The following is a 57671-nucleotide window of genomic DNA, read 5'->3' as shown; positions in this document are numbered from 1 at the left end:
CGACGCGATCGGATGGTGTACCTCGTGGGAGTCGGACCAGGCGCCGGTGACGGACGCCCCCGCGCTGAAGGGAGGCTCGGTGCCTGAGGGGCTGTATCGCCTGGAGCGCGGCTCGGAGGACGCGCGCGCCCTGCTCTTCAAGGGCAAGTCCGTCCTCAAGGTGGGCGGCAGCTGGGGGAACATCCTGGGGACCTGGAAGGTGGATGGGAACCACCTGGTCATCACCACGGCGAGTTCCTGCTACGGGACCAGGGAGGATGCCTTCAACGAGACCTTCCGTTATGCGTTCGCCGTCAAGGGGGACACGCTGTACCTGCACGAGGACGAGTTCGAGGATATGCCCATCATGGCCTGGCGCAAGGTGGACTCGCTCTGTCAGGAGAACGCCTCGTTCAACTGCAAGGTGAGCAACTGCACCTGCAAGTACGTGGCGAACTCGTCCTTCGATACCTCGGAAAGGTGCTTCTGAGCCAGGACGTCACGGGCCTCGGGCAAAGCCGGGGCACGCGGGTCGGTCGAGAAGCTGCATCAGGTCCGCGCTTCTTGTCCTGAAGCGAAGGAAATGGCTTCGGCTCGGACAGCAGCGCAGGATGCCTCCAGCGTGGGTCAGGCGGGCGCCCCTGGCCGCTCGCCCGATTCTTCCGGACGTTGCTCCGGGGGCGCCATGAACTCGGGGCCTACGGGCTCGGGCACGGACTCGTTCACCACCGAGTCCGTGTACGTCAGGGCCTCGTCGTCGAGTCTCCAGCCAATCACGTCCCGCAGCGGCTCCAACTCGCCGGGGTGGCGGGCTCCCCACAGCGCCACTGTGACGCCGGGCTGGTCCAGCACCCAGCGGACCGCGAACGGGAGCACGCCCTTGTCGTAGCGCTCGCGCGCGAACTGCGCGAGCCGCTGGACGGCCTGCAGGTACTGTGCGTAGCGCGGAGGCAGGAACTTGGGGTCGGTCTGTCGCAGGTCGTCTCCTTCGAACCGGGTGTCCTTGTTCATCGTCCCGGTCAGGAGTCCCCGGCAGAGTGCGCCGTAGGTGAGGGTGGCCACGCCATTCGTGCGGCACCAGGGGATGATGTCTTCCAAGGCTTCCCGTTCGAAGAGGTTGAGCGGGGGCTGCGCCGAGGCGAGCGGCGCCACACTCCGGAACCGCTCCATCGCCTCGATGGAGTAGTTGGAGACGCCGATCGCGCGGATCTTTCCGGCGCGCTGGAGGTCGAGCAGCGCCTGGGCAGTCTCCTCATATGGCGTGGAGAAGTCCGGCCAATGGACCTGGTAGAGGTCGACGTAGTCGGTGCGCAGGTGTCTCAGCGAGACCTCGAGCTCCTGGATGACCTGTTGTCGCGACGAGTTGCGGATGACTCCGTCCCCGCGCCGCTCCAGGCCCACCTTGGTTGCCACGACGACCTTCTCACGCCCGCCTCGTTCGGCGAGCGCCCTGCCCACGACCTTCTCGGAGTGACCGAAGCCGTATGCCGGCGCGGTGTCGATGAGCGTGATGCCCAGGTCGAGCGCCGCGTGGATGGTCCGCACCGACTCGTCGTCGTTGGTGCCGCCCCACTGCGACCCGCCCATGGCCCAGGTCCCCAGGCCCACGCGGCTGGCAGGGGCCGAAATGCCGAGAATCGATGCGTACTCCATGGCTCTCCTCCGTGTGCGTATTGCTGTGTGCGTATTGCTACCCTCGTGCGGGGGCTCATCCGGGGGGCGGCGCGGCTTCGGGGCTGGTGTTCAGGATGGATGGTGCATCGGCGGTGTCGTTCCGCCTCCCGTTGGCAGCGCCTTGATTCCAGTCGAATTGCAGCCGTGGGTCGTCGATGCGGGCGTCACGCATGCGTCCGAGGCCTCCGGTTTGACCGGGGGGCCTCGCACGCGCGGATGAGCGCCCGGCCGGTAGGCGGGGGCCTCTTCGGGTTTGCATCGTTGTCCCACCATGCCTGGCTGCGAAATGCCCCCCTTCGTGTCATTCGTCGCCCTGGCACATCGGTGTGCACCGCTCACCCGCGAATCAAGCTGTCGCCTGGCGGGGGCAGGGAGCCGACTCGCACTGCCCGGCTGACGAGGGCGTGGAACTGCCGCACGGTGCGGCCGTCCGGCCCCTGCATTCCGTCGCGAGGGCGTGCCTATTTGAAAGACATACCCGTCATTGAGCGAGGTGCGGCATGCATGCGGTGGCAGTGTTTCCAGGGACGCGCGAGGTTCGCCTCGTCGACCCGCCGGAGCCTCGGCCCGTGACGGGCTCTCAGGTGCTCCTGAAGGTCCTCGAAGTGGGCATCTGCGGCACGGACCGGGAGATCGGTGCCTTTGAATACGGGACGCCTCCTCCGGACTCCGACCACCTCATTCTCGGGCACGAGGCGCTCGCGGAGGTGGTGGAGACGGGCCCGGACGTCACCCTGGTCCGCGAGGGAGACCTCGTGGTCCCCACCGTTCGCCGGCCCTGTCCCCATGCGCGCTGCCGTCCCTGTCGCGCGGAGCGTCAGGACTTCTGTGTCACGGGGGATTTCCGGGAGCGGGGCATCAAGGCGGCGCACGGCTTCCTCCAGGAGTGGGTGGTGGAAGAGGAGGGGCACCTGGTCGTGGTGCCCCGCAAGCTCTCCGACGTGGCGGTGCTGGTCGAGCCGCTCTCCGTGGCCGCCAAGGCCGCGGAGCAAGTACAGGCCATCCAGCGGAGGCTGCCCTGGGAGCGCGCGCGCGTGCGAGCCCTGGCACTCGGCGCCGGACCGGTGGGGCTCCTGGGCGCCATGAGCATGGTGGTGAACCACTTTGACACCTTCGTCTACTCCCTGGAGCCCGCGGCCAGCGAGCGCGCGAACCTCATCCGCTCCTTCGGTGCCACCTACGTCTCCGGACAGGACGTGCTCCTTGGGGAGCTCGGAAAGAAGGTCGGGACGTTCGACATCATCTACGAGGCTGTGGGCATGTCGAAGGTCGCGTTCGCGGCCCTCGATGCGCTGGGGCCCAATGGGCTCTTCATCTTCACAGGCATTCCCGCGCACGGCGGCCCGAACCCCGTGGATACGGACACCCTGATGCGCAACATCGTGCTGAGGAACCAACTGCTCCTCGGGACCGTGAATGCGAGCCGGAGCGCTTACGAGCTGGCGCTCCGCGAGCTGGAGCAAGCGATGTTCTTGTTCCCGCAGAGCGTGCGCGCCCTCATCACCCATCGGGTTCCCATCCAGGAGGCGCCCGCGCTCCTCACGGAATCAGGTGGCATCAAGCAGGTGGTCCAACTGGCTTCATGAGTGAGAAGTCCTGGGGCTCCGGCCCGGGGCCTGCTCCGCCGCCGGCCCGGGGCCTTTTGATGGCGGGCCGACGCGGCTGACGCTCACTCCGCTGCCCGGGCGCGTCGGGGCGGAGCGTTGCGCGAGCCCGTCTCACATCCCAATGTCCAGACATGTCATCCCCCCTCGAGCACTACGGCCTTATCGGTGACCTGACGACCATTGCGCTGGTATCTCGGAGCGGCTCCATCGACTGGATGTGCCTGCCGCGCATCGACTCCGATGCCTGCTTCGCCAAGTTGCTCGGCACAAACGAGCATGGCTACTGGAGCCTCCGGCCCGCGGTGGAGGTCCGGGCCGTCCAGCAGCGCTACCGGCCGGAGACGTTGGTGTTGGAGACGGAGGTTACCTGTGACGGCGGCCGGGCGCGCATCATCGACTTCATGCCTCCGGGGGAGACTGAGCACGACATCATCCGCATTGTCGAGGGACTCGAAGGTGAGGTCCCGATGCATTCCGACCTCAGGGTGCGCTTTGGTTATGGCAAGTTGACCCCCTGGATTCAGTGCAACAGCCACCGCGCCACCCTGACCTCGGGGCCGGACGCGCTCGCATACATCAGCCCGGTTCCGCTCGTACCGGACTGGGATGCGTCCCGCCTGGAAGCGGACTTTGTCGTCCGCGCAGGTGAGCGGCTCCCCTGCTCGCTGACGTTCTATGCGTCGCACCTGGCTGCGCCGGGGCACCCTGTCGATGCGGAGCGGGACCTGGTGCGGACTGAGCAGTACTGGCGTGAATGGGCGAGCCGGTGCCGATACGAGGGCTCTTTTCGCGACGCCGTGGTGCGCTCGCTCATCACCTTGAAGGCGCTCACCTATGAGCCGACCGGAGGCATCGTCGCGGCACCGACCACGTCGCTCCCCGAAGAACTCGGCGGAGTCCGAAACTGGGACTACCGCTACTGCTGGCTTCGAGACGCATCCCTCACGCTCGAGGCGCTGATGCGAGGAGGCTACCTCGATGAGGCGCGGGCCTGGCGCGACTGGCTATTGCGTGCCGTCGCTGGCGCTCCGGATGAGGCGCAGATCATGTACGGCGTCGCCGGCGAGCACCGTCTCCCCGAGGTCGAGCTGCCATGGCTTCCCGGCTACGAGGAGTCCCGGCCGGTGCGCATCGGAAATGGCGCGTACGGCCAGTTCCAGCTCGACGTCTACGGTGAAACGCTGAACGCGATGTACGAGGCGCGCGTGTACGGGGTGCAGGAGGCCGGATCGCTCCCCTGGGACACGCTGAAGGTGCTCGTCGACTTCGTGGAGAAGAGCTGGCAGCGTCCGGACGAGGGCATCTGGGAGATCCGCAGCAAGCGCCAGCTCCACTTCACGCACTCGAAGCTCATGGCGTGGGTCGCGGTGGATCGAGGCGTCCGCTTCGTCGAGCAGTTCGGTGCCAACGCGCCGGAGAAACTGAAGAAGCGCCTGCCCCGCTGGCGCGCGCTGCGCGAGGAGATCCGCGCCGACATCCTGGCGCGTGCCTACAACTCGCGCGTGGGGGCCTTCACGCAGTCCTATGGCTCGGACGCCCTCGACGCGAGCGTGCTCCTGATTCCGCACATGGGCTTCCTGCCTGCGGATGACCCGCGCATGTTGGGCACTGTCGCCGCCATCGAGAAGGGCCTCACCAAGGCTGGGTTTGTGGAGCGCTACTTGGCCGAGACGGGCGTGGACGGACTGGCGGGCCATGAGGCCACGTTCCTCATCTGCAGCTTCTGGCTCGTCGACAACTACACCATGGTTGGGCGCCTCGACGAGGCGGGGGCGCTGTTCCAGCGCCTCGTCTCCATCCGGAACGACCTCGGGCTGCTGGCCGAGGAGTACCACCCCGGGCTGCACCGCCAGCTTGGCAACTTCCCACAGGCGTTCTCCCATGTCGGGCTCATCAACAGCGCCGTGTTGCTGGAGGCCAAGCGGGCAGGGCGGGACGTGTCGTTCACCGCCATGGCCGCCGCGAGCATGCACTAGGCGCCCGAGGTGCAACCACTCCCCAGCCCCACCTGGCCAGGGCACGTGCCCCCTGTGTCAGGGATGCTGTCGCCTCGGCGGACGTGCCGAGCTGACCATCTTGTGTCCCACGTGACATGCAGCGCTTGTCGATGCTGCGACCTCCGGTGGGGTCCCGCTCATGTGTTGGCGGTCGTGCGCAGCGCCGCGAGGAATTGCTGCACGACCGGCGAGTTCGCTTGGCCGTCGTACACGAATTCGACGTCGAAGCGGCCGTCGAGCTCGTCAATCGGGACCAGCCGCACCGTGCGTGGGCACGTCGGTGAAATGCTCTCCGGCACGAACGCGTAGCCCATTCCGGCTGCGACGAGTCCGATGAGCGTCGGGATGTCGCTGCCGACCTGCGCGATGCGCGGCGTGAAGCCGGCCCGCCGGCACTGCTCGAGCAAGAACCGGTGATGCGCTGCGGACCGGAGTGGGTCGAACCAGACGAACGGCGCGCCTGCGAGTTCGGCCAGTTGACGAGGCGCGCGGAAGCGCTGGCCCGGCGTGGATAGCATCGCGAGCACGAATCGGTCGCGTAGCAGCCGCATGCCTGACAGATGCGGTGCCTCGCTCTGTCGCCACGCCATGATGCCGCCATCGAGATCGCCGCGTGATATCGCAGTCGCCTGCTCGGCTGATAGCATTGGCGTGATCGACAGCATGACGTCCGGGCAGGCGCTCCGGAAGGCCTTGAGGACGTTCGACACCATCGGCAACGGGAAGTAATTCGGTAGGACGCCGAGACGCAGCTCGCCGAGTTGGCCGGCCGCGCTGCGCAGCGCGCGCTCGCGGCTGGCCTGCAGCTCGGCGAGTAGGCGCGTAGCGTCCTGCAGGAAGCTCGCGCCGGCTGCTGTGAGTGCGATACCCGTCGAGCGGCGGATGAGTAGCGGGGTGCCGACCGCTTCCTCAAGCTCGCGGATCTGTCGGGAAAGCGCGGGTTGCACAATCCCGAGTGCGCGGGCGCCGGCCATCATGCTGCCGGCCTCAGCGACTGCCACAAAGTAGCGCAGATGGCGCAATTCGACCTGTCGCATGAGATGCCTGTCCGTTCCGTCGATATACTCAATAGGCATGACGGGCTGCACTGAAGAGTATTAGAAAGTATGAGTAGCGCGGCTTAGGTTGTCCAGGGTCACGACAACTGTCCGCATGTTGCGGACGTTTGTCGCACTTCGTCATATGCCACTCCATATCCAGACGCCCTACATCCGTTCGCAAGTTGCATCCCGCCGGCTCGGCAAAGACGTCCTGTTCAAGCTCGAGGCGATGCAGCCGTCCGGCTCGTTCAAGCTGCGCGGCGTCGGTGCGGTATGTGACGCGCGGCGGGCGGCAGGCAGCCGTCGCTTCGTGTCGTCGTCGGGTGGCAATGCGGGCATTGCGGTCGCCTATGCGGGGCGCGAACTCGGCGTGCCGGTACTCGTCGTTGTTCCGGAGAGCACGTCCGCGCGCGCACGCGACCTGATCCGCCTCGAAGGCGCGGAGTTGATCGTCCACGGCGCGTCTTGGGCAGAGGCGAACATGTTTGCGCAATCCGTGCTCAGCCCTCATGACGCGTTCGTGCATCCATTCGACGAGCCAGAGCTGTGGCAGGGGCATTCAACGATGATCGACGAGATGGCGGCAGCCGGACCGAAGCCCGACGCAGTCGTGCTGGCAGTTGGCGGCGGCGGGTTGCTGTGCGGCGTTCTCGAAGGGCTGGCTCGCAACGGCTGGGGCGATGTGCCGGTTGTCGCGGCCGAGACCCAAGGCGCAGACTGCTATGCGCGCTCGATTGCGCAGGGGCGGCCAGTCGAATTGCCTGCGATTACGAGTGTCGCCACGTCGCTCGGCGCGAAGCGGCCTTGCGACGCGGCGGTTGAGTGGGCGACACGCCATACGGTCGAGAACATCGTTGTGTCCGATGCGGCAGCAGTGGCCGCCTCACTGCGGTTTCTCGACGAACACCGGATTCTGGTGGAGCCCGCGTGCGGGGCCGCACTGGCCGCGCTCGACGCGGCATCGACGGTGCTTGCCGCCGCGTCACGCATCGCGGTGATCGTCTGCGGTGGCGTCACGGCGACGGTTGAGTATCTGCAGGCATTGAGCAGCCGGGAGCGATGACAGCGGGTAGAGCGCAACTCATGGTTCGCCCTGAGCCTTCGAGGGCGATTCCGCCTCCGCTTCGTCAGCACGGGCCTTCGCTAGACCCGTGCGCGCCGTGACGGAGCAACCGGATTCAGGGGTGGAATCGCCACTCCGGCCATTCCTTCACTCAACGAGTCTCACAAAGCCTTGCCGAGACAGGGACCACGTCCCTCCCTGTTGGATGGGGGACTCGTACTGATTGAAGAGATCCGCGTAGGCTCGGTCCGCACCGTTGTTCTTGGCCGACATCGAGAGGGATGCCAGCCCTGGAGGGAGTCGGGTTACAGGCGACAGCTCCGCGGGTAGCTCGAACGGCGTGAACGATGTCCTGTTGCTAGGGGCCGTCAATCTCCAGACGAGTTGGTGGTCACTGCTTTGAGCGTTGAGATACGCATGCACCACCTGCGCGGTGGGGACCACGCTCCACGCCAAGGTGAAGCCCTCGGTCCGAGCGACGGCCGGCGCCTCCATGGTGCCGAGTGGAATCGAGGTGAGTTGAAGGGGAGGGGGGATTGTCACGACAGAGGACGAGCCGCCCTCCGTGAGGACCGTTGCGCTCGCGGAGGTGACTCCAGCCGCTCCATCGGAACCCACGATCACCGTCGTGACCACCCGGAGGAGGTCGAATGGCGGGGTGAGCAACATCGAGGGAAGCTGGAGCGGCGGAGCGCCGGTCGCCATGCTCCTGAAGAGGTACATGGTGCCGAGTTTGTAATCCATCGTGACGAGGGCCTCCGTGCCGTAGGGTTCGATGTTCTCCACGTTGACCTGCTGAAACTGGTCCTCGGCGCGGTCTAGGGCGATCTCCACGTCGTCAAGTGTCTGCCCGGCCTGGAGCGTGATGTTGCTCTTGAGTCCGAAGCGACGTGTCGAATTCACGTACTCCATGGCAAAGAGATGCACAGGCATGACTCCGCTCCCCGAAATATCAATTTCGAACGAGCCGTCTATTGCCGCCCTCGTGGAGTTGCCATGGCCCTGCTGGTCGGCGCTCGCGACGATGACGTCCTGGATGACGCTGGTCCTCCCGGTGATGCGCCCCTTCAGGGTGGCTTGTCCCGTCTCTCCTCCGGTATCCTCTTTCGTGTATTGCTGGAGCCAGACTTCTGGTTGCTCCAGGGCGAGGTAGGTGTCGGCGAAGGTCTTCTCCGTGGAAACCGCCAGCAGGGTGACATCCTGTGGACCCTGGATGTCGGGGTCCACGAAGCGCGCGACACCATCCTGGCCGAGTGGCTGCCGGAACCGGCTCCCATCCCCAAGCAGGACATAGATGCCGATGAGCTGGCTCGGGTCGCCGATGTCCTCCCAGAGTCGCGAGTGGACTGTCAGCGAGCCCTGGATGGGAGCGTTCGATGGCCCTGGCTCGGCAGGTGGCGGCTTGCCAGGTTTGTCGCCGCAGGCCATGAGGAACAGCACGATGAGCGGAAGTAGTCGGTGCATGTGTCGGCTCCGGGATCGGGATGGTCTGGGTCGGACGAGGAGGACGTTGGAGTCGCCCCCGCAAAATCGGACACGGTCAAGCCTCGCGCGGTCATCGGCTCGTGGCCTCGAGGGGGCGTCGCCGGAGCCGTGGGCTCGCAACCCACTGGGGACAGTGGCACCGGCGAGACTCCCAGGAGACCTCGCAGCCACCATTCAGAGCGAATGGGACATGAGTCACCTCCGCTCGCGAGTCTCGTCCTGAGGGTGTGACCCAACTGTGACGACGCGGGAGCCGTGCGCCCATCGACGTGCTCAGATGGAGGGCGTGGTGAGATGGACGTTCACTCTAGAACATGTTGCCGAAGGCGAGGTTGATGCGTGCACGAGTACGATTTGATCGCGGACTGGTATGCATCCCAACGCGCAGGCCGCATGGGCGTCCCGGAAGTGACAGCGCTCGCGGCCTCACTTCCGGCCGGTGCCTGGGTGCTGGACGTTGGCTGCGGCACTGGGCTGCCGCTGACGCGGGTGCTGCTGGAGCACGGCTGCCACGTGATGGGCGTGGATAGCTCCCGCGAGCTGCTGGCGCGATTTCAAGTGAACTTCCCCCACGTGCCGGTGAGCTGTGCGCCCATCCAGTCGTGTGAGCTTCATGAGCGGACGTTCGATGCCGCGATCGCGTGGGGGGTCTTGTTCCACCTGCGCCACGAAGAGCAGGAACAGGCGATCGCCAATATCGCGAGGGCATTGAAACCTGGCGCCGCGTTCCTCTTCACCTCGGGCGACGCCCACGGCTCCATCGACGGCGAGCCGATGAATGGCGTGCCGTTCCGCTATCACTCGTACAGCGTCGACGGGTATCGCGACCTGCTGCGCGCGCACAGGCTCGCGCTGGAAGCGACGCACACGGACCCGGGCGCGAACGTCTACTACCTGTCGCGCAAGACTGGATAAGGTGGCTTCTCGCTTCCTGCTGGCGTCCCGTACGTTCCCCCAGTGGAGGGCCCACTCTCAACCCGGTCCATTTTTCGGGAGCATGTCACAGGCTCACAGCTCGACCATGACCCCGGCCGCGATGACAGCCAGGACGAACACCGAAATCGCGGTATAGATGTAGTCGCGCTCGCGCAGGGACATGACCAGCATCAGCGCCACACGCGCGATGGGCAAGATGATGAACAAGGCCACACCGGTTTTCATCACGTCGTAGCCGCTGAGGCTGGGGGCGAGAACACTCCAGAAGTCATGTGTCGCGCCCAAGGCCATCCCGGCGGCGACGAGCGCTGAAGCAAGCCAAGTGCCGTTCCAAAGCAGTCCGGCGATGCGCTGCTCGCTTCGATCAAGGCGATTGGTCGTAGACTTCATGCCGACCCTCCGAGGAACTGAACACCCAGGGCGCTCAGGAGCATTTGAACCGCAAGCAGGGTGAGGATCACCACGAAGGAGATGCGAATTTTCTCAGCGGGCAGCCTCATCAGCAAACGCGCCCCGACGAGCGCCCCGACGACTGAGCCAAGTGCGACAGGCCCCGCAATGCCGATGTCGATATCGCCTCGCACGAAGTAGGCGCCAGCGCTCGCTGCGGCCGTCACGCCGATCATGAAGTTCGATGTGGCAGACGAGACCTTGATGGGCAGCCGCAAGGCGGTATCCATGGCAGGGATTTTGAGCACGCCGGAGCCGATACCGAGCAGCGCCGAGATCACGCCAGCCCCGTACATCAGAGCCAGGCTGATTGGCACGTGACCAACCTGATAAGGCACGTCGCGGCCCGATGCATGGTCGGGAAAGCTCGAATGCAGGCGTAGCACCGTGGCCAGACTCTTCACGTTTGGCCCGCTGGTAGCGACCACTTCCACTTCGCGCCGCCGCGCTAGCATCTGCTTTGCGGATAGCGCCAAAATAAAAGAAAACAGGCCATACAGAAACGAATTCGAGACGATGCCGATCAGGAACACGCCTGTCAGCGCGCCGAGTGTGGTGGCTGTCTCAAGGACGATCGCAAGCCGAATATTGGTCAGGCGCTTCTTCAGGAGCGGCGCAGCGCTGCCGCACGAACAGGCAATCACCGAGATGATGCTCGCGCCGATCGCCACGTGAATGTCGATGCTGAAGAACAGCGTGAGGATAGGCACGATGAAGATGCCGCTGGCCATGCCAAGCACACCGCCGAGGGCACTCGCGCCAAAGGCGGCCGCGAACAGCCAGAAGACCATCGTGGGGTTCATTGACGTGTCTCCGGCTCATGACCGCGCGCGTGGACGCCGGGACAAGCGAGTGATGAACCTGATGAGGTCGCCGCGATAGTGGAGCCTTTCGTAGTCGATGGGGCGAGACCCTTCGGTATATGACGTGCGCTCGATCAGGAAGACCGGGTTGCCGGGCTCCACGGCGAGGGCCTGTGCAACGGTCGGTGTGGCTGTGATGGCTTCCAGCCGGTATTCGGCCTCAATCAGTGGCAGGTGGTATCGTTCTTCGAGCAGCGCGAAGATTGGCTCGGTTTCTAGATCGTGGGTGACGATCTTCTCCCCTAGCTCGCGCGGCAGGTAGGTTTCATCGAAGGACATGGCCAAGCCGTCGGCGAGCCGCACGCGTTGGATACGCATGACGAGGCTGCCGGGCGACACGGCGAGTTGCCGGGCAACGTCAGCATCAGCTGGGACGATCTGACTATCCAGGAGCCGAGCGGTCGGGGTGCGGCCGAGTGCCTGCATGTCCTCGACGAAGCCAGTCAGCTCGGTCAGTTCTTGGATGATCTTGGGCTGCGCGACGAAGGTACCTACGCCGCGCCGGATCTCTACCAAGCCACGAGCCACGAGGTTCTCGATCGCTTTTCGGACTGTCGTTCGGCTCACGCCGAACCGCTCAATCAAGCGGTCTTCCGTGGGAAGTTGGCTGCGAGGAGGGAGGACCCCAGCTGCGATTTCAGACGCAAGCGTCAATTCGACTTTCGCATAGAGGGGGTTGGATTCACGCGTGGCACCCATCGTGACATCACGACATCATGATGTCGTGATGTCAATGTCCTCTCACGCGAGAAGACGCCCTGATGTGCATGGTCGCTTCCTGATTCAGGACTCGACGAGTCCTTCTCGGATTCACCTTGCGTGCGTTGGCTGGAGCTGAGCGGGGAGCAGAGGGGCGAGCTCAGGGCGGCACATGGCGCTGGCACCAGGGGCGGCCCGTGGCCAGGCAGTTCACAGCGAGCTTGTCGTCATGGGGGCAGAGCGCCTGGCGTGCCTTCTGTCAGGATGCCAGCGAGCGCCGCGATGTGCCGTTCGTCGGTGCCACAACACCCGCCGAGCACGCGTGTGCCGAGTTCCGCATGGACACGAGCCATCTCCCGCGCAAAAGCGTCCGGGGGCGCGCAGTCGAGCTCCGCGCGCCCGTCGAGCTCCTCGGGCGAGAGTCGAGAGGTGTTGGCCTGCAGGCCCACCACCCGCGCGCCGAGGGAGGGCGAGGCGGCCAGTTGGTGCGATAGGCCCTCGCGGAAGACGGAGGGGTGGACGCAATTCACCATGTACGCGGTTGGGCGCGCGTCGGGCAGGGCGTCGATGCGCGCGACGGCCTCGGCCAGCGGGGTCCCGTCGAGCAGCGTCCCGGTGGGGCGGAGGACGAAGCTCAGCAGGAACGGCGCCCCGGTGCGCGCCATCGCCAGGGCGAGGCCCTCTGCCTCCGAGAGGGCCGGCAGCGCCTGCGCCACGAGGAAGTCCACTCCAGCACGCGAGAGCGCCTCCACGTGGGGCGCATGGAAGGCTGCCGCCTCCCGGCGGGGCAGTGCTTCCGCGGGCTGGTATGCATCCCCGCGGCACCCGACGAGCCCGCCGACGAAGACACGCGTCTCCCGCTCGCCGAGCTCATCGCGTAGGCCCGCCAGCAGCCTCACCGCCTCGGTGAAGACGTCCCGGCCAGCGAGGCCCGCGCGCGCGAGTCGTTCCGCGTTCGCGCGCCAGGTGGGCGTGAGGAGGAGGGTGGGCAGGCCATGACGCAGGCCGATGTCGCGGTAGTCTCGGTAGATGGCTGCGAGCGCCTCGCGTCCCTCCGGCTCAAGGAGGAGGCTCGCATTGGCCACGTGCGGGTCCAGCAGGCCCGCGGGGTGGCGGCGCAGGCGCTCGACCACGGAGCCCTCGGTGAGCATCCGCGGTGCGTTGTGCAGGGCATGAAGGAACGCCGCGTGGTTCGCCAAGCCACCCATCAGCGGGCCCCCTTCATCGTCAGCACCATCCGAAACCTCGCCTCGCCGGACCTCATTCGGGAATATGCCTCGCCTGCCTTCTCGAGTGGCATCGTTTCAATGAGCGGCCGGACAGTCGTGCCCCTCTTCTGAGAACGTCCCCGACATGACGAGAATCTCCTCGCCGCCCAGGGGCGTATGCCGCGGAAACCGCGAGCACCTGGCGTACCGCACGATGCTGGTCGCACGCGCCTGATCTCCTCCCAGGAGGCCGAGCATCATCCGCTCGACACCGCCCTGGGGTGACGCCACCCACCGAATTGGGTCTGGCGTGATGGCCACACGTTTCGAGAAGTCTGGGCCTGGGGGCCCCTCCAGGGGTCAGCTGTACTTGTTGCGTCCAGCCATGACGCCGCCGTCGACATCCCAGATTGCGCCGGTGACCCAAGAAGTCTCGTCCGACAACAGATGGACGATGGTCTGCGCAACATCCTCTGCGCGGCCCACGCGGCCGAGTGGATGGAACCCGTTGAACCCCTGGAGCGCACCGTGAACCTGCTCCTTTGGGATGAAGCCTTCGTAGATGGGGGTCTCGACGACCGCGGGCGAAACAGCATTGACGCGGATGCCATGTCCGGCCAGCTCCATCGCCAGGTGCTGCGTCAGCGAGTGGAGTCCTGCCTTGGCCATCGAATAGGCCGAGGATGGAGTGGCCTGGATGGCCTGCTTGGCCCACATCGAGCCAATGTTGACAATCGCTCCCCCCTTGCGCAGCGCGACCATGGAGCGGGCGACGGCCTGCGTGATGAAGAAGAGCGCCTTGTTGATGTCGAGGTACAAGTCGTAATCGCGCTCCTCGTGCTCCAAGAATGCCTTCGGCAGGAAGACACCCGCTGCGTTGACCAGCAGCGTCGCGTCGGCGTGGTCCTTCTGCAACTGGGCCACCAGGGCCTGTCTCTCCGTGCCGGATGCGATGTCCGCGCGCAGGCCCTCCACAGGGCCGGACGCAGCCAATTCCGCGACGGCGGCCTGGAGCTTGTCGTCTCGATGCCCGATGACGACGGCTCGACCGCCCTCCTCAAGGAGGATACGAGCTACGGCCTTTCCCATTCCGCTGGTACCGCCCACAACGATGAGCTTCTGATTGGCGAATCGCGCGCTCATTGAAAATGTGCTCCTTTGCTGGTCCTGGGGGAATGTCGGGCCGCCGCGGTCGGCGGCGGCCCGACACGGAAGGCGTCAGGCGGCTTGGTAGATGCGGACTTCCGGGGCGGCGTCGAGGAGGGGCTTCAGCGCGCTCACCACGTCGGCGGTGAACAAGTCGCTTTTGAGGTAGGCGTTGGCCTGCTGCGCCGTGTCGAACCCATGGAGCACCTGCACGTCCTCGTCACGCACGAGCAACTCCTTCGACTTTGCGCCGACGACCTTCTCGAGGAATGGCGCCTTGTAGCGCTTGTACACGTCGGCGGCCGCGGGCCGGTTGGCGGGAGAAATTTGCAGGGTGATCTGCAGGTAGACCATTGGTTTCCTCCGTCTTGATGTCTGTGTTACGTGAAAGAACAACTATCCATTGTGGGGTTGCCTCGACGTCGGCTCTGGGCTCCACTCCGAGCCAACGCCGGCGCGTCAGACGCTCCTCACATTGGGACGACGAAGGATTCATGCTCCCGGGGCCTCGTCGCGGCAATCGAGATGTTCTTGGCATCCAGCAAAGGAAATCTTTACCGCCCATGAATGTGCCCGAACACCTCAACGCCCTGCGCGCCTTCGAGGCGAGTGCCAGGCACGAGAGCTTCTCTGCCGCGGCCACCGAGCTTCATGTGACTCCGGCGGCGGTCGGACAACTCGTGCGAAGCCTCGAGGAGGCGCTCGGCACGCCGCTCTTCCATCGGGGCACGAGTGGGCGCAAGCGGCTGGTCCTCACCGAAGCGGCCCAGCGGGCGCTGCCAGATATCCGCGCGGGGTTCGAGCGGCTGAGCGTTGGAGTCGCGAGGCTGAAAGAAGGCTCACCGGTCGGGGTGCTGACGGTGACGGTTAGCCCCGCCTTCGCGGCCAAGTGGCTACTACCGCGCCTGGAGCGTTTCCAATCCGCATGGCCAGAGCTGGACGTTCGGCTCGATGCGTCCATCGACCTGCTCGACTTTGCCGCGCGCGGTGTGGATATCGGCGTGCGCTATGGAGCGGGGGACTGGCCCGGGTTGGTCTCGGAGAAGCTTCTCGACGAAGAGGTCTATCCCGTCTGTTCCCCTGTGCTTCTTCGGCAGGGCCGCCGTCTGCGTCGGCCTTCGGACCTGGGCGGCGTACGACTCATCCACGACCGCTCCGTGGATTCCCGGGCGGGATTCGCCACGTGGGATGCCTGGCTTGAGAAGGCGGGGGTAAAGGACGTCGAGACGAAGCGAGGCCTTCGTATCAACAACTCCGCTGCGGTCCTTCAGGCAGCAATCGACGGGCAGGGCGTGGCGCTGGCCCGCAGCATCATGGCGCATGACGACCTTGCGGCCGGGCGGCTGGTGCGCCTGTTCCCGGAGGTCGAGTTCCCGTCCAGACTCGCCTACTACGTCGTCTACCGACCCGAGTGCGCCACTCTCGCGAAGTTGGTGGCGTTTCGTGAATGGCTCGTTCGCGAAGCGTCCTAGCCCCTGTCGGTGAGCGCATTGGCGTTGCTTCGAGCAGGGGCGGCCTGGCCGCATGGGCCGACTCCGAAATGGCGGCGCCGATACTCGTCGACGCCCTGGCCCGCCTGGCTCCTTGAAGGCGCGAAGCCGGGAACTTTCGAGGTTCGAGGCCGTGTCCTCGAGGACATGAGTCTTGGCCTCCCCGGCATCTTCCTCGCGGGCCTGCTGACATTCCTGTCGCCCTGTGTCCTTCCACTCGTCCCGCTCTACCTGTCCTTCCTCGCGGGTGTGTCCCTGTCGCAGCTGCGGGAGGCGGGCAGCGGCGTGCGGCGGCCATGGGGTGTGGCGCTGGCGTTCTCGCTGGGGCTCGGCTCCGTGTTCGTCGCGCTCGGCATGGCGGCCACCGCCATGGGCGGGCTGCTCGCGGAGCATCGGAGCGGGCTCCTCCAGTTCGGAGGGCTCGCGCTCTTCCTGTTGGGGCTCAAGCAGCTTGGGTTCATCCAGATTCCCTGGATGGACGGTGAGGTGCGGCCCCTGCTCGGGCGGGTGCGGCGGGGGGGCAGCCTGCTGGGCGCCTTCCTCTTCGGAGCCGCCTTCGCCCTGGGGTGGACGCCGTGCATCGGGCCGGTGCTCGGTGGAGTGCTCACCTATACCGCCTCCTCCACGTCGGAGCCCCTCATGGGGGCGCTCTACCTCGGCACCTATGCCGCGGGTCTCTCCGTTCCGCTGCTACTTGTGGCCGCCGCCGCTCCGCTTGCGCTGCGGTGGATGGAGCGCGCGAAGCGGCACCTGCGCAAGTTCGAGGTCGCCACGGGGGTGCTGCTCGCCGGGTTGGGGGTGCTGCTCTTCACCGACTCGTTGGAGTTGCTCGTGCCCTCGGCGGAAGGGGGAGAGGCTTCCGCCCCCGTGATGGAGCGTCGCGCCTCGTCCTCGCCGGCCGCCTCGGAGACTGCGTGCACTTCCGAGGAAGGCGGCGATGGCACGTGCGCGCTCCCGGAGGAGGGGGGTGTCCCATCCTTCATCGGTCCGTCCGCGCTGGCCCGGGTTGAACGCCCGACGATGGTGGAGTTCGTGAGCCAGAGCTGCCCCGTCTGCCAGCGGATGGAGCCCACGGTGGCCCTGGCCGAGCAACACTGCTCGGGAAAGGGCGTTGAGGTCCTCCGCCTCGATGTGGGGACCGCGGCGGGCCGGCGGGCCGCGGTCCAATATGGCGTTCGCGGCGTTCCCACGTTCCTCTTCCTGGACGCCGCGGGCCAGGAGGTGGCGCGCCGCGTGGGTGAGCAATCCCTGACCTCCCTCTGGCAAGGACTGGAGGTCATCGCGGGCGGCCGCTGTGCGGGGCTCCTCCCCTAGACGCTTCGGCCCGCAGGGTCTCCGGCACCGGCGTGCCGGGGCGGTCATCGCGGTCACACGCTCCCTGCACCAGGGCGAGCGCACGCAGGAGCAGGAAGCAAAGGAGACGGCGCATGGTTTTCTCGATGCCCACGGAAGCACGCCGGCGCGTCTTCTTTCCGTGCGGGAGTTCCGGCGGGCGAGAAGACCTGGCGAGGCTCCGTTTCGAGTGCCTGGAGGAGCAACTCGGCTTCAACGCCGCGCGCGACTTGCTGCGCTACCTCCAGGCGAGCCGCGAGGGGCCCTGCTGGCTGCTGAGCTTGGTGGCTCAACAGCCCGGTGCGGTGCACGCAGGTCTTCCGTTCCATCAGGAGCGCTGTTGGTGGAACGGGAGCCCTTCTGCTCGCCGCTCGTGTATATGCCTCCGCTCCTCCTTCCTCTGGAGCCGATATGAGCGCCCTGCCCTCGTGCCCGAAGTGCAACTCCGCCTACACGTACGAAGACGGCAGCCTCTACGTCTGCCCGGAGTGCGCGCATGAGTGGTCGACAGTCGCCGCCGCAGCGCCGGGGGAAGAGAAGCGCGAGGTGCGCGACGCCTACGGCAACCTGCTTCAGGACGGCGATAGCGTCACTGTCATCAAGGATTTGAAGGTCAAAGGCTCGTCGACGGTGGTCAAGGTCGGCACCAAGGTCCGGAGCATCCGCCTCGTCGACGGCGACCACGACATCGACTGCAAGATCGACGGCATCGGTGCGATGGGGCTCAAGTCGGAGTTCGTGAAGAAGGCGTAAGGAGCCGGGCTCCTCTCCGCTTCAGTGGACACCCTGGCCGAGACAGGGAGGGTGTCCGACTTGACGGAAGGAAAGTAGCCGCGAACCGCCCCGGGCTGCACTAGAAGAGGCTGCCAGGTGCACCGCACCCCGTCCCTGGAGCCGCCCCACGTGCAGCCCTCAGCCCCCCAACGTCATCGAGAGCCGCCCCGCTCCTGGTGGACGCGCTTCCTGGACTTCATGGAGCTGTCCTCTCCCGAAGGGCGCTGGGGGCTGGGGCTCGTGCTCGGCCTGCTCGTCATCGGCTTCTGGCCGTTGTTGCTGCTGGCTGTCCTCGACGTGAGCGGGACGCCGCGCAAGGTGCTGGTCGCGCTGGGGCCCGCGTCGATTTGTCTGGGGTTCGCCCTGCTCATCCTGGTGTGCGGCTACCGGTATGGTGAGTCGCTCCGGTGGTCGCGCGCTCAGACGTGGGGGCTCGCCGCGCTGTTCCTGGGCATGGGCCTCGCGGGTGGCGCGGGCCTGTGGTTCAGCGAGGGCTGAGCTCGCGTTCCTTGCGAGGGCGCCCTCAGCCCTCCTGCTCGGAGCCCTCGAAGGTGACCTTCGCCTTGTTCATGACGTGCTCCACCGCGAGCAGGTACCAACCCATCTCGGCGAGTTGTTTCGTCGTCTCGGGCGACTCGCGCAGGGCGGCGTGCGCATCCGCGGCGGTGAGCCCGAAGGGCTCCAACTGGTCGCGCACCAACTGCTCGAGCTTCTCCGGGGTGAGCTGAAGCTTCTGCTCCTCGGTGATGGCCTTCAGCACGATGCCGATGTGCAGCCGACGCTCGACGTCCGCGCGCGTGGTGGGGTCCGTGAGCCAGCCCTGGAGCGCTTCCCGCTGCTCGTCGACGTCGAACTGGTGCTCGAGCATGCCCTGGCCCTCGGCCTGGACCCAGCGGCGGCGCAGCTCCTCGTCCACCAGCGCGCGAGGCAGCTCCACCGGAGCACGTCGGACCAGCTCATCCAGCACCATGTCCCGCGCCTGGACCCAGAGCTGTGCCGCCGCCGCGTCCTCCAACTCGTCGCGCAGGTGGGTCATCATCTCGCCCAGCGTGCTGCCCAGCCCGAGCTTCTCGAGGAACTCGGGGGCGCTCTCCGATGGCAGCGTCACCTCGTGGGCGGCGAGGACGTCCACCAGGAAGCGCGCGGGCTTCCCCTGGAGCGCCTCCACGGGGTACGTCTCCGGCAGCTCCAGGGCAATCTGCAGGGACTCGCCCACCTTGGCACCCTCGGCCACGGCCTCGCTGAAGCCGGGCAGGGCCTCGATGGGGGCCAGCTCCGTCGTCATGCCGAAGCGCGCGGAGAAGGGGATGAGCTTCCCGTCGCAGTAGCCCACGATGTTGAGCCGCACCTCGTCGCCCAGCTCCAGCGACTCGCCGGGTTGACGCTCGCGCGAGGTCGCCAGGGCGCGGCGCTTCTCGTGGAAGGCGCGCAGCAGGTCCTCCTCGGTCAGGTCGTCCGGGGTGGGGACCCGCACCGAGACTCCTTCCAGGGAGGGCGCCTGTACGGTGGGAAGCTCGAGGGCCCTGGCGGAGCCGAGGCTCACCACCGGGCTCATCTTCAGGAGGCGCTCGACTCCATGACCTGGTCCTTGCGTCCCTTGCTTGCGGCTCACGAATGCTCCCGGGAGATAGGCTTGCCAGCGCCCGCGCCAATGGGGGGAAAAGCGACGGCTCGGCATGGACCAGGGCATAGTCCAGCCGAGCCGCTCTGACAAACCCCGAAGGGTGGGGCTCTGCTCTAGAAGAAGGCGCCCACGATGCTGGACACCGTGGAGACCGCGGCGCCCACCTGGCTGACAATCGGGATGTTGGTGGCCGCGGCGACCGAGCCCACCGCGGTGATGACGGACGTCACCTTCTTGCCCGTGCTCGCGTTCTTGTCCATCAGCGTCGCGCCAGCGTTGGCCACGTCGACCGCGGCGATGGCCACGTTGACGCCCGGGGCGAACCGGCCCAGCGCCTTGGCGGCGGTGCCGGCGGCGGCCTTCGCGCCCTGCTTAAGGGCCGCCTCACCGGCCTCCTTGCCCGCCGTCTTCAGCGCGGCCTTGGCGGCCTGGCGCGTGCCGCTGCCAGTCAGGCCCTGGGCCAGGGTGCTGGTCGCCTTCGCCGTCTCGGCCGCGGCGGACTTGACGGCCCGGCCCACGCCCTTCGCGGTGCCACCCTCGAAGATGCCCTTGGTGGCGGTGTCCTTGACGGCCTTGAGCACGTCGTCGCTGGCGTTGGGGAGCGCCTTCTTGAAGGCGTCGACGGCCTTCTTGCCAGCCTCCAGCTTGTCCTTGAAGACGGTGCCGCCGAGCACGCCGCCCATCACCTTGCCGCCGACGATGCCGCCCGTCGCGGCGGACAGGCCCGCCTTGGTCGCGTCGAGCGACGAGCGCGTGGCGGTGATGATGTCGTCCTTGCTACCGGTGCGGATGGCCTGGCGGATGTCCTTGACGGCCGTGGCGCCCGACATCACCGCGCCAGGGATGCCCGCGTAGCGCGCGGCGGCCTTCATGCCGGCGCCCAACTTGGTCAGGCCCTTGAACTCGCCCGCGGCGTAGGTGGGGTTGCTGACGAACGCCCGGTTGGCACCGGTCAGCAGGCCCTCGGCGCCGTTCTTGATGTTCTTGATCTGCTGGAAGGCATCCTTGCCGTACCCGAAAGCCTTCGCGCTCTGGGTGGCAACCGCCGTGGCGCCCTTGATGAGCCCCTTGTTGTCCTCGACGGTCTTCTGGACGTCCTTGGCTACCTTCTGGACGTTGGCGCGGGCAGAGTTGAAGGTCTTGCGGATATCGAAACCCATGGTGGGCCTCTCGAATTTGAAATGGACGAAATCGTAGGGATTATCGCGATCACCCCGCCGGAGTTGCGTCGGGACCGACAATCCCGAAGATACCTCAAGGGCAGCGCCCATGGCGGCGCTGGGGCGCAGCTGTCCCGAAGCTGAATCATGCCCTCCGGGTCCTATTGGAGAACTCCGACGCGCGTCCCTCCGTCCCAAGGCTTCGAGCCGGGGAGGAGAGGACATGCGAGCAAGGAGTGGATGTGCTCTGGTGTGGCTGGGACTGGCGGGATGTGGGGGGCTCCCAGGCGAAACAGTCGAAGCTCGCGAGGTCGCCGCGCAGGCATGTCCCGCCGGGGTGGCCTCGCGCGTCAAGGTCGTCGTTCCTCCGGGGTCTGGCTCCTCCGTCAACGGGCCCTACCCGGAGTCCCTGGTCGATGTGCAGGGGCAGCTCTACTTCGCCACCAACTTCTTCGACGGAAGCGCCGTCTTGTGGCGCAGCAATGGCACGGAGGCCGGCACGACCTGGGTCAAGAAGCTGGATGCGCAGGCGGTTCCCATCGGACAGACAGGCTTCGCCGGGAACCTGGGCCTGTTCCTGTTGAGAGACGGCCCCAACACCGAGGTGTGGAAGACGGATGGCACGTCGGGGGGCACCGTCCGCCTGGAGACGTTCGGCAAGTTCGTCAACCTGCTCGGTGCGCTGAACACGTCTGTCTATCTGTATTCGATGAACCCCAGCACGAAGCGGCTGCGCATCGAAAGTGTCTCCCTGGGGGGCGGAGGCAAGACCTCCGTCACGACCCTCCCCAATCCCTATTCGGACCAGGAGGACGCGTACCCCAGCGTGCAGCGGACTGCGACCTCCGGCGGGAAGCTCTACTTCTCCGTGGCCATTGGCACCTCGGGCCCTGCGCCACGGGAGGTGTCGTTGTGGGCATTGAATGGAGCGGCGGGGACGGTCCAGCTCTCCCGCGCCCTGAGCACGGGCGACGAATACGCCTCCCCGCTGTTTCCCACGGGAACGGGCCCCGTCCTCTTCGTCGCGTCGAAGAGCGGCTCGGGCATCGAGCCCTGGTTCACCCAGGGGAGCCCGGCGACCACCGGCCAGCTCGCGGAGATCCGCCCCGGAGCGGGCTCCTCCGTCCCCGATGCGTTCACCCTCCTGGGCAACCGCATCTACTTCCGCGCCGTCGACGACACGAACTCCTTCCAACTGTGGTCCATGCCCGCCGCCTTCTCCTGCCCCGCGGGACTGGCTGAAGCGGAGTAGTCCCCGCTGCGGCGAGCGCAGCGACAGAGTTGGCAACCGCTCCTCGGATGGCTGCCCGAAACTCGGACTCAAGGAGATGAGCCGATTGGGGTGTATGTGAAATGCATTGCGTCGGATGCGCCGACGGCGCCGCGATGGATGCGGCGCCAAAGCAACGCTGAGGACGATGACCCTTCCTCAGGGCACTGAGGTTGGGGGCAGCTCAGGCCGCCTCGCGGACGCAATCGAGCGCTACCGCCGCTCACTGGAGCTCGACCCGAAGAACGCCGACGCTGCCCGAATCCTCAAGGAACTCGAGCAGCCCGCGGCCAAGGCTCCCGGAGCTCCTGCTCGGCGCCTCGTGCCGCTGACACCTGGCCAGGCAGGGCGTGACGCTGCGCGGGCGACGTGACGTCACCGTGACACTCGACTCAGCTCGCCACCTTCGGGCCCGACTCCCCGTCGCTGGCGCTCCTTCTGGCTGACATAGGAATCTCTTCGGGTCGTTTCACGTTCGTTTCTTCCGCGGCTCGTTTCCCGTGAGGCAAGGCTGTCTCGACTTGGACGAATTCACCGGAAGGGTGGCCCTGGTGCGCGCGTGAGCTCGTCGCGGAGGTTCTCCTTGCGCACGGCTCCCGGATGGCTGGGAGTCCTCTTGTTCCTCCTGTTGTGCCCTGCCGTCGCGCTGGGGGCCCAGGAACTCGGGTTGATGCAGGTGGGCGGCGCGCGCCCCTTCCAGGCCGAGTACATCACCGAGGTCCTCTACGACCGGGTGGGGCTGCTCTGGATAGGAACTCGCGAGGGCCTCTACCTTCACGACGGCCAGCGCTTCCGCAAGTTCCAGTACGAGCTGGGCAACCCTGCTTCCCTGGCGAGCAACGCGGTGCGCACCCTCCACGAGGACGCCCAGGGGCGGCTGTGGGTCGGCACGATGACGGGTGGGTTGAGCCTCGTGGACCGGGCTCGCTGGTCCTTCCGGCACTTCCGTCACGACTCCAGCAACCCCGCCAGCATCCCCCATGACGGCGTGTTCACCCTGGCGGACGCCGACGATGGGCGCCTGTGGGTGGGCACCCACAGGGGACTCGCGCTGTTGGATCCGGAGACGGGAGTGGCGGAGCGGATTCCGCTCCAGCCTGGCGGGGGCCAGGAGTTCGTGATGGCCCTGAAGCACGACCGCACGGGGGCGCTCTGGGTGGGCACGCTCTCGCGAGGACTGTTCCGACGCGGGCCCGGCGCCACGACGTTCGAGCCCATCTCTTCCGAAGAGCGAGGCCCTGGCTCCAGGGACATCTTCAGCCTCGCGGCGGACCCGGACGGCGGGATGTGGGTGGGCACCCGTGACGGGCTCTATCGGGTAGAGCGCGACGAGGCCTACCTGCGCCGCGCCCGGCTGTCTCCACCGGAGGTTGCCCAGAAGGTGCAGCTCGTCACGGAGCTCGAGCCCGATGGACACGGGACGCTGTGGATCGGTTCCTTCGGAGGTGGACTCCTCCGCGTGGACACGGCGACGGGCGAAGTGCGTGAGGAGCGTCTCCCGTCCGCGGGGCCTGGCTACGAGCACCGCATCGACGAAGGCGCACTCACTTTCGACGCCGCTGGCAACCTGTTCATCGGCACGTTCGGGATGGGGTTGTTCTACGCGCCCTTCCGGCAGGAGACCTTCAGGACACTGCGAGGAAAGGCCGGGAACTCGGCCTCCGGGCTGACGAACGAGGACGTGTGGGCGGTGATTCCGGATGGCGACAGCCACCTGCTCGTGGGCAGCTTCGGCGGAGGCGTGGACCGGGTGGATGTGCGCTCGGGGCAGGCCGTCCCACTGCCTGGGCCCGTGTTGGATGGCGTCGACACTCGAGGCGTCCTCAGCCTCCTGCGCACCCGCGACAGGGAGTTGTGGGTTGGCATCTCGATGGGCGCCTATCGCCTGGACCCGGTGACAGGTCAGTTGCTCAAGTTCTACCGTCGTACGGAACGCGGGGCGAGCGACCATCCTGGCTTCGTCAACACGCTGCTGCAGGACGCTCGTGGCCACGTCTGGCTGGGCAGCGGGGGACAGGGGCTGCAGCGCTACCGGCCGGAGACCGATGACTTCGTGGCCTTCCGTCACGAGCCCTCGAATCCTCGCTCCCTCTCCGATGACTTCGTGACGGTGCTGTTGGAGGACCGGCGCGGGCGCTTCTGGGTGGGAACACGCTCGGGCGGACTCAACGTCTGCTCGGCCAGCGAGGACACGGTGGAGTGCATGCGTCTGGGCGCTGACTCGAAGCTGCACCTGAGCCACTACTACGTGAGCACGCTCATGGAGGACCCTTCGGGCGCCATCTGGGTGGGGACCGTGGGCGGAGGCCTCCAGCGGGTGTCTCTCGACGACTCCGGGCTGCCGGTGTCCGTGGACCTCTGGACGAGCACCGACGGGCTCATCGACAACAACGTGATGGCCATGGCGCGCGCCCCCGACGGGGGCATCTGGGTGGGGACTCGCGCGGGCCTGTCACGGCTGGACGTGGCCACGGGGGCATTCGAGAACTACGCCGCCTCGGATGGTCTGCCCAGTGACGCGTTCAACCCGGAGGCGGTGACGCTCCTGGGCGGCAGGCTCTACTGGGGGAGCTCCAAGGGACTCGTGGACCTGGACCCCTCGGTGCGCCCGCCCCGCGAGCCATCGCCGCCGCTCATTCTCACCTCCATCGAGGGGTTGGAGTCGGACGCTCTCCCGAGCCAGCCGGTGTGGGACCTCCCTGGCCTGGAGGTCCCCTGGCGCCAGCCTTTCTCGCTCGAGTTCTCGCTGCTCGACTATGCGCGCAACGGCGTGGAGTACGCCTATCGCTTCACGGCGGAGGAGCCCTGGCTCGCGCTGGGGACGCGCAATCAGCTCTCGTTCCACTCGCTCCCGCCGGGGGAGCACTCGCTGCGGCTGCGCGCGCGCAGCCCGGGCCGGGACTGGGTCGAGATGCGTCCGTTCACCCTCCGCGTGGCGCCGCCCCTCTGGCAGCGGACCGATGTGCGCTTCGGCGCGCTGGCGGTGGTCCTGCTCTCGGTGGTGGTGGGGCTGGTGTGGCGGACTCGGCTGCTCGTCGGACGCAACCTCGCGCTGCGCACGTTGCAGGCGGAGCGCGAGCAGGCGCTCGAGGAGGCGGAGGCCGGGCGTGAGCGCCTGCGGCGTCTCACCATGCGGCTGGAGGCCGCGAAGGAAGAGGAGCGCAAGCACCTCGCCCGCGAGCTGCACGACGAGTTCGGCCAGGCGCTCACGGCGGTCAAGCTCAACCTCGGGTTGATGAACACCTTCGCGAGTCCCTCGGTGACGCGCCTGCCCGAGGTCGTCGCGCTCATCGACCGGCTCATCGGGCAGGTGCGGGCGCTCTCCGTGGACCTGCGCCCGCCGCAGCTCGATGAGCTGGGGCTGGTCGCCGCGCTCGAGTGGTATCTGCGCGAGGTGGCCCGGCGCAGTGGCGTCGAACTCGTGTTCACCGCGTCGTCGGCGCCTCCCTCGCTGAGCAAGGGGCGGGACATCGCCGTCTTCCGCATCATCCAGGAGGCGGTCACCAACGCCCTCCGTCATGCCTCCGCGCGCCGCATCGACGTGCGGCTAGAGACCGTGGGGTGCGTCATCCGGCTCGAGGTGCGAGATGACGGCAAGGGGTTTGACGTCAACCAGGTCCTCATGGGCCGGGGGCCGGGCAGCTTCGGCGTGTTCGGGATGCAGGAGCGGGTGCGCGACTTGGGGGGGCACTTCGAGGTGACCTCGCGTCCGGGGGAGGGGACGCGGGTGGTGGCCGAAGTGAGGGCGGACGAGCGGGAAGACTTTTCCGGAGGACCACATGCGCGTGTTGCTGACGGATGACCACCAGTTGGTGCGGGCGGGCCTGCGTGCACTGCTGGAGTCGCTGGGTGGGGTGACGGTGCTCGCCGAGTGCGGCGATGGGCATGAGGCCCTGACACTCACGGACAAGCTGCAGCCGGATGTGTTGCTCCTGGACCTCTCGCTGCCGGGGCTCAATGGCATCGAGGTCGCCCGGCGCGTGCCAAAGCTGAGCCCCTCCACGCGAATCCTGATCCTCTCCATGCACACGTCGGCCGAGTACGTGGCCCAGGCCTTGCGCGCGGGTGTGGCGGGCTATCTCGTCAAGGACTCGGCGGTGGAGGAGCTCAAGGTGGCGCTGGAGTCCGTGTGGCAGGGCCGCACCTACCTGAGTCCCGCCATCTCGCAGACCGTGGTGGAGGGCTTCCTGCGCATCACTGACGACGAGAGGCCCGCGGCGAATCCGCTGGACCGGCTTACCTCGCGGCAGCGGGAAATCCTCCAGCTCATCTCCGAGGGAAACGGCACGCGCGCCATCGCCGAGCGGTTGCAGGTGAGCGTGAAGACGGTGGAGGCGCACCGGACGCAATTGATGGAGCGGCTGGCCATCTATGACGTGCCCTCGCTCGTGCGCCTGGCGGTCCGGTATGGGCTCGTCCCCGGAGAGTCGTCGTGACGTAGGGGATTCCTGAGGGGAGGTTAGGGGGCTCCCCGATGGTGGGGCTCGCCGACGGGGCCGTAGGGTCGTCGTGCGTCCCAAACCGTCATGGAGACCCCCCGCCCATGAGACTGATGTCACGCCCCTCCTTCTCCAGCGCCGCGCTGGTGGGCCTGCTGAGCGTCGTGCTCACCGCCTGCGGCTCGGACCCGAAGCCCCCCGGTGAGCCCGATGCCGGAGGCGGGGAAGTCCCGTCCTACTCCGTGGGCGGAATGCTGTCGGGCCTGCGTGACGGCACCCAGGTGGTGCTGCGCAACGGCGAAGAGTCCCTGCGCGTCACCACCAATGATTCCTTTTCCTTCAGCCAGAAGGTCGCGCGCGGTGCGGCCTACGCCGTCACCGTCCAGTCGCCGCCCGAGGGCGCCTCCTGCACCGTGGAGAGCGGCAGCGGCACGATGGGCAACGCGGACGTCACCAGCGTCGCCGTCACCTGCGGCGCGAACACCTATCCGGTGGGCGGTGTCGTCTCCGGCCTTCTCGAGGGTGCCTCGCTCGAGCTGCGGAACAACGACGGGCCCGTGCTCACCGTCTCCGCGAATGGGCCGTTCCAGTTTCCCACGGAGGTTGTCGACCTCGCCGGCTACTCGGTGACGGTGCAGTCGTCTCCGGAGGGCCATGACTGCACCGTGGAGCGCGGCGCCGGCACGGTGCAGGGCTCGGCCGTCACCGATGTGGCCATCACGTGCGCGGCGCGCACCTTCGGCGTGCGCGGCTCGCTGTTTGGCCTGACGCAGGGGCAGTCGGTGGTGCTGAAGAACAACGGGGGCGATGCCATCACCATCACCGCCAGCGGGCAGTTCGCCTTCGCGACGCCAGTGGCCTTCGGCGCGAGCTACGACGTCACCGTCGAGGCGGTGTATCCGGTGGCCTGCACCGTGAGCCGGGGGACCGGAACCATGGGCAACCAACCGGTGACGAACGTGAGCGTCAGCTGCAAGACGACACGGTTCTCGCTGGGGGGCACCGTGACGGGCATCCTTCCCGCAAGCTCGGTGGAGCTCACGACCGGCACGGAGTCGATTCGCGTCAACGCGGACGGCGCCTTCGCCTTCGTCGGGCCGGTGGATGACCTGAGTGGCTACTCGGTGACGGTGAGCTCGCCGCCCATGGGCCAGGCCTGCGACGTGCGCAACGGGACGGGCACCGTGAGCGGGGCGAATGTGACCAGCGTGGTCGTGACCTGCTGGGCGTTGGAGTATTCGCTGGGCGGAAGCGTGGCGGGACTCTCTGGGGGACAGTCGGTGGTGCTGAAGAACAACGGAGGGGATGCGCTCACCGTTGCGTCAAATGGCTCCTTCACTTTCCCGACGCCGGTGTCCTACTGGAGCACGTATGCCGTCACCGCCGAGGCTCGCTACCCGCTGATCTGCAGCGTGCCGAATGGCACGGGCCGAATCGGGGTAGGGGGCATCGCGGACGTGGTGGTCTCCTGCACCACGCGGTCCTTCACCGTCGGAGGTGAGGTGGCGGGGCTCGTCGAGGGAACCGCGTTGGAGCTGTGGAACAACGAGCAGGAGCGCCTCACCGTTTCCGCGAATGGGCCCTTCGCCTTCCTCCAGCCGGTGGCGGACCTGAGCGCCTACTCCGTTTCGGTGATGACCCAGCCGGAGGGACAGTCCTGTGAGGTGCGGCAGGGCACGGGCACGCTGGGGGGCGCGGCCGTCACGAGCGTGTCGGTCGTCTGCTCGCCGAGGTCCTATCTCGTGCGCGGCACCGTGGCGGGGCTGGGGGATGGGCAGTCGGCGGTGCTGAGGAACAACGGAGGGGATGACCTCACGGTCTCCGCCGATGGCGCCTTCGCCTTCCCGACGCCGGTGGCCTTCGGCGCGACCTATTCCGTCACGGCCCAGGCGACCGCGCCGCTGGTGTGCACCGTGTCGAACGGTACGGGCACGATGGGCGAGGGTGACGTCACCCACATCGAGGTGCTCTGCGGCACGGCGTCGTATCCCGTGGGTGGCAGCGTGAGCGGCCTGGCCGAGGGCGCCATGCTCGAGCTCCAGAACAACGGCGACGAGGTGCTCCTGGTTTCGGCCAATGGTGCCTTCACCTTCGCCCAGCAGGTCGCGGAGCAGGGCAGCTACTCGGTGACGGTGAAGACTCAGCCGGAGAACCAACGCTGCGCCGTGAGCTCCGGCGGGGGGACCGTGAGCGGTGCGCCCGTCACGAACATCGTCGTCACGTGTGAGAACGTCTACCGGCTGCGCGTCAGTGTTTCGGGGCTGACCGGCACGCTGGGGCTGAAGTCCGGCGCGGACACCCTCACGGTCGCCACCGACGGGGAGTCTTCGTTCCCGCTGCCGCTGCGTCCTGGCGAGGCGTACGCGGTCGAGGTGAGCCGTCACCCGACGGGACAGACCTGCGAGGTCGTCTCGGGCGGAACGGGCACCATGGGCGAGGCCCACGTCACCGTCATGGTGGCCTGTGAGGCGAACGCGATGGTGGTCCGGGTGGGCGCGGGCGCCGCGGCCCTCAACACGAATGCCACGGAGATCTTCATCGATGAGTACCGCCCCATGGGTGGTGCTCCCGTGCGCACCTTCGCCATTCCCGCCTCGAGCGCGGCGGGGGCGGCCCGCCTCACGGTGGCCGGCAGTGATGTCCACCAGGGTTACCTCTCGCGCTCGGGCAATGGTCGCCTGCTCACCTTCACGGGCTTCGATGCGGACGTGGGCCTGGCGAACGTCTCGGGCACGGCCGCATCGGAGACACCTCGGGTCATCGGGCAACTGGACCTCGCGGGGACCTTCACCCTCCCTGTGCGTCTGAGCGATGCCTATGACCGAGACCAGGTGCGCGCGGCGTCGACGGTGGACGGCACCGGCTACTGGCTGTCGGGGCGAGGCGGCGGCATCCGCCATGCGCTGCCTGCCGAGAACACCACGGTGTCGACAGCCATCTCCACGGGCGTGACGGACACCCGCTTCGTGAGCCTGTTCGACGGCCGCGTCTACTTCTCGCTCGGAATCCCTCCGAGCCCGAATCCCCAGGGCTACAACCAGGGCGTCCTGACGTTCCCCACCGAGCAGCCCACCGCGGCGGTCGCGCCGAACCAGCTCCCCTCGTTTTCGACGACGTTCAACTCGTCCGGCTTCGCGCTGCTCGATGAGCGTCCCGAGGTGGCCGGTGTGGACACCGCTTACGTGTCCATCAACCTCAACCAGAATGCGAGCCAGGGCGGGACTCCGGACACGTTGCGCCTGGAGAAGTGGACCTTCGACGGGGTGAGCTGGAGCAAGGTGTCCAGCTTCGTGCCCACCTTCGCCGTCGCGGGGACCACCACCGTGCGTATCGCCACCCATGGCGTCTCGGCGGTGCGGACTCCCCGAGGAGTTCGCGTCTACGTCACCACGTACCAGTCGAGTGGTGGTGGCGCGGGCAATCTCCTGGTGTCCTTCCTGGATGATGGAAGCTCGTCCACGCCGTCCGTGCGTGTCGTGGCCACGGCGCTGGCCAACACCAGCTTCCGGGGCGTGAGCGCCAGCCCGCTGCCCTGAGTCGTGAAGCGCGCGGCATCAGCGTCCCTAGGGGATTCCTGAGGGACTTCCAGGGGCGCCCCCGATGGTGCGCGCCACCCGAATCCGTACCGTTTCGTTTCCAACTCCATGGTTGCTGTTCGTCGCACGCGCGGCGGTTTGCTGCAGAGAGGTCCATCCATGTCAGTGCGTTCCCGTTGTCGTCTGCTTCATCCCGCGTTGCTGGGGCTGGTCGCGGCGGCAGTCCTTGCCGGCTGCAGTAGCGAGAAGTCCTCCCCCACCGTGAAGTCCCTGCGGATTTCGCCTGAGAGCTTCTCGCTCGCCGTGGGCATCGGCGCGGACGTCACCGCGACCGCCACCTTCTCCGATGGCAGCACGCGGGACGTCACGCGTGAGGCCTCGTGGTCCTCGACGGATGCCGCCATCGGTACGGTGTCATCCGAGGCGGGCGCCGCGCCCCAGGTGCGCGCGCTGGCCAAGGGGCAGACGACGCTGAGCGCGACCTACTCCGACGTCTCCGCGCAGGCGCGGCTCGACGTGACGGATGCCACGGCTGTCGCTCTCTCCATCGAGCCGAAGGACTTGTCGCTCGCCGCGGGCCTCACGCAGCAGCTCGCCGCCACGGCTGCGTTCTCGGATGGCACTTCACACGGGCTCACCAGCGATATCACCTGGTCCTCCTCGAACGAGGCGATTGCCGCGGTCTCCGAGAGCGGCCTGGTTCGCGCCGGTTCACCCGGCGAGGCCACCCTCAAGGCCCGGTTCGGCACGCTGGAGGCCACCGTCAAGGCGACCGTCACCGCGGCCGTCGTGACGTCGGTGGCGGTGACTCCGGGTGACGCCTCGATGGCTCGGGGCAGCACGATGATGCTGACCGCCATGGCGACGCGCTCGGATGGCACGACGGTGGACGTCTCCAATGAGGCCACCTGGAGCTCCAGTGATGCGAGCATCGTGTCGCTGAACAAGCGCGTCGCGAGCGGCGCCGCGCTGGGGGGGGGCCGAGTCACCGCGACCTTCGCGAGCGTGAGCGGCGGCACCGAGGTGACGGTCTCCGAGGCCGCCGCGCTCGCCGTCACGCCGGCGGCGAGCATGCTGATTGAAGGCCACCCGAGCCAGCTCCACGCCGAGGCCACGCTGTCCAACGGCCGTACCCAGGATGTCACCGCGAGCGCCGCCTGGACGAGCGACATGACGGACGTGGCCGTGGTCTCGATGACCGCATCCACGCGTGGGCAGGTGACGCCGGTGGGGCAGGGCTCCGCCACCATCACCGCGACCTTCAACGGACTTCGCGGTACCGGCCAGGTGAGCGTGTCGAAGCTGAGCATCACCAGCGTCGTCCCGACGTTCCAGACGATGGAGGATGGGGTGGTCTCCTTCACGGCGCGGATCACCAAGGCCCTGCCGCCCTCCACGAGGCTGCGGTGGCGCGTGTCGGTGATTCGTCACAACCCGCCGGCCGATCTCCACCTGCCCCCCACCGATAGCCCCGTGGTGGGCCAGCCGGTGCGCTACTTCTCGGGCGCCGCGGGTGAGGTGGCCGACCGGCCGGAGACGTGGACAGGCGGCTCGGAGACCGACGCGAGTGGCGCGGCCTACGTGGGGCAGGATGCGGGCTTCGAGGTGGTCTCGACCGGGCTTCAGGGCGCGGAGGGCCACACGTACTCCTTCCGCACGCGGTTCGCCATCAAGGGCGACTACTCGTTCCACCTCGAGCTGTTCGAGGTCGGCGCCGGGGGCGAGCTGGTTCGAATCGGCGACGCCACGGAGCTGAGCGCCACCGTGGGGACGATGCGCGCGACGGATGACTCCGAGCTGCTGCTCTTCACTGCTTCTCCCTCGGCGGAGGCCCAGACGGAGGAGGAGTCCTTCCCGCAGGCGTTCGCCGTGCGCCCGGATGGCTCCCAGTTCCGTCAAATCACCCAGGCGCCCACGCCGTTCTTCTCTCCGCGAGACGTCCACTCGGAGGTGATTCGTTCGCCGGACCGCAAGTCGGTGGTCTGGGTGGACGGGCGAGACAAGTTCGGGGGCATCTACTTCCAGGGGCTCCTCTACATCGCGGACGCGGACGGAAGCCGGGTGCGGCGCCTCACCCAGGCGAGCTCGTCGCTGTGCGGAGAGCGCATGCCGGAGTACTCGCCGGATGGGCAGTGGATTTCGTTCATGAGGTCGTGCTCTCGCGACCCGTACCCGGGACGTGATGGCCTCGAGTTCACCTTCATCATCCGCGCTGACGGGACGGACGAGCGGCGCGTCCTCATCAGTGGCATCAACGACATGCCGCCACCCGTTCCCATCTCGCCGCTGGTCTTCTCCTCCTTCTCGCGCGACAGCAAGACGCTCTACACGGTGCAGTACGCGACGAAGGGCGCCCAGCTCTGGGCCTTCTCGCTGGAGGATGGGAGCGCGCGCTCCATCATCAACTTCTCCGTCCAGGGACAGGAGATGGCCTCCATTGTGCGGTTCCCGATGGAGCTGCCCAACGGCGACCTGCTGTACCACTACTGGAACGAGGACGTGTGGACGGACACGTGGCTGGAGCGCATCCGGCCTGACGGCACGGGCCGCGAAATCGTTCGGCCCGTCATGCGCGGCAGCAGGGGCGAGTTGCTCCAGTCCCTCTTCACGCTCTCTCCCGATGGCACGAAGGTCGCCTACACCGAGCGGGACCCGGTGACGGGGGTCAACACCATCATGGTGTCCAACATCGACGGCTCGGAAGCCGTCTCCATGAAGAACCCTCCGGCCTACTTCGTGCGGCGCATCTTCTGGGCTCGCTAGCGCGCGTGCCGAGCCCCCCCATCCATCTTCCGAGGTCCATCTCGTGAAATCGCTCTTCAAGAACCTCGCCGGTGTCGCGCTGGCGTTCGCGGGCACGCAGGCGGGTGCCGATTCCCTTCCCAACTACGATGCACTGCTGGAGCGCTCGCCCGCTCCCGGAGCACGCTCGCTCCTGGAGGACAGTGGGAGTCTGGGCGGACAGGTGCTGCACCGCGAGCACCGGCTCGGCGTGCCGACCTTCGTCTGGGCCTCGCGGCCCGCGCAAGGTATGGCGTTTCCCCCGTCGCTTCGCGCGGCCAGCGACTACGCGCGGATGTCTCCGGCGACCGCGGCCCGGCTCCAGCTCGATGCGCTGGCTCCGTTCCATGGCGGCCGGTCGCTCTCGCAGGTGGGGACTTCGGTCGCCAGCGTTCGCCGGAGCCCGCTGGGCTCCTCGGTGGTGACGCTGCGGCAGGAGGTGGGGGGAGTCGAGGTGTTCCGTGGCACCGTCAACCTGCTCCTCGACAAGGAGAACGTGCTGGTGGCCGCCTCAGGTCACCTCTCGCCGGACGTGGGGCAGGGCAACAAGAGCCCCGCGCGCGCCTTCCGGATGGGGGCTCCCCAGGCCGTGGCCGCGGCGTTCGCGGACCTGACGGGGCAGTCGCTCGATGCCGGCCTGTTGCGGCTCACGGGCGGGGCCTCGGGCCGCTACTCGCATCATGAGCTGGTCCCCTATGCCCGGCCGCTCCCGGTCGGGTTGCGCATCCCCGCTCGAAGCAAGCCGGTACTCTTCCAGCTTCCCGAGGGACTGCTCCCCGCCTACTACGTGGAGCTGAACACGGGCGCCGCGGGCTCCTCGGCCTCGGACTACTACTCGTACGTCATCGCCGCGGAGGACGGCCGGGTGCTGTTCCGCAAGAACCTCACGGAGGACGCGGCGCACAGCTACCGCGTCTGGGCGGATGCCACGTCTCCGTTCACTCCGTTCGCCGGACCGTCGGGCAACTCGCACATCCCGCACCCGACGGGGACGCCGGATGGCGAAGTGCCGCTCTTCGTCGAGCGCAACCTGGTGACGCTCGACAATGCGCCCTTCAGCCGCAATGACCCGTGGCTGCCCGTGGACGCCAGGGAGTCGGTGGGCAACAACGTGGACGCGTACGCGGACCTGGCCGCGCCGGACGGGTTCAGCGAAGGGGACATGCGCGCGGCCCTCTCGGGGCCCGCGACGTTCGACTATCCGCACAGCTTCAACCTGCTGCCGTACGAGACACCCCAGCAGATCCAGTCCTCCGTCACGCAGTTGTTCTATGTGAACAACTGGCTGCACGACGCGTACTACGACGCGGGCTTCAACGAAGCGGCGGGCAACGCCCAGCATGACAACTACGGGCGCGGAGGGCTTGGGGGTGACAGCATCCGGGCGGAGGCGCAGGACTTCGGTGGCGTGAACAACGCCAACATGTCCACCCCGGCCGATGGTGCCCGCCCGCGGATGCAGATGTTCATCTTTCCCGGAGGCACCGCACAGAGTTCCGTCGAAGTGACGGCCCCCGCGAGCATCGCGGGACCGTATACGTTCGTCTCCTCGCAGTTCGCCCCCCGCGTGTTCTCGGTGTCCGGCCGCGTGGTCGAAGGGCTGGATGCGGAGAACGCCGACGGGCCTTCCACCACGGATGGCTGTACGGCGCTCACCAACGCCGCGGAGGTGGAGGGGAACATCGCCCTCTTCGACCGAGGCACCTGCAGCTTCCATCGGAAGGCACTCACGGCCCAGGCGGCTGGGGCCATCGGGGTCGTCATCGCCAATATCGATGGCATGGCCATGCCCGAGGGGATGGGCATCGAGAACGGGCTCTCGCCGTCGCGCATTGGCGCGGTGATGATTCCGAAGGGGGACGCGGACCGCATCCGGGGGACGCTCACGGAGGGGGTGCAGCTCTCGATGATTCATCGCCCCGAGGGTGACCTGGACGGCACCATCGACACGAGCATCGTGGCGCACGAGTGGGGGCACTACATCAGCAACCGGCTCGTCCATGACGGAGCGGGCCTGGGCACCAACCAGGCGCGCAGCATGGGAGAGGGGTGGGCGGACTTCCATGCCCTGCTGCTCTCGGTGCGCGAGGAGGATGCGCAGGTCGCCTCGAATCCGAACTGGACGGGCGTCTTCCCGGTGGGCGACTTCGCGACGCGGAACATGAGCGCGGACGCCGCCTACTTCGGGATTCGCCGCGTGCCCTACTCGGTGGACTTCCGCAAGAACCCGCTGACCTTCAAGCACATCTCCAACGGAGTCCGTCTTCCCAGCGGCGTGCCCTATGCCTTCGGAGCGGATGGGAGCAGCAACGCCGAGTACCACAATGCCGGCGAAGTCTGGGCGACCATGCTGTGGGAGTGCTACGTCGGGCTGCTGCGTGACTCCTCGCGGCTCTCGTTCAACGAAGTCCAGCGGCGGATGATGAGCTACCTCGTCACCGCGTACACGCTGACCCCGGCCTCGCCGACGTTCCTGGAGGCTCGCGACGCGCTGCTCGCGGCGGCCTATGCGGGAGACCCGGCGGACTACCAAATCTTCGCGGAGGCGTTCGCTCGGCGTGGCGCGGGAATCGGCGCGGTGGCGCCGGACCGGGTCTCCACGAGCCATGCGGGCGTGGTGGAGAGCTTCCGCACGGGCGCGGACGTGGTGTTCGTCTCGGCGGAGCTCACCGAGGACGGTAGCGAGAACACCTGCGACGCGGACGGGTATCTGGACAACGGCGAGAGCGGCGTGCTGCGCGTCACGCTGCGCTCCACGGGCACCGCCCCGTTGCAGGCGACGAGCATCACCGTCTCGTCGAACAGCCAGGCCGTGCAACTGGCCAATGGTGGGGCGGCGAGCTTCCCCGCCATGGGGCTGTACGAAACGGCCACGGTGGAGGTGCCGGTGCGGCTCTCGGGCGCGGCGCCTCGCTCGGTGGTCGACTTCAACATCTCCTACCGCGATGCCAACGGGGTGGCTGCCGGTGACAAGAAGGCGACGCTGAGCGTCAAGGTGGAGCAGGACGAGCTCCCTGCGGCCTCGACGACCGAGAGTGTGGATGCGCGGCTGCTGCCCTGGACGATGACGTCCGCGATGGGCGGCGTCTCCTTCACCGTGAACGAGGAGGCCGGGACTCAGCGCTTCTTCCATGGAGAGGACGTGGGGCGCGCCGCGGACTTCGCGCTCGTCTCGCCGCCGCTCCATGTGGGCAAGGCGGGCTTGTCGTTCACCTTCCGCCACCGCTACGCCTTCGAGGCGTCAAGGGGAGAGTACTTCGACGGCGGCGTCATCGAGCTGTCGGAGGATGACGGCCAGACGTGGACCGATATCGGAAACCGCATCACCTCCAACGGGTACAACGTCACGCTCACGAACTACGAAGGGAACGTCAATCCGCTCACCGGGCGCCGAGCCTTCGGCGGTGCGAGCTTCGCGTTCACGCAGAAGCAGATGGTGACGTCGAGCGTGAACCTGGGCACCGCCTTCGCGGACAAGGTGGTTCGCATCCGCTTCCGCATTGGCACGGATGAGGCGGCCGGGGGCTTTGGCTGGTTCATCGATGACATCGCCTTCACGGGGTTGGCGAACACGCCCTTCACGGCGCTGGTGGACGAGCAGGGGGTCTGCACGACGGGCCATGTGGATGCGCAGGCGGGCGAGGACCTGGCGGTCGATGAGCTGTCCGTGGTGCAACTGCAGGGCAGCGGCAGCAGCCTGGCGGGTGGTGCGCTCACGTACCGCTGGGAGCAGGTGGCGGGTCCCTTCGCCGCGATGAGTGGCGCGGACACGGCCACGCCCAGCTTCACCGCGCCGGAGGTGCTGGCCGATACCATGCTGACCTTCCGCCTGACGGTGCTGGACGGCGGTCTGCGGGACAGGGACACGGTCCAGGTGCTCGTGCGCCAGGTGAACAAGGCGCCGGCGGTGTCCGCGGGCACCGCGCAGACGGTGGACGAGGGGAGCACGGTGACGCTCCAGGGAAGCGCGGAGGACCCGGACGGCGACGCGGTGGTCAGCCAGCAGTGGACGCAGGTCTCCGGCCTGCCCGTCACGCTGACGGGCGCTGATACGCTGACCCCGAGCTTCACCGCGCCCGCGGTCGCCAAGGGGAGCGCGGAGCTCGTCTTCCAGCTCGTGGTGAGTGACGGGCAGTTGAGTGGCGAGGCCGCGACGGTGAGTGTGACGGTGCGCCACGTGCCGCTCGCGCCCACCGTGAGCGCGGGGGACGATGTGGCCACCTTCTCGGCGAAGTCCGTCACGCTGACGGCCACGGCGACGGACCCGGAGCAGGGGACGCTGACCTACGCGTGGAGCCAGAGCGAGGGCCCCACCGTGACGCTCCAGAACGCGACGCAGGCGCGTGTCCAGTTCACCGCGCCTGAGGTCTCAGCCGCAACGGAGTTCGTCTTCGTGGTGAAGGTCTCCTCGGAGAGTGGCCTGTCCGCCGAGGACCGGGTCACGGTGACGGTGAGCCCGGCGCCCCCGGCGCCGAAGGAGTCCAGCGGTTGCTCGTCCACCGGGACGACTGCCGCGCTCCCGCTGGCGATGGCGTTGCTCTCGCTCCTCGCGTGGAGGCGGCGCGAGGACTGACGCCGTCCTGACGTTGCCTTGAAGCAGTGAAGAGGGGCGGTGGCACATGCGCCATCGCCCCTCTTGTTGAATCGCTCATGAGCGGTGTGCGCCCCTTCGGTCCTGCTCGGGAAGGGAGGCCACGGTGAGTGACAGCGATGATGCGCGGGATGCGCGGCGACTCACTCGTTTTGAAGCCGAACTGCCTCGTGAGTGGGCTCCAGCGCATCGTCGCGCCGGCCCAGGACGAACAGATGGCCGCCCAGGTTACCAAGACTCTTGGGAAGGTGCGCCAGTCAGGGGCTCGCAGCAAATGTAACGAGTCTGAGCCTGCCCCGCGAAATCGGGGCAAGCCCAGATGAACCCACCCACTTGCCACGGCGGAGGTGTACGTGCCCTGAGCGCACAGCCTCTCCCCTCGGAGCCGCTCCCAGGGGATGCGACCCCGAGCACGAGGAGGCCCCTTTGGGAGGCGTTGATCAGAAGATACCTTGTCCCGGCGTGAGGATGTGGTCCGGGTCGTAGCGCCGCTTCGCGTGCTCGAACCGCTCCCAGCCGGGGTGGAAGTGGCGGCGCCAGTCGGCGGGGCTCAAGGGCAAGGCATCCACGGGATACATCTTCCCGCCGATGGCCGTGAGCCGGTCGAAGATGGCGCGGTTCTTCCGCAGGAGGGATGCGACGTTCTCCGGCGTCGGTGGAATGGCGGTGCGCAGCAGCGAGAAGAGGAAGACGTGTCTGTCGTTGGGGGTGCGTAGGAAGGGCGTGGTCAGCTCCGAGGAGCGGAAGGGGTAGAGGAGGATGGGCCCCTGCCCCATGTCGGCCTCGGTGGTCTGCGAGAGGACCTCCTGGACGAAGGACTCGGCGGACCGGGCGGGGACGAACATGTCCAGCCACGGATGGGGGAAGCCCCAGACGCCGAGTTGCTTGAGCAGTTCGACCAACGGCGCGAGCCGGTTGGCGAAGTCGAAGTAGCTGCCGTCGCTCACCTGGAGCGTTCCCGGCTGGAAGCCCAGGCCCGCGAGCAGTCTCGCATCGTTCGGCTCCGAGCCCGGCGTGAAGTACTTCACCACCTCGAGCTGATACGCCCGACCCCCGTTGGAGGCGACGGCGGAGCCCTCGACGTAGTCGAAGCGACCGTCCTCGATGAGCCGCCGCTGGTCCTCCATGAAGCGGTGGAGGTCGTTGTACAGCGCGGTGTACGTCCGAGCGCGGGGCGGCACTTCGACGAGCCGCACTCTCGCTCGTACGATGATGCCGAACTGGCCCAGGCCCGAGCGCACGGCGTCGAACAGGGGCCGCTCACGCCAGCGCGAGCACCGCACGAGCTCACCCCGACCCGTGACGACGTCCATTTCCAGGACGTTGTCCACCTGGAGGCCCCAGCGAAACGCCTGCCCGCCGATGCCCCCCGCAGACTGCGTCCCACCGACGCTCAGCTCGATGTAGTCGGTCAGCACCGGCGGGCTCTTGCCGTGGGGAAGCGAGGCCTGGAGCAGCTCGTGCCACCGGACGCCCGCATCCACCCAGGCGCTGTTCTCGCCAATCTCGTGGACGGTCGACAGCGTGGACATGTCGATGACGATGCCCGCCGCCACCTGGGACTGGCCGAAGGTGCTGTGGCTCTCACCGAGGCCCCGAGCGGCGGCGATCTTCACGCCCTGGCGCCGCGCGAAGCGGACCATGGCCACGATGTCCTTCACCGAGCCGGGAACGAGCACCGCCCACGGCGTGCGGTGGAGGATGTGACCGAAGTCCTCTGTGGCCGCGGTCCGCGACGCTGTGTCCATCAGCAACTCGCCATCGAGTGGCGGCAGGGGGACCGCGCCAGCCTCCAGCGTGGAGGCCCAGCTCCGGCTCATGGGATTGAATGCGACTGCCACCAACGCACCTTGGAGCAACGTCCTCCGGGAGACGGTTCGACTCGACATTCACTCCTCCTTCTGCGTCGGAGATTTCTATCCCGAGGCCGCCCCCCCAACAATTGCCCTCTCCCCTCGGACTCCATCGCATGTGTGCAACGCGTCAGTCCCGAGCATGGGACGAACGGGAGCCGTCCTGCGCCGCGCTTCCAGGGCGGTTCCCCCGACGGCGCGCTACTGGCGGTGGGCGGCAGCCACTGAGTCAGAGGTAACTGGTCACCGGCGCATGCAGCGTTCTCAAGCTGAATCGCCTCGGGAGTCGGCAGCAGCGAGGGCGTAGGATGACGACGCCGATGAGCATGCATGGTGTCCGTCAGGAAGTTCAGGGCACCGCGCCGTTGCAGCTTGAGGGTGGTGACGGCCGTGAGGATTCGCTCCACGAAGCGACTGCCCTCGGGGCCTTGCGTGTCAAAGGACGTCTTCCTGTACATGACGGCGTGGCGCAGACACCTCTCGCCGAAGCTATTCGTTGGCTCCAGGCCCGGCACATCCGCCGAGGCGACAACTTCCCTGACACAGGGGGAGTCCTTCCGTAATGAGCTGAAGCGCCACCGCGAGGCGATGGGCCGCTTAGGACAGAGCTCAAGGCGGTGGAGTCCGTGGCTCGCGACTTCCTGCCGTGGGCGTGTCTCTCCCGAGTGCGCCCATTGTTCACGTCGAGCCCGTGGACTGGAGCGCCGCTTTTCAGACCGGGGAACGACGCGCCGTTCTTAGCGCTGTTGCTGACGAGGTGAGGCCGGTTGGCCCTGCTGCGGGGCGCCGCTTCCGCTCATGCAGCGCTGCATCCCTCCCGCCATGAAGTGAAGGCTGCCGGGGCATGGCTGTTCACTTTTTCTCTGCGACACGCTCGCGGAGTTGTGCGCGGCCCGCGCGCGACTGAAGACGTGAGCGAAGGCGCTTCTGGAGCCGCTCGTCGTCGCCCATCGTGACGCTGTACCCCTTGCCGGACGCGGCTTGAGTACAACTGGGGTGCAGATTGCACGGCCCGCAGGCTTCCGGGCCTACGTGCACGCCGGCGCCGGCTCGCCACGTCAGCGAGCGACAAGCCTCCCGCCGGCTGCTGGCCTGCCTCTTCTTCAGCTCGCCGCGCCCCCTGAACGCCTACCGCGCGAGAGACGGTGCCGAAGGCTGAGAGGGCAGTCGCCGGAGCGGAGGGGCTGGTGTCTCCAAGGGCGCTCTCAATCGGTCATCGTTGCTGGGCGAAGTAGGCGACGACGCAGCGGAGAACTCCCTGTGCCGTCCGCTCCGGACAACTATTCGCAATGGCCTGGAAGACAAGGGTGCGGGATTGGGGAGCGAGCGCAGCCAGTTCGGACGCAGCCCAGGCCTCTACCTGCTCACGGCCCAAATGCCCGAAGGGGCTGCCCCGGAGGTAGTTGCGGACGGCCAGCGGGCTGATGCTTTCCGGCCTTGAGGGAGGCTTCATGCTGCGCCAGATAACGCGAGCCCCCTGGGCTAGCTGCTCCGCGACTTGGCGCGCGAGTTCCTCCCCGAAACTCAAGGCGAGTTGCTCCACGAGGGATCGCCACAATGGCTCCCCATTTCCCTGGAACGAAGTGTCAAGTGTTGACATCGCAGTTTCCCCTTCAGCCGCTTCGAACTGCGGGCTCGATGAGGAAGATGCTGCGCCGACGAAGTGTACTGCAAGGGAGAGCTCATTCCACGAGCCAGGAGACCCTCATGAACTTCAATCCAATACAGGGGATTTCCAAGGATTTGGAGCAAGTCTACCGAACGCTATCCAAGCGGCATCTCTATGTCCTGGACGCCTGTCCGGCTGAGATGAACGGGGAACATGGCTACCTTGGAGTCAGCAGCGGGCTGTACACGCGCGTGTGGTTTGACACGACAGAGGACAGCAAGACGTTGTTTTCCTCATTTGACAAGCGCACTGCCCGCGAGAAGTTTCACCAGCTTCGCAAATTGTACGGACGCTGATGCGTGCCGAATAGGCGAGGAATAGGCTGCATGGCCAGGGCGGACCATATCAAGGTTGCGCGGAGCACTTTTTGGCACCACGGCATTGATCTTGGAGATGGCTCGGTAGTCCATTTTACCGGATTCGAAGGCGGCCGAAAGAGCACGGGATGCATCCGACGTACGCTCCTGCGGGACTTCATCGGTAAAGGGAAGTCAGAGGTCGTCGATTACACCACACCTGTGCATGTAGTGGACCACACGTGCCTCATTGCGTTGGGAATGCTCAGGAAGGGGGGCTACAGTCTCTCCTTCAATAACTGTGAGCACTTCGCCACCTACTGCAAGACAGGGAAGCACGAGAGCCAGCAGGTGGCGGAATCCATCCAGCGGATTCAGTTCTTCACCCGAGGGGCCGTCTGCAACCCTGCGTTCCTGATAGCCGGCCCCCTTGCTGAACTTATCTGGCGAGGGGGGCGCGCTGGCGCCTTTCATTTCAGACGGTTCGTCCGTCGCCTGAAAGAGGAAGCCAAGGAGGCGGCCGAGGCCATTGAGATTGGGGAGGTCTCGTGGACATTTTTCCGGCTCATGCGCACATTCGTGGATGCGGGCGGGCAGCACTTCGTATTGCACACCTCGGGGCAGTGGTTCAGCGTCGGCACAGCAGGCGAACTCACTCCGATCGAGGAGCCTTCAGAAGCTCAATCGCTGATGTACGTCAGCCGAGAATGGCTCGCCTACCCGCCCAAGCTGGATTGTGGGCCGGTCAAAGTGCGTGAAGATGCTGGGGGGTGGTGGCTCCTTGATGGCAGCGGCAGCGCGACGCACCCGCTTCCCGCTGCTCTGGCGCTGACCTCAGGTGCCCCACCTGCTCCGTGGCTCGGCCATGCACCACTCGGAGCGCTGAACGCACAACTGGAAGCTCCTGATTCACTGGGCGAAATCCAAGCTGCGGTTGCGGAGGTCCATCGACGCGGTACAGGAACGTGGCTCACCCGCCACCTCCTGCGAGAAGTTGCGGAGCAGGAAGCATCGGGGTTTCCGGAACAGATACGACCAGCCTGGCAGCAGATTCGTCTCCTGGCTGCCTTGAGTCTTAATCAGATCAGGGAACCTGTGCCGAGAGAGGGTGACACACCCACTGTCGTCTTCTTGTCAAGGACCGGGTCCATGGTTCGCATGAGGTTCGACCAAGCGGATCGCGCTGATGAGCCGTCCGGGAGCGGCGATTCGAGTTCGCAGCGCTGACAAGATGGGGGCGGCCACGCGGTGGTCTGCCCCCCGATTCTCGGACCCGTTGAAGAGTGAGAGAGTCCTCGCGGCCAGGAGGTAGGTCGGTCGTGAGGAAAAGCAGGTTTACCGAGGAGCAGATGGTCCGCATCCTGCGTGAGTCAGGCCCGCCTGGAGATGGGAAACGCGAGCGACTCCGGCGTACCAGCGCGGGTCAGGTGCTCTCCTCCGACACTGAGCCCGCGCGCTTCATCGGAGGGGGAATCCACCTGTCTGCGCCTTCGTATGCGCGAGGCTCCGGGACGTAGAGTCGCATGACCGCGTAGAACGGGGCAGCAGGGGCTGGCAGCCAGTTCTTCTTCTCCCCGTCCTCCTTCCGGGGGCAAGCCTTCTGGAGGTAGAAGGTGAGGGAGCCGTCTTCCCCAGTCTTGAACTCGCCCATCTCCAGCATCGCGCTGTTCACCAGATACCGCTTGATGGGGTTGTTGATGAGCAATTGGGTCTTGGCGTCATACATCGTGATGGACCAGAACGCCTGGGCCGGTGGCATTTCGTCTTTGGCGAGGGTGATCGTGTATTTAGACGTCGAGCCATCCGGTATCTGACCCGCATCATCCACGCTGTACATCGGATAGATGGCTTCCTGCTTGGAGTTTCCGTAGATTCCGATCTTCGCTCCCGCGAAGCGGTACAGGTAGTTGTTGTTGTTGGATTCCCGCGCACCGAAAAAATCGTTTGAGTCCGCCTCGCCTGTGGCGACTTCCTTGTTGAGGTCCTCGAACTCCTTCCATGCATCGGCAATGCCTTCTTCGAAAGCCTTAAGCATGTCGGGGCTCAGGGACTTCACATCGAACGGCAGGCCGGCGCCAACTCCGATTCGAGCGAAACGCTCCATCAACCCCACCTCGGTGGGATTGGTGGGGCAGAATTGGAGCATGAAATTGATGACGCCGAAGACCTCGGGTGTCTTGCTCTTATCTCCGGTAATGGGGAGCGGCCAACTGATGGGAAGTGCTTGGGGCGGCTTCGAGTCCCCGCGAAACTCACTCAGGGTCTGGACCTTGTACTGACTCTGGAGGTCCTGGACTGCAGAGATTTCATCAGGTTCGAAGAGTTGCGTGCGTCCGATAAGCAGGGCGAAATGACTCGCGCTGTAGCAGATGCCAGCGAAATCGGACCTGTCCCCGCCGCTCTCCCACGAGGGGCCCGCCAGCAGGAAGTGGCCCCCACCGTTCCCGGTAGCCCGGGTGCCGATGTAGCTGAAGTTGTACGTGTAGAGGTCGATCAACTGGAACGAGAAGTAGCGGTTGTCCGGCACCATGGCCGGCACGCTGATCACCAATGGCTCTGCTCTGAGATCCGCGGTGATGAATGAGTAGGGGGTATCGGAGTTCGGCGTCACGATGGCCGTATCCGCCGGGGTGAACACCTTGGAGTCATTGAAGATCTGATTGAAGGGAGCCTTGTAGTTCGGGTTCTCCGGATCAATGGAGTAGGCATAGATCGTGTTGTAATTTTCGGAGAGAGGCCATCCATACAGATAGGCATCCTTGGCAATAGCGCGCGCCTCGGTGAGGCTGATTGTGATAGGCATACCGCTCCTGGGTTTGGGGAGCTGAAACGATATGGAGTTTGAACATCCCGTCGCAAGCGACAAAAATCACGCGCCTGCGTTTTCCAACGGGGTGTTGCTCAGGTGGATGATGATGGGTGACGCAACGAGTTGGGCAGTGCTTCTCGACTCGGGGGGCAGATATCTCCCAGCCTCTCGACGCCACGAAGGGGCCGACTCTCAGGCGTCCGGCGCGCCTCGTGGGATGCCGCGGACCGATGCACCGGTGGAGATGATGAGGAAGCTCTCGACAACCCCATCCTGGCGAGTATCTATCCTTGTTGAAAATTGACCGCACCCTTGTGGATGGCCAAGCGCGACAAGACCTGGCGCTGTCATGCGCCTCGGGTCAGTGCTCACCTACGACATGGTGATCGCCATGTTTCTCATCATGGCTCTGAGCACACGCCCCAGTTCGTGGCAATTGCCCTGACGACCTATGTCAGGGCAGGCATAGGTGTGGACACATTCACCCGATGGGTAGACGAGAGTCGATGAGGTGCTGAACGAAGACGTCGATGGCGGCGAGCGACTTGTCTTCTCGGTCCCTCTGGATGTCGAGCCGGCGGTGCTCCTTCCAGATAGCGGTCGCAGTCTGCCTCAGTAGGTTCCGCATCAGCTTCATCAACCGGAACGCGTCGGGCGGCCACGTCGCGACTTCGCTCGTCTGTCCGCATCGAAGTCGTCGACGCAGAGGCAGGAGGCCCTCCGGAGGAGGCTTGCGCTCTGGTTGAATCGCATGCGCCACCTTGAAGGATTCTGGAGCGTGGCCAGGACGCCAGTCCGCGGGACGCGGGGGGCCGTGAATATCACTGAGCCCCTGTTCTCGAGCGAATGCCTCCACGTACTTGAGGAGTAGCGGCCCGTGGTCCGGGTTGCAGCGCTTCTCGTCACGGAAGTTGGCTTAGAACTGCGCTCAATAAGTTGTAGGGTCAGCGGTGCGCAGTAAAGCGCCCTCGCGCCATGAAAACGTTCTCGTCATCGATAATGACTTGCGTGCTTGCATCTGTGCGCCAGACGTCGATGAGTTCCCGCACTCGCGTGGAGGTGAGGGGCCAGACGTCACCATGCGGAGGCTTCTCGACGAGCACCCACTCATGGACGCGCCCCTCGTCCGGCTGTGGGCCGCCCACGGCGTAAATCTCGCTGCGGTGCGCCAGCAAGGTGACAAGGTTGCTGCTCAGCAGCGCCGAGCCCTCGCTGTGCTGGGTGAGCATGTCCACGCCCCGAGAGAGGCTCGCCAGTCGCTCCGGTGTCCTGGGACAATGACGCGGGGAGGTCTGGGGAGAGACAAGCGTGCTCGTGAGCTTCCGCAGGTTCGGCTCGTTGCTGGCGAGGAGCACCACGCTGGTGGAGGCGATGACCCACCAGGGCGGGCTCCGGGTGCGGAGGACAGGCAGGAAGCCCATGAGCGCCGCGGCGACAACCGATACGCCATAGTGAAACCGCCAGGCCATGGCGAGGAAGCGGATGCCCAGCATCGGGAGCAGGACCAGCAGCCAGGTCCAGTCGGGCCGCAGCCGTTCACGCCATGCCCAGACCCCCAGTGGGACGAACAGCAGCGTCAGGGTGCCGATGCGCGACACATGAGGCGGAGCCAGACGGAGCGAGAGATAGTGGAACCAGCCTCCCTCCATCCCCTGTCTGAGGCGGAAGGTGTAGTCCACGGTGGGGCCCAGGAGCCAAGGGCGCAGCCCATAGACCCATGTGAGCCAGGCGAGCGACAGCGCCCCCACGAATGTCGCGAGGCGTCGCTCCCCACGCAGGAACAGCGCGAGGGTCAGCATGACGCCTCCGAAAGCGAACTCCTCCTTGCAGGCAAACAGGAGGACCAGCGACGCCAGGAGCAATCCTTGGCGGCGCAGATGGAAGGCCAATCCCGTCAGCACCCAGGGCAGTACGGACCACGTCGTCGGGTGGACGGGGAACTTCATGGCCTCCACCATGCTGGGACTCAGCAGCAGGAGTACCGCGAGCAGAACCAAGGCATTGCGGCTCAGCAACCCCTTCAAGTGGAGCCAAAGCAGGGGGGCCACGGTGAGCAGCACGAAGAGTGCCTCGACGACCAACGCGGCCCACATGGGTGGGATTATCCGCGCCAGAGGATGGGCCACCCAGAGGATGGGGTCGAAGTGGTCGTTGAAGATGAAGACCTGCCGCGCACTGATCCACGGGTTGGGCTCCGCCAACGACAAGCGCGCCACTGCCTGGGAATAGATACCCAGGTCGAAGTTCGGGAAGCATACCTGCGCGGCCTGAAGCCAGACAGGAACTACGACGAACACCCCCCAGATGAGGACCACGAGAAGCAGGGCCATGGCCCCCAACCCGTGCCGCACGCGTCCGGGGCTCGAATCACTAATGGAAGGAACCATGGCGCCAAGTCGAGGCGATGCTGGCAACGGTCGTGGGCTCGTGCCGATTATCGCTCTCCTACGGTGTCAGGTCCTACAGGCCGTGTCACGGCTTTGGACGAAGGGGGCCGCCGGAACAGAGCCATGCGTCCTTGTCAGACTGCGCGGGACGTTGTTGAGCAACCGCAGAACCCGGACTGGGCGTTTGGCGACTCCGCGGTGCGTGCAGTGACAGTCGCGGGGCCCAGAAATTGAAGTTGGGTGAAATGAACGTCGACTGAGCAGGAGTCGCTCTAGCGGCAGCAGGCACGAGCCAGCACGCCTGAGCATGCCGTAAGGCAAGGTTTTCGATTGAGTTCGCCGCGAACTTTACTTCTTGTGTGGCCGTATGTCAGAGCGACGGGCGTCGTCAGCTTGCTTCTCAAGGGTGTTGAAGTGGGGGCATGTCGGATGTGATTTGGGGCGCACAGTCCCGAGGGCGAAGAGCTCAACAGGCCCCATCACTCTGATGCGTTGGGTGAGCCAGAAAGCGTGGGCCGGGAGTATACGGGGCCGCCCCGCTCTAGGGAGGATTCGGCTCCCTGCTCCCGGCGGGCGGGGCCGGGCGTCTCAGTGCGCGCGCCGGTAGTGCATGGCGACCGCGCCGCTGCGGAGCGGCTTCGCCGAGAGCAGCTCAAGCCGTCGCGTGCTGGGCAGCCCGCTCTGGTACAGGGTCGGGCCGTGGCCGGCGATCCTGGGGTGGACGAGGAACTTGTACTCGTCGATCAGATCCAGCCGGTCCAACTCGGTCGCGAGCTTGCCGCTACCGAGGAGCACGCCGGCCGGGGTCGCGTCCTTGAGCTTCTGCACGCCCGTGCGCAGGTCGCCGGCGATGTGGTGGCTGTTGGTCCACGGGAAGTCCTTTCGCGTCGACGACACCACGTACTTCGGCTTGGCCTCCAGCTTGACCGCCCACTCACGCATCGCCGGCGGCGCCTCCTCGTCGCCGCGGGCGACCGCTGGCCAGTAGCTCTCCATCATCTCGTAGGTGACGCGGCCCCACAGCATCGCCCCGCCCTCGTCCATGAGGCGGGTGAAGAAGGCGTGTGTCTCGTTGTCGGCGATTCCCTCCTGGTGGTCGACGCAGCCGTCCAAGGTGACGTTGATGCTGAAGGTCAAAAGTCCCATGCGGCGAGTCTAAGCCATACACTCCTGGCGATGGAACGGCAGGCCGTCGCAGAACTTGTCGCTGAGGATGTGCGCCAGGAGCGAAGGTGTCGCGAGCGCGCGCGGCAGGAACTGCGGCGGCAGCGGTGCGGTCACGCTCGTCGGCTCGGCAGTGTCCGCCGCGTCGGCGTCGCGGTCCCCCCTGAGTCAGGGAAGATGTCGCCTCTGCCGTGAGGGCCTCTCTCACTTGCACTGACGCACGGTTCAATGGGGGACTGATGCTGCGCCCGAGGCTTGAGGAGGCGCAGCCTGGTTCGGGACCGGCAGCCCCGCCTCGCGCATCAGCTACGGCCAGCGGAACTTCGCGAGAGGGGCTTGGGCGGAACAGCCAGCTCCATGCCTTGGCGGTGACCGGGGCAAAGATGGGAACTACCGGAGGGGTACCGAGTCCAGCATGGCGATTCCTCCGTCATCCCCAGCGGTCTTGAAAGTTCAGGCCTGCCGAGAAGGGGGGGAGGTGTCGGAAGCCCGGCCCCCCTCGGTGATAGCCCCGCATCACAGCCGCACGCGCACCTGCCCCGTGCGCGCCTCGCTCACTGGCATTGATGCACTGCCGCAGGGGCCACTGCGCACCCATGGCGCAACGGCCGAATCTTGGGTCGGCACAGGGGGACACCACGTCTTGGCAGTCGCGGGCCGTACCTCTCGCACATGCTGCGACCTACCACATCCGGGTGGTGTCCTCCCTGCTCACCAGGGTGGCCAGCGTCTACGTGTCGCCGCTCAGCTCACCCTGGAGGGAGACGTCCGTCTTTCCCGTCTCCGTGCAGGAGGAGGAGCGCGGTGAGAAGCACAGCTCGCATTGATGTCTCCTTTAGAGCGGGCGGCATGGTGCTGGGTGAAGAAGGATTGGAGTGTACTCGGCGTCGCGGTGATGCTCGGAGGTGGCTGTGGGAGCGTCAGGTGTGGCGGCGATTCCTGGCCCGCCGCGCGCCCGTGGATCGCGGCTCCCTCGCGACGTGAGCGCCCACGCGGGGGCGTCATTCCCGCTGACGCAGGCGCAGTTTCACCGGCGTGGATTTCACTTCGGTGGCGTTGATTCGCTTGAGGTAACGAACTGGTGTCGCATCGCCGGAGCCATCAGGCGCGGTCGAAGCGCCGGAACCAATCGTCCGTCCGCTCGGCCTGGTCATCGCTGCTGCCCGTCGCGAACCATGGAGATTGTTCCCGCGCGCGCTCGATCAGCGGCCGCAACAACCTGTGGAGCCGATGGTAGTCGGGCGCGGTTTCGCCACGGGTGCGATCGATGAACCCAGGCGACGCGCCAAGTTGGAAGAGCACGCCGGCGCCGAGGTGCGTCCATTCGATGGGCGCCTCCAAGGTCTGCTCGACATTCTTCGGGCTGCCCAGCTCTCTGAGGAGCTCGTCGCACACCAAGGTGAGCCAGTTCACCGTCTTCCCGGCGTTGTTCGCTACCGCGTGGCGATCCTGTAGTGAGCGTACGATGTCCATCTGAGGATGGCGCATCGATTTTTGCCACGCGAAGGACTCACCAACTTCGGACGAGTAACGTGAAACCTGGTAGCCGAAACCGGCGCAACCCGACCTGTAAGGAAAAATCTCGGCGATTCGACGCACCAGCGCAGCCATGTCGCGCACGCGTGCGAGGCCGTCCTCCGGCGCAAACGTCATGCACAGAGAATTCGCCAGTTGATCGGGGTCCCCTCGGCGATCTCGATCACGCCCGTAGACCTTGAACAAATGCTTGGGAGCATCCAGCGCGTGCTCGCCGTCCTTGAGCTCCAGCGCCACGATTCCGTCCTTGTCTTGCGGATTCCGTAGCGACGACTCGAGCATACCGAAGGTCTTCGGACCGACCGGGCGGTGCTTGCGCATGTTCTCGTCGGCGTAGAAGCGCAGTCGCTCACGCGGACAGAGCTCGAAGTACATCTCCTGGCAACGCAGCAGCACCTCGGGGATCGCCAAGAACGAAACGTCCGTGAAGAGGGTGATGGCAAAGACCCCATGACGCTCGAGATGCTGCTGGAGGAGGAGATACGGGGCCTGGTGGGAGCCGGGCGCTGGCAGCAGGTGGCGGGGCGCTACAGGCTCTGAGTTCGATAGCGATGGGCCATGCATGACATCGACGTTCGCAACGCCCTGTGGGAGCAACTCGGCGCCGCGCATGCAGGCGAGGACGACACGCGCCTGCTCGACGAGTTCGGGCTGGAGCTCGGTGACGTCCGCGTCAATGTCGTGGTCATCGATGGTGAGATTCACGGCTACGCGAGCAAGAGCGAGCGCGACGCCCTGACACGGCTACCTCGTCAGGTGGCTGCCTACGGCGCCGCACTTGACCGCGCGACCCTCGTCGTCGCGGAAGGACGCTTGGTCAAGGCATCAGCTCTCGTGCCGGAGTGGTGGGGATTGAGTATCGCGCACTCAGTTGGGGGAAGTGCGGTGCGTGTCGAAGCCCATCGGTTCACAGCGCGAAATCCGGAGCCGCGCGGGGCGTGCGTAACAAGCCCCGCGCGTTCCTCTACGAGCGTCTCACGCAATGCCTTGCGCCTGACCAGCTAAGGGCCCAGATGCGCCGGGTATTGAAGTCGCGAACACGCTGGCGTGCTGGCGAACAGCGAACGTGAGGTGATGGTACGTTCCCACTCGTTGCCACGCTGTGCGATGACGCCGCGTCTCGTTCCCCAGTCCTCGTAGGCCATGAACCGCATGATAGACGCGTCGGCTACTGACGCACGAAGCCGCGCGGGTGGCTGCGCGCGGTGCTCGTGGGCCGCAGATTCGCGGACTCGAACTGCTCGTAGCGGAAGCCGGAGCCCGGCTCGAAGACGTTGGCGGTCACCTCCCAGGCCGTGCCCTGACCGCTGGGGGCGGGCCTGCTCGGAGCCAGCGTGCTGGGCTGCGGGAAGTCGAAGGCCTGCGCGCCCGCCTGTGCCTGCGAGAGATGCACCCAGTCCCACGACATCCCTCGCGCGCCTCGACGCACGGAGATCAACTCCGTGCCCGCGGGCGCGGTGAGCTGATACGCCCCCTCCGCGACCGTCGGCACCGTCCCGGTGCCGCATTCACTCAGCCCCGGCGCCACGCCCCGGATGCCATCCGGTAGCGCCACCGCGCCGACAGCACCCGCGGGAGGATTGTAGACCCAGGTCGTCAACGTCTCGCAGAGCGATGCCCCCACGACCGTCGCCTCGAGCGAGACGGCCTGAGTGGCGGGTGCGGACGCAGGGATGTAGGTCGCGGAGAACGTCCTCGACGTGCCGCCCGTGCTCTCTGGGGGGCCATTGGGCTGCGCGGGAAGTCCTGACTGGAGGCGAACCCCTCGCGCATAGCGGGCATTGATGAAGGCGGGCCAATCCGCGGGAGGCACGAGGGTGCCTGTCGTCGTCGTGGTCGCCAGGGGGCCTGGTTCCAGCGCGATGTCCAACGTCGTGTCCGCGACCAGCGGCCCCACCTCCCCCACGTCCTTGTGAGAATAAAGGCCTCCCGACTCGTAGTAGGCATAGACGGAGAGCGGAACGCCCGCCGGCACCCCCGTGAGCTTGTAGCTGGCGACCCCACCCGTCAGACCGACGTAGAACGTGGTCGCGCTGAAGCCGGTGGGCGCGACCACCCAGATGGTGGCGCCACTGAAGCCGCTCGTCACTCCGCCCGAAATCGTCCCCGACAGCGTGACGGTCTCCGCCGCAGACGACGAAGTGGCCCGCTGCCACGCCGTTCCGTCGAAGGTCCACACCGCCCCGGTCCCCGTGAGGAGGACGAGGTCGCCTGTCGTGGGGTCCGTCTCGAGCTTCACCCCACCACTGCTCGGAGGACTCCCCGCTGCGCCCTGCGCGGTGACCGTGGTCCACGCCCCCGCGCTGAACCGGAGCAGATCGTTGCGCGCGGCACCGTTGGACGTTCCTCCGAAGAGATACATCCCCGCGCCGGGCCGATAAGCCATCAATCCACCGCGACGGACCGCCGGCAGCGAGGGCGCGCTCGCCCAGGCATTGGTCGAGCGGTTGTACGTGGAGCACGTCGCCAGGTCGGCGCCGATGGGCGCGCCGCTCGCACCGCCGCAGATCCACATGAGCCCGGAGCTCGTGTCGAGCGCGGCGGCGGCGAAGGCGCGGGCGGTCGGCAACGTCCCGGTGGGAGACAACTTGGCCCACCCCTGGGCATGGCTCCAAAGCTCGTTGTTGACGAACAGGCCTCCCTGCGAGCCCGTCCCGGAGGTACCTCCGAACAGCAAGATGCTGCCCGAGACCGGGGAGGCCGTCACCGCCGCGCCCGAACGCGCGGAGGGCCCCGGCGCCCCCACCTGCTGCCAGGTCCGAGTGGCTGAGTTGAACTGCCACGTGTCCGACAGCTTCGACCCCGTGCAGCTCTCTCCACCGAAGAGCACGCTGATGCCGCTCCCGCGATACTGGAAGGCGCCACCGACCCGCGCCGGAGGCGCCGCGGGCGCCGAGAGTCCCGGGACGGCCCACTCCTCCCAGGTCCCGGTCGCGACGGAGGTGAGCGCCACCGTGTCATTGAGACACCCCGTGGGCTGGTTTGCACCCGAGCCCCGTCCGCCTGTCATGATGAAGCCTCCCGCCTGCGCATCCCAGGTGGCGCTCGCGCTGCCGCGCGGCAGGGGCACCGGGTAGCCGGGGACGAGCAGCGTCACCAGCGAGGCATTCACCTGCGCCATCGTGGCGTTGGAGAGCCCCGCTCCGTTGGCGGTCACGTCCACGGTATCCGATACGCCATCCAGCCCCAGGCCGGTGAAATAGGCGCGCCCCTCTGCATCCGTGAGCGCTTCACGCGCGGGCACGTACTCCACGCCATTCTTTCGCACCCGTACGCCCGCACCCTCGTGTGCGCGCCCATCCTCTCCAATCACGAAGACGGTCAGCGCGTCCGTGATGGGGCTGCCCTCCGGCTCCACGCCCACCGTGCCACTGGACCCGAGCGCCCGCGGAGCCACCACCTCCAGCGACAGCGTTGCCTGGGCTGTCTGCCCGTTCGCGTCCGTGACGACGACGTCCACCGCGTGGCTTCCCGCCATGCCGGGCGCGGGAATCCCCGAGAGGATGCCGGTGTCCTCGTCTATCGTGAGACCAGATGGGAGTCCGGTGGCGCTCACCTGGAGCGGCGCGGTGCCACCCGCCGCGAGGATTGCCTCCGCGACACCGGGGGCACGACGGTACGTCACGCCTTCCGTGGCTTGGGTCAGCTCCGTCGTGAGGATGGCGGGGGCCGAGTCCAGCGAGGCTGCGGAGATGTCTGTCTTTGGAGGCGCGGTGAGGTCGGGGGAATGGACAGCGGGGGATTCCATACAGCCTTGGCTCAGCAATGCGGAAAGAAAGCCAAGGCCCAGGATACGAGCGGTGGTCATGAACGCTCCAGGTCACGAGGGACCTCTCTCAGCCAGGCCCTCCACCTCGAAGCATGCCGAATCGCGTTGCCAGGCCCACCCAAGAGAGGATTTGAAGCCGACGCAGGGTGGCGGACCGGACGAGCAGCGTCAAGGTTGATGGGCTTGCATCGAGGCCCGACACAGGGAAGGACGCGCAAGGCCTCGCTCCAACGTGGGTCGGTGCCCCTTCGGGCATCCCGCGCTCCGGGAGCCTTCCCGCTTCGCCCCCGCCGTGTCCATCTCGACAGGGCACGGCCGCGCGCCGTACGTGGACACGGCCTCCCGGGTCCGCGCCGCGCTGAAGTTCTCTCCGACACCTCGACGTAGGCGTCCCGGGCACGCCGGGCAGCCGCATGGCGCCGACCAAGAATGCCTGGCCGCACGACGCGTTCGAGGACGCCGATGCCGCCGAGGCCCGCGGCGTAGAGCTCGAGCGGCTCAACCCCGGCTCGCGCTTCGCGGTCGCCGAACGCTGACGCCCCTGGGGCCGCGCAGCCCCGCGTGTCGCCACCCGGCGCGTCAGCGCAGCGTTACGCGGCGGCGCGGGGGCGGGTGCTCTGCGGAGTCTTGGGGGCTCTCGGGCGTGGCCTGCTGGGTGGGAACTTCTCGCTCTCTCGTCTTCCGCGCACACGGAGCCGAACGGGAGGTGCCCCTGCTCTCCATCCTGTTCGAGAATCACGAACCTCGCTTTAGGGTTGAGGCGCCGGTGAGCGAGCCTCGGGAGCCTGGAGAACCAGGTCTCCTGGTCGGGGCCCCTTGTTGGCGCGCCAGCCGGGGGCCAGCTCCAACACCCAGCCCTCGCCTTCCCAGCGTGCATCTCGGGGGCCCGACGGGGGGGCGTTCACCGTGGCCGTCTTCCAGTCCGAGGAGAGGAGCACGTCGGAGGTCGCAGTGAGCGAGCCCCACGCATCGACGATGCGGGCGCCGGGATACACCGTGCCGTGCTCGGCGAGCGGGATGAGCTCACCAGGGTTGAATTGGATACGCATGCGCACCAGGGGGAGGTGTAGCACTGGGCCCTCCACCAACTTCTTGCGCAGCGCCTCGGCCCGGGCCTGGGTGAGGCGGGCCCGCTCGCGTTCGGTCTCTCGCAGAGCGGCGCCTCCGTAGCGCGCTTCGCGCTCGGGTGAGGGCTCAGGCATGCCCAGCCGCAGTGCGTCCTGGAGCAGCGTTCCCAGGTCCGCCCCGGCGAGCGCTCGGGCACGCCACCCCTGGGCGCGGGGACCCGCCTCGTCCAGCAGGAGGCCATAGGCGGGTCCTGATGCATATGCGAAGGAGCGCACGAAGGAGCTTCGCTTGACGGCATCGTCGAGGTTCTCCAGCGCCAGGGCCCGCCTGCCACGTGCGTCGGCCACCGCCAGCGTCACACCCGTGTATTCGGCGAGGCCTTCGTGCTCCTCGAGGAGCCCTTCCGCGACCGCCGCTTCAGGGAAGAGCGCTCGGCGCTCGCGACGGAACACCAGTGCGTCCTCGACGGCGCGGGTGCGGACCGAGGGGGGCGTTGCGCGCAGGGCGGCCGCGAGGGCACGCCACTCGAGTTGCAGCAGCGTGCGGCCCTCGATGCCATCGAGGTGGGCATTGTCCTTCTCCCGCCCTGGGTGGCCCAAGGTGGTGCGGAGCCGATGAAAGGCCTCGTGGGCAAGCAGGGCACGGCGACGCGCGGGGGCATCGGGCAACGGAGCTTGGAGCTGGACCCAGGTGGTTCCCGCCCAAGTCAGCGCCGTGTTGGCGATGGTGAGTTCCGAGGGGAACACTCCCACCCAGGGCCCTGTTCCCGAACCGCTCGGCCAGGTGCTCGCGACGAAGACGCGCGTGACGGGATGGACGACGAGGAGAGGGGCACACAGCGACTGTCCCCACAGTCGCCGTCCCGCGGCGTCACACGTTCGTTGGAATTCCGCGAAGGTCGAGGTGAGTGCCCCTACCTCCAGAACGTCGGGCACTGTCTTCACCTCGGGGTCGGCCACGGCCGACCCGAAGCTTGAGATGCCAATCGCCGCCACAGCCACCTGCGCGAGTCTCATCCGCCGAAGGAATCTCATCGAGCCATTGTACCGCGCCGGATTGTTGAGACACCAGGTTGGTTGTAATCAGCAGCCTGCTTCGACTGCATCAGCTCCCGCCGGGCCTGACTCGGCGAGAGGAAGTGGTGGCGCTCCAACAGCCAGTGCTCGTTGTAGCGCTGTGCCCACTCCAGCAGCGCCCGCCGCAGTTCCTCCACGGTGGAGAAGGGGCGCACCCAGAGCAGTTGCTCCTTGAGGGGCGAATGAAGTGCTCGGCACAGCTGTTGCCCTCGGGACTGCGGACGAAGGACGGGCTGGACGCGTCCTGGTTGCGCTCAGGAGGCAGCGACCGAATATCGGGTAGGCACAGGTCGGTTCACGCAACGTCCAGCCAGAGCGCGGCACCTGCACGGTCTGACGAGACGCTTACCGCGCCCGGGCCAACCTCCAGGCCTTCCCCGATGGCGAGTTCGAGGGTGGGCTCACTTCCAACCGCCGCGATCCGCAGTCGTGACGTCATCGCGAGCAGATAGCCTTGGCGCGCCCGGTCGACGATAAGAGTCTCCTCGCTACCCGGAACGAGATCCACCCACCACAATCGCGCATCGGCTCGGAGCGGCATCTCGGGATCGCCCGCCAGCAACTGGCGACCTTGGCCCGCGAGCTCGCGAGTGAAGTACGCGGGCGCCCCGCCGAACGTGTTCGGCTGAAACCAAATCTGCAGCATTCGCGTCGGCTGGTCGGTGTCGTTGCCTTCGGCGTGGACGATTCCGCTGCGTGCAGAGATCAACTGAGCGGACCTTGGTCCGAGGGTCACGCCGTGCGCCTGGTCACCGTGGTGCGACAATGACCCGTCGACTACGACGCTGAGAATATCCATCTCGCGATGTGGGTGGATTGGGAAGCGCGAGTGCGGCGCGAACGTCGCGTCAGCGAGCACGAGAACGGGTCCCATGCGTCGCCCTTCTCCTGCCCTTGGGCCCACCGTCGCGACGAAGTGATCTCGAAGCGAGAGCCACTGCAGCGTGGTGGTGGGAAGAGATTCGATGGTGCGATGAACGAGGTGGGGCATCGATTGTCTCCTAGGCCGAAAGCATCCGGACAGCGCGAGGGCGCCGCCTCCGATCAGGACGGCGCGCTTGGACAGCGTCACGCCTTGATTCCGAAGGGGGCGTCGAGCACGTAGCACCATCCCTCGTCTGCCCCGCGCCGCATGACGTCCGACTTCATCGTAGTTCTCCTGGGTCCGTCGTCGAATGACGGTACCCACGATGAATAGTTGTTGTCGGCGCGATTGATGACTCCGCGTTTTTGCACATATCGTGTGCGTTCATGCACATTTCATGGGACGAGATCCAGACCATCGAGGCACTGGTACGAACGGGAAGCGTCGAGGCAGCCGGGCGCGAGCTCTTGCTGCGACACTCGTCGGTGTCCCGCCGCATCGCGGGACTCGAAGCGCGGTACGGGGCGGTGCTGTTCGTGCGCGGTTCGCGGCTTGTGCCGACCCCGCTGGCGGCGGAAATCGCGCTCCGCGCCGGATCGATGCGAACCCAAGCAACCGAGGTGGCGGGTCTGATGACCGCGGAGCAGCGGGGACGGCAGCAGCGAGTGGTGATTACGACGAGCGACGTCCTGGCTCCGCTCTTGTTTCTGGCGCTGTCCACCATCTCACCGACGCAATCCGTGGAAGTACTGGTGAGCGACCAGGAGATGGCTCTGGTGCCGGGACGCGTCGACCTCGCGCTTCGTCCGAAGCACGAACCGGGTGGCGCGCTACGTGGACGTCGGCTTGGACGGTTGCGGATCGGGGTCTATCGAAGGTCCAGCGGGACGGCGAACTGGATACTTCCGAGCTCGGCCCTCCGCGCCAAGACCTCGATGCAATGGTGGCGCTTCGTTCCGAAGGATGCACCCGAAGCCGTTCTGTGTGACTCGCTGCTCGGGATTCGAGATGCCTGCTGTGCCGGACTCGGACTCGCGGCATTTCCGAGCTTTCTCGCTCATGGAGACCCTCGGCTCCGATTGGAGAGAGAGCTCGAAGGAGGACCTCCGCTCTGGCTCCTCGCGCCGGCTGTTCGCGAGGGGGCAAGGGGCCTCAAGGGGACGCATGACGCCCTCTTCCGGGCCCTGCGCGCGACCGAAGGGGCCTTCGCGAAGTAGGGTCAGCGGGACACCGCACGTCGGTCCCAACGCTCGGCGAAGATGAAGTCCCGCATTCGTCATGGCCCCCCTGTGGCAGGGAAGATGTCGCCTCTGCCGCGCGCGCCTCGCTCCCTCGCATTGACGCATGCCTGGGCGCGCTGAATGGAGGAGGGCTTGAAGTCCGCTTCCCCTGAGGTTTCGACATGCGCAAAGTCTCGACGCCCACCCTGCTTCTCTCGATCTGCGCCGTCGGCATCATCATTGCCCTGGGAGCGACGTGGTGGATGGGCAGGACGAGCATCCTCGTCGTCAATGCGTCGGAACGAGAGCTGCGGAGTCTGGAGGTGAAGTTCCCGGGACGCACATGTCGTTATGAAAATGTCGCCCCTCAAGCCGAGGTCCGGTGTGAGGGGCGGGCGGACGGGGATGGCTACGTCGAGGTCTCGTACCGTTTCGATGAAGGGGCCGAACTCGGCGTGTTTTCGACGAAGTACGTCAATCCCACGCTGGGATGGCGGGGCTCCATGTTGCTGCGGCCCGATGGCACCATCGACGCCACCAGGGCTCGGTAGCGCCTGCAGGGTGGCCCCTGTGTTAGGGAAAATGGGGCAGGTTGGTCTGCTCCCCGAATGAAGCCCTGCGCGAACTCGTTCTCGGCGCTCTCTCCAGAGACTGCGACGGAAAACACGAGGAACATCCGGGGGGTTAGTACTACCCGGTCACATGCGTGACGGCCCCCGAGGAGGTGCGCGGGCGCCGATGTGGCGCAGGCAAAGTGGGCAGTGGCCAATGCGGCGCAGCAGCAGGTGCTGAAGGCGGCGGCGCACTTCGGGCAG

The 57671-nt window shown here is 66.8% G+C and carries 43 protein-coding genes and 4 pseudogenes (1 of these 47 running past the window's edge); 22 read left to right on the top strand and 25 right to left on the bottom strand.

What is annotated here, in order from left to right; translation table 11 throughout:
• On the top strand, positions 1-469 hold the 3' portion of the coding sequence (locus FMQ63_RS14050; protein WP_011556116.1) for a hypothetical protein. It extends 116 nt beyond the left edge of the window; only the last 469 of its 585 coding nucleotides appear in the window; its start codon lies off the left edge, out of view; it ends in the stop codon at positions 467-469.
• Between the two features lie 137 nt (positions 470-606).
• Here the strand turns inward: FMQ63_RS14050 and FMQ63_RS14045 are convergent, their stop codons facing one another.
• Positions 607-1632 carry an aldo/keto reductase gene (locus FMQ63_RS14045; protein WP_011556114.1) on the bottom strand — a complete coding sequence of 342 codons (1026 nt, stop codon included), beginning with the start codon at positions 1630-1632 and terminating at the stop codon, positions 607-609.
• 590 nt (positions 1633-2222) lie between these two features.
• On the opposite strand from FMQ63_RS14045, the gene FMQ63_RS14040 reads away from it, so the two are divergent.
• Together FMQ63_RS14040 and FMQ63_RS14035 are read left to right on the top strand one after the other, a co-directional pair.
• A complete protein-coding gene (locus FMQ63_RS14040) occupies positions 2223-3239 on the top strand; it encodes a glucose 1-dehydrogenase (protein ID WP_228556417.1) in 1017 nt (338 codons plus the stop codon).
• A gap of 152 nt (positions 3240-3391) precedes the next feature.
• Complete coding sequence (locus tag FMQ63_RS14035; RefSeq protein WP_011556112.1) at positions 3392-5236, top strand: glycoside hydrolase family 15 protein; 1845 nt, start codon at positions 3392-3394, stop codon at positions 5234-5236.
• Between the two features lie 158 nt (positions 5237-5394).
• Here FMQ63_RS14035 and FMQ63_RS14030 read toward each other — a convergent pair whose 3' ends face one another.
• On the bottom strand, positions 5395-6294 hold the full coding sequence (locus tag FMQ63_RS14030) for a LysR family transcriptional regulator (RefSeq protein WP_011556111.1): 900 nt from the start codon (positions 6292-6294) through the stop codon (positions 5395-5397).
• Between the two features lie 115 nt (positions 6295-6409).
• Here FMQ63_RS14030 and FMQ63_RS14025 point away from each other — a divergent pair, with 115 nt between their 5' ends.
• Positions 6410-7360 (top strand): pyridoxal-phosphate dependent enzyme, encoded by a 951-nt coding sequence (locus FMQ63_RS14025; protein WP_020480773.1) that lies wholly within the window; start codon positions 6410-6412, stop codon positions 7358-7360.
• A gap of 147 nt (positions 7361-7507) precedes the next feature.
• Here the strand turns inward: FMQ63_RS14025 and FMQ63_RS14020 are convergent, their stop codons facing one another.
• Positions 7508-8824 (bottom strand): hypothetical protein, encoded by a 1317-nt coding sequence (locus tag FMQ63_RS14020; protein ID WP_020478509.1) that lies wholly within the window; start codon positions 8822-8824, stop codon positions 7508-7510.
• 360 nt (positions 8825-9184) lie between these two features.
• Here FMQ63_RS14020 and FMQ63_RS14015 point away from each other — a divergent pair, with 360 nt between their 5' ends.
• Positions 9185-9760: a class I SAM-dependent methyltransferase gene (locus FMQ63_RS14015; protein ID WP_011556108.1), complete on the top strand. Its 576-nt coding sequence runs from the start codon at positions 9185-9187 to the stop codon at positions 9758-9760.
• A gap of 93 nt (positions 9761-9853) precedes the next feature.
• On the opposite strand, the gene FMQ63_RS14010 is transcribed toward FMQ63_RS14015, so the two are convergent.
• From FMQ63_RS14010 to FMQ63_RS13980, 7 genes are all read right to left on the bottom strand, one after another.
• Positions 9854-10171: a DUF1634 domain-containing protein gene (locus FMQ63_RS14010; protein WP_011556107.1), complete on the bottom strand. Its 318-nt coding sequence runs from the start codon at positions 10169-10171 to the stop codon at positions 9854-9856.
• On the bottom strand, positions 10168-11034 hold the full coding sequence (locus FMQ63_RS14005) for a sulfite exporter TauE/SafE family protein (RefSeq protein ID WP_011556106.1): 867 nt from the start codon (positions 11032-11034) through the stop codon (positions 10168-10170). The genes FMQ63_RS14010 and FMQ63_RS14005 overlap by 4 nt, the downstream gene beginning before the upstream one ends.
• Positions 11035-11049: 15 nt before the next feature.
• A complete protein-coding gene (locus tag FMQ63_RS14000) occupies positions 11050-11793 on the bottom strand; it encodes a GntR family transcriptional regulator (RefSeq protein WP_011556105.1) in 744 nt (247 codons plus the stop codon).
• 227 nt (positions 11794-12020) lie between these two features.
• A complete protein-coding gene (locus tag FMQ63_RS13995) occupies positions 12021-13001 on the bottom strand; it encodes a homocysteine S-methyltransferase family protein (RefSeq protein WP_011556104.1) in 981 nt (326 codons plus the stop codon).
• A 96-nt stretch (positions 13002-13097) separates the two neighbouring features.
• Complete coding sequence (locus tag FMQ63_RS13990; RefSeq protein ID WP_231405845.1) at positions 13098-13259, bottom strand: cupin domain-containing protein; 162 nt, start codon at positions 13257-13259, stop codon at positions 13098-13100.
• 102 nt (positions 13260-13361) lie between these two features.
• On the bottom strand, positions 13362-14144 hold the full coding sequence (locus FMQ63_RS13985; protein ID WP_011556103.1) for an SDR family NAD(P)-dependent oxidoreductase: 783 nt from the start codon (positions 14142-14144) through the stop codon (positions 13362-13364).
• Positions 14145-14219: 75 nt separating this feature from the next.
• Positions 14220-14501: a hypothetical protein gene (locus FMQ63_RS13980; RefSeq protein ID WP_026114179.1), complete on the bottom strand. Its 282-nt coding sequence runs from the start codon at positions 14499-14501 to the stop codon at positions 14220-14222.
• A gap of 209 nt (positions 14502-14710) precedes the next feature.
• On the opposite strand from FMQ63_RS13980, the gene gcvA reads away from it, so the two are divergent.
• The gene (gcvA, locus tag FMQ63_RS13975; protein ID WP_011556101.1) at positions 14711-15619 is read left to right on the top strand and encodes a transcriptional regulator GcvA; all 909 of its coding nucleotides are present in this window, start codon (positions 14711-14713) and stop codon (positions 15617-15619) included.
• Positions 15620-15784: 165 nt separating this feature from the next.
• Positions 15785-16951: a cytochrome c biogenesis protein CcdA gene (locus FMQ63_RS13970; RefSeq protein ID WP_011556100.1), complete on the top strand. Its 1167-nt coding sequence runs from the start codon at positions 15785-15787 to the stop codon at positions 16949-16951.
• 4 nt (positions 16952-16955) lie between these two features.
• Here FMQ63_RS13970 and FMQ63_RS37915 read toward each other — a convergent pair.
• Positions 16956-17066: pseudogene (locus FMQ63_RS37915) on the bottom strand (TlpA family protein disulfide reductase); the annotation flags it as partial.
• A gap of 314 nt (positions 17067-17380) precedes the next feature.
• On the opposite strand from FMQ63_RS37915, the gene FMQ63_RS13965 reads away from it, so the two are divergent.
• Positions 17381-17722: a zinc ribbon domain-containing protein YjdM gene (locus FMQ63_RS13965; protein ID WP_011556099.1), complete on the top strand. Its 342-nt coding sequence runs from the start codon at positions 17381-17383 to the stop codon at positions 17720-17722.
• 150 nt (positions 17723-17872) lie between these two features.
• Positions 17873-18241 (top strand): hypothetical protein, encoded by a 369-nt coding sequence (locus FMQ63_RS13960; RefSeq protein ID WP_225888145.1) that lies wholly within the window; start codon positions 17873-17875, stop codon positions 18239-18241.
• 25 nt (positions 18242-18266) lie between these two features.
• On the opposite strand, the gene FMQ63_RS13955 is transcribed toward FMQ63_RS13960, so the two are convergent.
• Positions 18267-19217: a peptidylprolyl isomerase gene (locus tag FMQ63_RS13955; protein WP_225909511.1), complete on the bottom strand. Its 951-nt coding sequence runs from the start codon at positions 19215-19217 to the stop codon at positions 18267-18269.
• A 263-nt stretch (positions 19218-19480) separates the two neighbouring features.
• The gene (locus FMQ63_RS13950) at positions 19481-20527 is read right to left on the bottom strand and encodes a hypothetical protein (protein WP_020478504.1); all 1047 of its coding nucleotides are present in this window, start codon (positions 20525-20527) and stop codon (positions 19481-19483) included.
• Positions 20528-20750: 223 nt separating this feature from the next.
• Here FMQ63_RS13950 and FMQ63_RS13945 point away from each other — a divergent pair, with 223 nt between their 5' ends.
• From FMQ63_RS13945 to FMQ63_RS13920, 6 genes are all read left to right on the top strand, one after another.
• Positions 20751-21779 carry a lipoprotein gene (locus tag FMQ63_RS13945; protein ID WP_011556095.1) on the top strand — a complete coding sequence of 343 codons (1029 nt, stop codon included), beginning with the start codon at positions 20751-20753 and terminating at the stop codon, positions 21777-21779.
• 601 nt (positions 21780-22380) lie between these two features.
• A complete protein-coding gene (locus FMQ63_RS13940) occupies positions 22381-25599 on the top strand; it encodes a two-component regulator propeller domain-containing protein (protein WP_225909510.1) in 3219 nt (1072 codons plus the stop codon).
• Positions 25577-26233: a response regulator transcription factor gene (locus tag FMQ63_RS13935; RefSeq protein WP_011556093.1), complete on the top strand. Its 657-nt coding sequence runs from the start codon at positions 25577-25579 to the stop codon at positions 26231-26233. Before FMQ63_RS13940 ends, FMQ63_RS13935 begins: the two co-directional genes overlap by 23 nt.
• A gap of 107 nt (positions 26234-26340) precedes the next feature.
• Positions 26341-29772 (top strand): hypothetical protein, encoded by a 3432-nt coding sequence (locus FMQ63_RS13930; RefSeq protein WP_225909509.1) that lies wholly within the window; start codon positions 26341-26343, stop codon positions 29770-29772.
• Positions 29773-30033: 261 nt separating this feature from the next.
• The gene (locus FMQ63_RS13925; protein ID WP_026114178.1) at positions 30034-32535 is read left to right on the top strand and encodes an Ig-like domain-containing protein; all 2502 of its coding nucleotides are present in this window, start codon (positions 30034-30036) and stop codon (positions 32533-32535) included.
• Between the two features lie 43 nt (positions 32536-32578).
• Positions 32579-37126, top strand: a complete 4548-nt coding sequence (locus FMQ63_RS13920; protein ID WP_011556089.1) for a myxosortase-dependent M36 family metallopeptidase — start codon at positions 32579-32581, stop codon at positions 37124-37126.
• 458 nt (positions 37127-37584) lie between these two features.
• Here the strand turns inward: FMQ63_RS13920 and FMQ63_RS13915 are convergent, their stop codons facing one another.
• The 3 genes and pseudogenes from FMQ63_RS13915 to FMQ63_RS37410 form a co-directional block, all read right to left on the bottom strand.
• Complete coding sequence (locus tag FMQ63_RS13915) at positions 37585-39033, bottom strand: FAD-binding protein (RefSeq protein WP_011556088.1); 1449 nt, start codon at positions 39031-39033, stop codon at positions 37585-37587.
• 251 nt (positions 39034-39284) lie between these two features.
• Positions 39285-39515 (bottom strand): annotated as a pseudogene (locus FMQ63_RS13910) (IS66 family transposase); the annotation flags it as partial.
• Between the two features lie 349 nt (positions 39516-39864).
• Positions 39865-40023 (bottom strand): annotated as a pseudogene (locus FMQ63_RS37410) (transposase); the annotation flags it as partial.
• Positions 40024-40704: 681 nt separating this feature from the next.
• Between FMQ63_RS37410 and FMQ63_RS13900 the strand changes: the two are divergent.
• Positions 40705-40962 carry a hypothetical protein gene (locus FMQ63_RS13900; RefSeq protein ID WP_020478499.1) on the top strand — a complete coding sequence of 86 codons (258 nt, stop codon included), beginning with the start codon at positions 40705-40707 and terminating at the stop codon, positions 40960-40962.
• A 30-nt stretch (positions 40963-40992) separates the two neighbouring features.
• The gene (locus FMQ63_RS13895; RefSeq protein WP_052296520.1) at positions 40993-42189 is read left to right on the top strand and encodes a lecithin retinol acyltransferase family protein; all 1197 of its coding nucleotides are present in this window, start codon (positions 40993-40995) and stop codon (positions 42187-42189) included.
• Positions 42190-42385: 196 nt separating this feature from the next.
• Here FMQ63_RS13895 and FMQ63_RS13890 read toward each other — a convergent pair whose 3' ends face one another.
• The 4 genes from FMQ63_RS13890 to FMQ63_RS38695 form a co-directional block, all read right to left on the bottom strand.
• Positions 42386-43765, bottom strand: a complete 1380-nt coding sequence (locus FMQ63_RS13890; RefSeq protein WP_020478498.1) for a DUF1254 domain-containing protein — start codon at positions 43763-43765, stop codon at positions 42386-42388.
• 950 nt (positions 43766-44715) lie between these two features.
• A complete protein-coding gene (locus FMQ63_RS13885; protein ID WP_020478495.1) occupies positions 44716-46101 on the bottom strand; it encodes a DUF2079 domain-containing protein in 1386 nt (461 codons plus the stop codon).
• A 645-nt stretch (positions 46102-46746) separates the two neighbouring features.
• A complete protein-coding gene (locus FMQ63_RS13880) occupies positions 46747-47304 on the bottom strand; it encodes a dihydrofolate reductase family protein (RefSeq protein WP_011556083.1) in 558 nt (185 codons plus the stop codon).
• Between the two features lie 9 nt (positions 47305-47313).
• Positions 47314-47439, bottom strand: a complete 126-nt coding sequence (locus tag FMQ63_RS38695; protein ID WP_020478494.1) for a transposase — start codon at positions 47437-47439, stop codon at positions 47314-47316.
• A 581-nt stretch (positions 47440-48020) separates the two neighbouring features.
• Here FMQ63_RS38695 and FMQ63_RS38390 point away from each other — a divergent pair.
• The gene (locus FMQ63_RS38390; protein WP_255509242.1) at positions 48021-48149 is read left to right on the top strand and encodes a hypothetical protein; all 129 of its coding nucleotides are present in this window, start codon (positions 48021-48023) and stop codon (positions 48147-48149) included.
• Positions 48150-48423: 274 nt separating this feature from the next.
• On the opposite strand, the gene FMQ63_RS13870 is transcribed toward FMQ63_RS38390, so the two are convergent.
• Positions 48424-49269 carry a type VI immunity family protein gene (locus tag FMQ63_RS13870; RefSeq protein WP_225909508.1) on the bottom strand — a complete coding sequence of 282 codons (846 nt, stop codon included), beginning with the start codon at positions 49267-49269 and terminating at the stop codon, positions 48424-48426.
• 147 nt (positions 49270-49416) lie between these two features.
• Here FMQ63_RS13870 and FMQ63_RS37905 point away from each other — a divergent pair, with 147 nt between their 5' ends.
• Positions 49417-49863: a sce7726 family protein gene (locus FMQ63_RS37905; protein WP_011556081.1), complete on the top strand. Its 447-nt coding sequence runs from the start codon at positions 49417-49419 to the stop codon at positions 49861-49863.
• Positions 49864-50026: 163 nt separating this feature from the next.
• Here FMQ63_RS37905 and FMQ63_RS13860 read toward each other — a convergent pair whose 3' ends face one another.
• A complete protein-coding gene (locus FMQ63_RS13860) occupies positions 50027-52606 on the bottom strand; it encodes a kelch repeat-containing protein (protein ID WP_026114177.1) in 2580 nt (859 codons plus the stop codon).
• Between the two features lie 434 nt (positions 52607-53040).
• Between FMQ63_RS13860 and FMQ63_RS38385 the strand changes: the two genes are divergently transcribed.
• Positions 53041-53163 (top strand): hypothetical protein, encoded by a 123-nt coding sequence (locus FMQ63_RS38385; protein WP_011556079.1) that lies wholly within the window; start codon positions 53041-53043, stop codon positions 53161-53163.
• Between the two features lie 213 nt (positions 53164-53376).
• On the opposite strand, the gene FMQ63_RS13855 is transcribed toward FMQ63_RS38385, so the two are convergent.
• From FMQ63_RS13855 to FMQ63_RS13845, 3 genes and pseudogenes are all read right to left on the bottom strand, one after another.
• Positions 53377-54711: a hypothetical protein gene (locus FMQ63_RS13855; protein ID WP_020478492.1), complete on the bottom strand. Its 1335-nt coding sequence runs from the start codon at positions 54709-54711 to the stop codon at positions 53377-53379.
• Between the two features lie 14 nt (positions 54712-54725).
• Positions 54726-55012: pseudogene (locus FMQ63_RS13850) on the bottom strand (integrase core domain-containing protein); the annotation flags it as partial.
• Positions 55013-55066: 54 nt separating this feature from the next.
• Positions 55067-55762 (bottom strand): pirin family protein, encoded by a 696-nt coding sequence (locus FMQ63_RS13845; protein WP_225909507.1) that lies wholly within the window; start codon positions 55760-55762, stop codon positions 55067-55069.
• Positions 55763-56022: 260 nt separating this feature from the next.
• Here FMQ63_RS13845 and FMQ63_RS13840 point away from each other — a divergent pair, with 260 nt between their 5' ends.
• Together FMQ63_RS13840 and FMQ63_RS13835 are read left to right on the top strand one after the other, a co-directional pair.
• On the top strand, positions 56023-56853 hold the full coding sequence (locus FMQ63_RS13840; RefSeq protein WP_011556076.1) for a LysR family transcriptional regulator: 831 nt from the start codon (positions 56023-56025) through the stop codon (positions 56851-56853).
• A 185-nt stretch (positions 56854-57038) separates the two neighbouring features.
• On the top strand, positions 57039-57407 hold the full coding sequence (locus FMQ63_RS13835; RefSeq protein ID WP_011556075.1) for a hypothetical protein: 369 nt from the start codon (positions 57039-57041) through the stop codon (positions 57405-57407).
• Positions 57408-57671 lie beyond the last annotated feature (264 nt).

The organism is Myxococcus sp. CA005 (assembly GCF_006518205.1).
GTDB lineage: Bacteria > Myxococcota > Myxococcia > Myxococcales > Myxococcaceae > Myxococcus > Myxococcus xanthus.
This window is presented reverse-complemented; position numbering and strand designations above follow the sequence as displayed.

Bases quoted from the DNA above. Each gene is read 5' to 3' on its own strand.
- FMQ63_RS14045 (WP_011556114.1), bottom strand. From the start codon at position 1,632: ATGGAGTACGCATCGATTCTCGGCATTTCGGCCCCTGCCAGCCGCGTG.
- FMQ63_RS14035 (WP_011556112.1), top strand. From the start codon at position 3,392: ATGTCATCCCCCCTCGAGCACTACGGCCTTATCGGTGACCTGACGACC.
- FMQ63_RS14030 (WP_011556111.1), bottom strand. From the start codon at position 6,294: ATGCGACAGGTCGAATTGCGCCATCTGCGCTACTTTGTGGCAGTCGCT.
- FMQ63_RS14025 (WP_020480773.1), top strand. From the start codon at position 6,410: ATGTTGCGGACGTTTGTCGCACTTCGTCATATGCCACTCCATATCCAG.
- FMQ63_RS14020 (WP_020478509.1), bottom strand. From the start codon at position 8,824: ATGCACCGACTACTTCCGCTCATCGTGCTGTTCCTCATGGCCTGCGGC.
- FMQ63_RS14010 (WP_011556107.1), bottom strand. From the start codon at position 10,171: ATGAAGTCTACGACCAATCGCCTTGATCGAAGCGAGCAGCGCATCGCC.
- FMQ63_RS14005 (WP_011556106.1), bottom strand. From the start codon at position 11,034: ATGAACCCCACGATGGTCTTCTGGCTGTTCGCGGCCGCCTTTGGCGCG.
- FMQ63_RS14000 (WP_011556105.1), bottom strand. From the start codon at position 11,793: ATGGGTGCCACGCGTGAATCCAACCCCCTCTATGCGAAAGTCGAATTG.
- FMQ63_RS13995 (WP_011556104.1), bottom strand. From the start codon at position 13,001: ATGGGTGGCTTGGCGAACCACGCGGCGTTCCTTCATGCCCTGCACAAC.
- FMQ63_RS13990 (WP_231405845.1), bottom strand. From the start codon at position 13,259: ATGCTCGGCCTCCTGGGAGGAGATCAGGCGCGTGCGACCAGCATCGTG.
- FMQ63_RS13985 (WP_011556103.1), bottom strand. From the start codon at position 14,144: ATGAGCGCGCGATTCGCCAATCAGAAGCTCATCGTTGTGGGCGGTACC.
- FMQ63_RS13980 (WP_026114179.1), bottom strand. From the start codon at position 14,501: ATGGTCTACCTGCAGATCACCCTGCAAATTTCTCCCGCCAACCGGCCC.
- gcvA (WP_011556101.1), top strand. From the start codon at position 14,711: ATGAATGTGCCCGAACACCTCAACGCCCTGCGCGCCTTCGAGGCGAGT.
- FMQ63_RS13970 (WP_011556100.1), top strand. From the start codon at position 15,785: ATGAGTCTTGGCCTCCCCGGCATCTTCCTCGCGGGCCTGCTGACATTC.
- FMQ63_RS13965 (WP_011556099.1), top strand. From the start codon at position 17,381: ATGAGCGCCCTGCCCTCGTGCCCGAAGTGCAACTCCGCCTACACGTAC.
- FMQ63_RS13950 (WP_020478504.1), bottom strand. From the start codon at position 20,527: ATGGGTTTCGATATCCGCAAGACCTTCAACTCTGCCCGCGCCAACGTC.
- FMQ63_RS13945 (WP_011556095.1), top strand. From the start codon at position 20,751: ATGCGAGCAAGGAGTGGATGTGCTCTGGTGTGGCTGGGACTGGCGGGA.
- FMQ63_RS13935 (WP_011556093.1), top strand. From the start codon at position 25,577: ATGCGCGTGTTGCTGACGGATGACCACCAGTTGGTGCGGGCGGGCCTG.
- FMQ63_RS13930 (WP_225909509.1), top strand. From the start codon at position 26,341: ATGAGACTGATGTCACGCCCCTCCTTCTCCAGCGCCGCGCTGGTGGGC.
- FMQ63_RS13915 (WP_011556088.1), bottom strand. From the start codon at position 39,033: ATGTCGAGTCGAACCGTCTCCCGGAGGACGTTGCTCCAAGGTGCGTTG.
- FMQ63_RS13900 (WP_020478499.1), top strand. From the start codon at position 40,705: ATGAACTTCAATCCAATACAGGGGATTTCCAAGGATTTGGAGCAAGTC.
- FMQ63_RS13895 (WP_052296520.1), top strand. From the start codon at position 40,993: ATGGCCAGGGCGGACCATATCAAGGTTGCGCGGAGCACTTTTTGGCAC.
- FMQ63_RS13890 (WP_020478498.1), bottom strand. From the start codon at position 43,765: ATGCCTATCACAATCAGCCTCACCGAGGCGCGCGCTATTGCCAAGGAT.
- FMQ63_RS13885 (WP_020478495.1), bottom strand. From the start codon at position 46,101: ATGGCCCTGCTTCTCGTGGTCCTCATCTGGGGGGTGTTCGTCGTAGTT.
- FMQ63_RS13880 (WP_011556083.1), bottom strand. From the start codon at position 47,304: ATGGGACTTTTGACCTTCAGCATCAACGTCACCTTGGACGGCTGCGTC.
- FMQ63_RS37905 (WP_011556081.1), top strand. From the start codon at position 49,417: ATGCATGACATCGACGTTCGCAACGCCCTGTGGGAGCAACTCGGCGCC.
- FMQ63_RS13860 (WP_026114177.1), bottom strand. From the start codon at position 52,606: ATGGAATCCCCCGCTGTCCATTCCCCCGACCTCACCGCGCCTCCAAAG.
- FMQ63_RS38385 (WP_011556079.1), top strand. From the start codon at position 53,041: ATGGCGCCGACCAAGAATGCCTGGCCGCACGACGCGTTCGAGGACGCC.
- FMQ63_RS13855 (WP_020478492.1), bottom strand. From the start codon at position 54,711: ATGAGACTCGCGCAGGTGGCTGTGGCGGCGATTGGCATCTCAAGCTTC.
- FMQ63_RS13845 (WP_225909507.1), bottom strand. From the start codon at position 55,762: ATGCCCCACCTCGTTCATCGCACCATCGAATCTCTTCCCACCACCACG.
- FMQ63_RS13840 (WP_011556076.1), top strand. From the start codon at position 56,023: ATGCACATTTCATGGGACGAGATCCAGACCATCGAGGCACTGGTACGA.
- FMQ63_RS13835 (WP_011556075.1), top strand. From the start codon at position 57,039: ATGCGCAAAGTCTCGACGCCCACCCTGCTTCTCTCGATCTGCGCCGTC.